This window comes from Solirubrobacter ginsenosidimutans, from assembly GCF_027587205.1.
Genome location: NZ_JAPDOD010000001.1, coordinates 457,423 through 513,162 on the forward strand (window position 1 = coordinate 457,423; position 55,740 = coordinate 513,162).

The window sequence follows — 55,740 nt, forward strand, 5'->3', positions numbered from 1 at the left end:
CGCGGATGACAACAACGCGCGGTTCCGGGCCCTGGTGTTCTCGAAGACCACCGGCTTCCGCCACGACGCGATCCCGACCGGGAACGCGCTGATCGCCACGCTCGGCCAGCAGAAGAACTTCCAGGTCGACCAGACCGAGGACGCTTCGCTGTTCACCGACGCGGTGCTGTCCCACTACGACGTCGTCATCTTCAACTCGACGACGGGCGATCCGCTCAACGACGACCAGCAGGCCGCGTTCGAGCGCTACATCCGTGCCGGCCACGGCTACGTGGGCATCCACGCCGCGGCCGACAGCGAGTACGACTGGCATTGGTACGGCCAGCTCGTGGGCGGCTACTTCCGCAACCACCCGGACGGCACGCCCACCGCGACGGTGGTCACCGAAGACGCCGACGACCCCGCGGACGCCGGCCTGCCGGCCCGCTGGACGCGTACGGACGAGTGGTACAACTACAAGAAGTTCGACAACTCGAGCGGCGATGACTACAGCCCGCGCAACACCCCCGGTGTGCACGTGCTGCTCAAGCTCGACGAGTCGACCTACGCCGAGAACGACGGTTCCGACGGAACCGACGACGATCACCCGATCTCGTGGTGCCAGCGCTACGACGGCGGCCGCTCCTGGTACACCGGCATGGGTCACACCCAGGCCACGTACGCCGAGCCCGGCTTCCAGACGCACCTCGAGAGTGGCATCGAGATCGCGGCGGGTGTCCTGCCGGACGCCAACTGCGGTGTCACCTCCACGACGCCTCCGGGCACCGACGTCCCGGTGAGCGTGGGCGGCACGGTCCCGAGCGTGCTCGCGCTCAACATCGGCAACCCGATCGACCTCGGCACCTTCGTGCCGGGCGTGACCAAGGACTACACGTCCTCGGTCGCCGCGACGGTCACCTCCAGCGCATCGGCCGCGGCGCTCAGCGTCCTCGACCCGAGCGCGATCGCCACGGGCAAGCTCGTCAACGGCACGACGGCGTTGCCGCAGACGCTGCAGGTCAACGCCACGGACGCGGCACAGCCGACCGGCGTGTTCGCGCCACTCTCCACTACGGGCGCGGCACTGTCGCTGCTCGCCTTCCCCACCCCGGTGGGTGCGCACCCGGTGACGATCAACTTCAAGCAACCGATCGCCGCCACTGACAGCCTCCTGCGAGGCAACTACACGAAGACGCTGACGTTCACGCTGTCGGCGACGACGCCCTAGGGCAGGGGTCCATTCGCGCGCGCGGGGAGCTTTCGGGCTCCCCGCGCGTGGCGGGTCCCGCCGGTCCGGCTAGGCTCGAACGCATGGCGGACAACATTCGCGTCGTGCGAGGGTGGATCATCGTCGACGGCAGGCGGGGGGACGACGGGCGCGTCGTGCTCGGGACCGGCGACGAGCTCCGACTGAGCCCGTTCGACGCGCTTCAGGACCGCGCCGACGCGCAGGTCCCGGCGAGCGCGATCCTCAAGGCGTCGGTGCAGCGGCTGGCGTTCTGGCGTCGGTAGCGGGCAGCTCGACCGTCAGGCGCGCACCGGTCGCGTCGTTGACCGCCTCGACCTCCCCGCCGTGGGCGCGCACGAGACGGCGCGCGATCGCGAGCCCGAGGCCGGCGCCGGCGGTCGTTCGCGAGCGGTCGCCGCGGAAGAGCGGCTCGAACACGTGGGGGAGATCGGCGGGCGCGAAGCCGGGACCGTCGTCGACGACCTCGACCCGACGGCCTGACACCGTGAGCTGTACCCGCGTACGCGCGTGGCGCAGCGCGTTGTCGAGCAGGTTCGTGAACACCCGTTGCAAGGCCACAGGGTCGCCGTGGATCGGGACCGGGCCGTTGGTGACGACGTCGAGCTCGATCGCTCCGGCGTCGACGGTGTCGGCTGCGCGGCGCGCGATCTCGGCGAGGTCGCCGGGCTCGTGGGTGTGGTCGTCACGCGCGTACTCGGCCCGCGAGTAGGAGAACAGATCCCCGACGAGGCGGTCGAGGTGGGCGGCTTTGGCCTGGGCGCGCGCGAGTGCGTCGCCGTCCCCGATCCCGCGCTCGATCGCCTCGAGCGACCCGCGCAGCGTGAACAGCGGCGTGCGCAGGTCGTGGGCGATCGCCGTGACCAGGAAGCGGCGGTCGCGCTCGGCCGCGGTGGACGCGCCGAGCGCGGTGCCGAGCGCGGCGGCCATGCCGCCCATCGCGTCGGCGACCTGCGCGACCTCGCGAGCGCGGGTGGCGACCGGCTCGACGGCCAGCTCGCCGCCCGCGATCCGGTCCGCGTCGGCGGCCAGGCGGGCGAGCGGGCGCAGCACCCACCGGCGCAGGAGGCCGACGGCGAGCACCAGCGCGGCGATCAGCCCCACCACCGCGGCGCCGAGCGCGATCGCCCAGCGCGCGGTGGCGCTCTCGCGCGGGACGAACAACATGCCCTGCGCGTAGCCGAGCGAGACGTCGACGGTGCGGAACTCGTTGCCGAGCCGCTGCTTGCCGTCCGGGGACTTGACGGTCGCCTGCAGGCCCGGCGTGGTCAGCGCGAAGGCCTTCGACGACTCGTAGACCTGCTTGATCTTCTCGCCCGCCAGCGGCTGGTCGGCGCGCTTGTCGATGGGGACGACGTCGGCCTCCACGCCCAGGTCGGTGAGCTGCGCGAGAACGGCCGAGCGCCCCGCTTCGGTGTCGAACGAGCCGCTCTCGAGCACGCGCACCGCGGCGGCCGTGTGTGTCTTCTCTCGCCCGGCCTGCCACGCACCCGCGGCGAACCACGCGCCGAGCCCGGCGGCGAGTGGAGCGGCGAGCGCCAGCAGGAGCCCGAGGGCGAGCCAGGTGCGCAGCGAGAGCGAGCGGGTCATGCCGCCGGCGGGTCGAAGCGGTAGCCGACGCCCCACACGGTCGCGATCAGCTCGGGCTCGAGCTTCTCGCGCAACCGCCGCACGTACACCGCGACCGCGCTGCGATCGCCCCACGAGCCCCACACCCGTTCGTAGATCTGCTCGCGCGTGAGCACCTGGCGCGGGTGGTCGATGAACAGCGCGAGCAGTTCGAACTCGCGTGCGGTGAGCGCGACCAGGCGCCCGTCGGCGGTCACCTCGTGGGCGCCCGAGTCCACGGTGAAGCGTCCGAAGACCCGCCGCGCCGTGTCGCGCGGCTCGCTGCGGCGCAGCACCGCCTTCACCCGCGCGACGACCTCGGCGGGCGTGGCGGACTTGACGATGTAGTCGTCGGCGCCGAGCGCGAGCCCGCGCAGCTTGTCCTCGTCCTCGCCGCGTGCGCTCAGGAACAGCAGCGGCACGTCGGAGTGCTCGCGGATGCGGCGGCAGACGTCGAAGCCGGAGCCGCCGGGGAGCATGACGTCGAGCAACACGCACGCGATCGCGTGGGTGCCGAGCGCGTCCAGCGCACCCGCCGGGTCGCGCGCCGCGACGACCCCGAAGCCCTCGACGGCGAGGAAGTCCGTGAGCAGCCCCACGATCTCCGGTTCGTCCTCGACCAGCAGCACGATGGACACGCCGCCCAGTCTCGCGCGTCCTCACGCACCCGCGACGCGTTTTCCACGGATATTCATGATTGTCCGCGCGACGGCTCGCTCCCGCGGGAACCTGACCCGCCTCGGCACCAGGCCCTCGGGTCGCAGCAGCATGATCAGCACCAGGAGAAGGCCGTAGATCCCGGAGCTGATCATCGAGAGATCGAAGTCGAGCCCGAGGTCGCGGGGAAGGCCGGCGAGGACCGAGGGGAGGAGGTAGTTGTTGATCACCGACAGCACGATCGCGCCGACGACGACGCCCCAGATCGAGCCCAACCCGCCGAGCACGACCATCGCGAGGATGAAGATCGAGAACGAGAACGTGAACTGATGCGGGTCGACGGTGGTCAGGTATGACGCGAGGAACGCGCCCGCGATGCCGCCCAGCGCGGCCCCGGTCGCGTAGGCCTGGAGCTTGGTGCGCACGATCGGGACGCCCGCGCTGGCCGCCGCCGCCTCGTCGTCGCGCAAGGCCATCCACGCCCGCCCGATGCGCGAGTCGCGCAGCCGGACGTTGACGACCAGCGTCAGCGCGACGAGCGCGAGGGCGAACCAGTACCAGGGGCGCAGGTGCAGCGCGTCGAAGCGCCCGGCGAACGGGAGGTCGATGGGGTCGATGACGGAGATGCCACTCGGCCCGCCGGTGAGCGATCCGCCGAACAGCGAGATCTGCCGGCCGTTGGACACGATCTGCCCGATGATCTCGCCGAACGCGAGCGTGACGATGCCGACGTAGTCGCCCCGCAGCCGCAGCGTCGGGAGCCCGATCAGCAGGCCGGCCACGGCCGTGGCGATCGCCGCCAGCACGAGGACGATCAGGAAGTTGAGGTGGATGCCCGGGACGTGGGCCTCCGGCCCGCCGACGAGGAACGCGACGTGCGTGTTCGCCCAGAACCCGGAGCCGAAGTAGGCCGTCACGTGCGCCCCGATCGCGAAGAACGCGACGTAGCCGAGGTCGAGCAGGTTCGCGAACCCGACAACGATGTTCAGCCCCAGCGCCATCACGACGTAGGCCGCCGCCAGGACCATGTTGTGCAGCGCGATCCCGCCCGGGTTCAGGAAGAGCGGCAGGACGGCGGCGGCACCGAGAGCGGCGAGCGCCTGCGCGCGAGGGGTCATGTCGTGCCCCGCTTGCGCCGGTAGTACGCGCGGTTCTTGATGCGGTTGCCGCAGATCGCCATCGCGCACCACGTCGCCGAACGGTTCTTGGAGCGATCGAAGAACGCGTACTCGCACTGCCGACAGGCCTTCATGCGCGACCAGTCCCCGCCCAGTTGCGCCTCGTGCAGGATGCCGAGCAACATCGCCACGGCCCCGTCGACGCCTTCGCCGGTGGGCTGGAGCGCGGTTCGCCCGTTGGCATCGACGACGACGCTGAGCGCCGCCAGGGCCGAGACGTCGCGGATCGCCTCGCTCGCCGCCGCTGCCGAGTGGCCGGCCTGGTTGGCGATCGCGAGCGCGCGGATCCCTTCCCGCAGCGCGCGCAGCCGGGTCACGTCGGCGTCCGTGATCGCGTCGCCGGGCCCGATCAGCGCCTTCGCGAGCAGCCACGCCTGCGCCTTCTCCGGCGTGCCGATGCGGTCCCACTCGTCGGGGAACTCGTGGTTGTGGGTGTTGACGAAGCGCTGCAGCAGCTCGAGCCGCCCGGGCGCCTTCGGGCGCCCACCGGGCTCGATCTGCTCACCCACCCGCCGCTTGTCGCGCTCGTCCATCGCCACGAGCACTCTGCCATCTAACCAGCAAAACGTCAATGCTGGTCAGATGGTGTTCTAGCTACGCTCCCGGCGTGGAGAGCAGTCGCTGGGCGTGGATCGTCGGGGCCGTCGTGGTGGTGCTCACCGGTGCGGGGCTCTACTTCGCCTACTCCGCGCATCGCAACCGCGAGAGCGCCGAGGCGTGGCAGCGGCGGGCGGGAACGCTCGAGCGCACCCTGACCGGGCGGACGCGCCAGCTCAACACGCGCACTGCGGCGCTCAACAAGACCGCGGCTTCGCTGAAGCGCTCGGAGGCGGACGTGCGCACGCTCGAAAGCCGCCAGCGCGCGCTCGCCGACGAGAAGGCGCAGGTCGAGGACGTGCGCGGCGCGCTGGAGATCCAAGCCACCTCGCTCGCCCGGCTGGCGGGTGAGCAGCGCGGGTGCACGAGCGGGTTGTCGGAGCTGCTGAACCGGTATGCGGCGGAGGACTTCGACTGGGTCGACGCCAACGCGGACAGCGTGAATGAGACCTGCAGCCAGGCGAGCGCCGACTTCGCGGCGCTCGAGAGCGCGGGCGGCGGCTGAGGCGTGGCGCGCCGGCTCGCGTGGTTCTCGTTCGTCGCCGTCGGGGTCGTCGCGGTGGCGGCGGCCGTGCTCGGCGTCGGCATCACGCCGCGCCCACAGCCCGCGCCGCTGCCCAAGGTCGCCGCCGTCACGTCCGTCGCGCAGAAGACGCTGGCCCACGCGCCGCAGCGCCTCGCCCGCGACACGCTCCGGCGCGCGGCCGAGCGCCTGACCCTGCGCGTGCGCAACATCTCCTGTCAGGGCATCGCCACGGGGTCCGGCTTCGCGATCGACGCCCACACGATCATCACCAACCGTCACGTGCTCGCGGGCGCCTCGATCCTCGAACTGAACACGTGGGACGGCACGTCGCTGGACGCGGACGTCGACGAGTCCTCGACCGGCCGCCTGGTCGACATCGGCGCGACCAAGGTCGCCGGGAAGGTCCCGGCGATCGCGGAGCTGGGGCCGGACCCGAAGCCCGGCCAGGCGGTGACCGCCGTCGGCTATCCGCTCGGCGGGCCGCTCACGCTCTCACCGGGACGCGTCGTCCAGTACCTCGACGGCAGCCAACTGCCCGCCTCGATCGCGTTCGGCGCCAAGGTGATGCAGGTCTCGAGCCGGATCAAGCACGGCAACTCCGGCGGCCCGCTGCTCGACCGCCGCGGGCGCGTCGTGGGTGTGATCTTCGCGGGTGAGCCGGGCGCGACCGATCAGGACTACATGAAGGTCGCCTACGCGATCCCGCTGTCCGCGGTCCGGCAACTGATCCAGGCCGGCGGCCAGCAGGCCGTCGTGCCCTGCGCCTGACTCAGCCGTCGCGCAGGGCGGCGAGCGCGGCGCGGAGCATCGGCACGACGGCGTCGTAGCCGGCGCCGTCTGTCTTGGTCTCCTCCGCGAAGCGCCGCTGCATCGTGAGCAGGGTCGTGAGCACGGCGGAGGCCAGCGCGCGGGCACCGATCGCGTCCGCCGGCAGGCCGGCCTCCTCGGCGATCGCCAGCCTGATCCCGATCCTGACCATCGGCATCCTCTTCGGCCTGGCGATGGATTACCAGGTATTTCTCGTGTCAGGCATGCGCGAAGCCCACGCGCACGGCGCCAGTGCCCAGGACGCCGTACGCAAGGGCTTCCACGGCTCAGCCCGTGTGGTCACCGCCGCGGAGCTGATCATGGTCAGCGTGTTCGAAGGCGCGCGGCTCGCGCCCGCGCCGGTGCCACAACCCGCGTGACTATCCGCCGGTGCCGCTCTGCGCCGGCTGCGTCCCGAGCGTCACGTGCAGCTGCGTCGTGCTCGAGCCCCGGACGACGGTCACATCGACCTGCGCGCCGGGCTTGAGCGCCGCGATCGCGGCCACGAGGCCGTTCTGGTCGGAGACCGTGGCATCGCCGAGCTTGGTGATGACATCGCCCGCCTGCAGCCCTGCCGCCTGCGCGGGCCCGCCGGAGGTGATCCCGGCGACGGTGACGCCTGAGGTGCTCGAGGACGCGTCGGAGGTCGAGACGCCGAGGTAGGCGTGCTCGACGGCCTTGCCCGCTTCGAGCGTGGTGAGCTCGGACTTCACGAGGTCGATCGGGACCGCGAAGCCGACGCCGGAGCTCTGCTCCGAGCTGCCGTCGGTCGCGATCTGGTCGGCGATGCCGATCACGTTGCCCGAGGAGTCCAGGATCGGGCCGCCGGAGTTGCCCGGGTTGATCGCGGCGTCGATCTGCAGGGCGTGCGCGACCGTGAAGCCGTTCGGCGCCTGGATGGTGCGGTCGACGCCGGAGATGATCCCCGTGCTGATGCTGCGTTCGTACCCGAACGGGTCACCGACCGCGGCCACGGCCGCGCCGACGTCGATCGACGACGAGCTGCCGAGCTTGAGCGGGCTGAGCTTGAGCCCTGACGGGTCGATCTTGAGCACGGCGATGTCCGTCGCGTCGTCCTTGCCGAGCACGGTCGCGGTGCGGGTGGTGCCGTCGGCGAGCTTGACGGTGACCGAGGACGCGCCGTCCACCACGTGCGCGGCGGTGACGATGTGGCCCTGCGTGTCGACCTCGAACCCGGTCCCGGTGGCGGTCCCGGTCGATTGCTGCGGCGTGCCGCCGTTGCTCGTCACGCCCTTGGACGTGATGTCGACGACGCCCGCGGAGGTCGAGGCGTACAGCGCCTCGGCGTCGAGTGCCGTCGACGCGGCGCTCTCCTGTGACGTCGTCGACGCGGCGCCGGTCACGACGGTCGTCTTCGTCGTGTCATGGCCGAGGTTGCCCGTCGCCGCGAGCGCGGCCACGCTCGTGCCACCGCCCAGCAACGAACACACGACCAGCAGGACGGGGAGCGGCGGGCGGCGCCGGCGCCGGTCCGGCGGTTGCGGGTCATCAGGCGGCGGCGGACCCCCGCCGTTGCGGTCAGGTGGGAGCGCCGCCGGCGGGCCGTCATCGGACCAGAGCGGACGCCGCGGTGGAGGAGAGAGCACGGAAGGAGACATGGCCCCGAGCCTCACGCCCCGGCCTTAGCGTCGCCTCCACGAAAGCTGAGAGAACCCTGGGGGCAACAGCACCCTATGAGGGGGTCAGACCCCTTAACAAAGTTTTTGGCTCTGCAGAGCCGTTTGAATTATTAAGGGGTCTGACCCCTTGGTGGGAGGAGGTCGGTGAGCGTGTGGCCGCTGACGACGGATTCGGGGCGCTCGGCGACGATGTCCGAGCCGGGGCGGGCGGCGTCGTCGCGGCGCTTGATCAGCAGCCACTGGGGCTTGGCTCCCGGGCGGGTGCGCTGGAGGGCGAAGCCGCCGCGGAGCTTCTCGCCGTGCAGGACGAAGACGGCGTGGCCGCGCTCGAGCGCTTCGGGCCAGGCGACGCGGCCGCCCTGTTCGTAGGTCCCGCGGTCCCAGATGATCACGGCGCCGTTGCCGGTCGCGCCCTCGAAGTCGTTGTGGCTGAGGCTGTGGTCCTCGACCTCGACCGCCAGGCGCTTGGCGGCCGGATCGAGCGAGGGTCCCTTGGGCACGGCCCAGGAGCGCATCACGCCGTCGACCTCCAGGCGCACGTCGTAGTGGTGCGCGGTGGCCTGGTGCTCCTGGACGACGAAGACGCCGGCGCTGACGCCGCGGATCGCGAACTGCTCGTGGCCTTCGACGCGTCCGCGTTCACTGGCGGCCGTCTCGCCAAATGCGGCGAGGAGCGCCTCGACCGCGTCGGGCGGGCCCTCGGCGTGCAACTCCCCGGTCGGCCGGACCCATCCCATCACACCGAGTTCGCGGGCTTTGGCGACGATCGGCCCGGGGTCGATCGGGCCGCCCGCAGCGGCGCGGACTGCCCGTTTGCGTGCGGGTGGCGACGCCATCACCCGAGCCTATTAGGCTCATCGGTGTCGTGAGTGACGCCGTCGAGCCAGAGGACATCGTGCTGGTCTGTGTGCGTGGGCGGACGTTCTACGCGCGCGTGCTCGGCGCCGAGCGGCTCGGCCGGCTCGCGATCGCGCCGCTCGATCCCGCTGTCCGCGCGCGCTCGGCGCAGGTCTCGGACCTGCGCGGGCACTGGAGGCACCAGGGCGATCCGCGCCCGCCCACCGCCGACGACAAGCAGGCCAGCTTCGACCACCTGCTCGACCACTGACTACCGCGACGCTCGCTCGAGGGCGTCGAGGTGGCCCGCGACCGGGCCGGCGGTGAGCAGCCCGCTGCCGGCGCCGGCGAGCTCCCGCGCCGCGGGTGCGAGGTGGGTTGCGGCACGCTGCATCGCGGGGCGGTCGCCGACGGCGACGGCGGCGCGCGCCGTGAGACACCAGAGGGCTTCGAGCAACAGGTCGCGCGGAGGGTCCGGAACGGCGCGCAGGGCGGCTGCCGCGCGATCGCGGCGGCCACGGGCGAGCAGCACGTGCGGCCGGGCCCACGGTTCGTACGGCCCCCAGTCGGCATCCGTCTGCGCGCCGAGCCCGCGTCGCACCCGCTCACACAGCAGCGCAAGCGGGAGCAGGCCGTGCTCGAGGCCCGGCATGCCGGCGCCGTCCAGGCCCTTGGCGGCCGCGCGGTAAGCCGCTTCGATGACCGTGAACGGCGCGTCTTCGGTCGCCGCCAGCCGCAGCGCCCGGTACCAGCGCGTGAAGACGGCGACGAGCGGTCGCTCGTGCCGCTCGTCCAGCCGGTCCGCGGCGGCGGCGTGGCGATCGGCCGCGGCGAAGTCACCGAGCGCGCTGCGCGCCTGGAGCCGGATCAGGTGGCCGAGGACCTCGGAGCTCATGAAGTCGTGGCGGGTGGCGAGGGCGATCAGCTCCGCGCCGATCGCGTCGCGCTCCGGTGCGAGACCGGCGCGCGCGAAGGTCTGCATGAACGTGCCGTTGAGGGCGAACGCCAGCAGCGCGGGGTCGTCGAGACGGCGGGCGATCGCCTCGGCCTGCCGGGCGGCTGCGGGGCCGCGCGCCCTGCTCGTCCCGCGCGATTCGAGCGCGATCGTGGCCAGCAGCCGCGCCCGCGCGACCTCGTGCGCGGTGTCGTCGAGCGCCGCCAGCGTGCGCTCGGCGGCCGCCACGATCCAGGCGGCCTGCGCGGGGTCGTCGGCGCGGGTCCAGATCGCGGGCACGTCGTAGGCGCCGATCACGCGGGCCGTCAGGAGTGGATCGCCGAGCTCCTCGGCCGCCGCGATCGCCGCCACCCGCTGCCCGCGGGCGGCTTCGAGGCCGCCGCCCCCGGTCACGGCCAGGTCGCGCAGGAGCCCGACCGTCGCCTCCAGGCGAGCGCGGGCGCCCGAGGCCACGACGCGATCGTACGCCGCGGCCGTCTGCGCCCACACCTGTCCCACGCCCGCGTCGGCCGTGTCGGCGTGATGCAGGATGTCGCCCTCCAGCGCGCGCAGGGCCGGCCCGGGATCGACGCCGAGCTGATCGCTCAGCAGCGTGCGCGCGCGCCGGAGCACGGCGAGGGCGTCGCCCTGGCGGCCGCTGCGGTAGAGCGCGAGCGCCAGCAGCCGCCAGCCCTCCTCGCGCCAGGGGTGCTCGGCCACGTGGGCGTCCAGCGGCGGGACCGCCTCGGCGGCGCGGCCGAGGGCGAGGCGCGCCTCGGCGACCCGCTCGACGGCGTGCAGGCGGAGCTCGGTGAGCCGGGAGCGCTCGACGCGCGCCCAGTCCTCGTCCGCGAACTCCGCGTAGGCGGGGCCGCGCCACCACTCCAGCGCGGCGATCAGCCCGGTGAGCGCGTCCTTCGCCGGCAGCGCCGCCGCGGCCGCCACCGCGTCCTCGAACCGCCAGGCGTCGACGGCCTCGGCGCGCAGCGCGTAGCCGGGACCGTCGGTGACCAGCAGGCGAGCGGGCGTGCGCGGCGCCCGCTCGGGTTCCAGCGCCACGCGCAGGTCGCCCACGAACGTCCGGATCGCGCCGGTCGCACCCGCCGGCGGATCGACCCAGAGATCCTCGACGATCCGCCCGACGGTGACGACCTCGCCGCGCGCGACGATCAGCCGCGCCAGCACCGCACGGTGCCGCGGGCCCTTCAGCGCGATCCGGTCGCCGGCGACATCCCAGGCCACGACCGGCCCCAGCACCCCGAACTCGACCGGCATCGCGGCGCATCTTCGCTGATCGGTTGCTGATCGGCCCGCGCCAGGCTCCGCGCCATGATCACCGGCTTCGACTACCAGCGGATCGCGGTCGCCGACGGCGTCGCGCTCCACACCGCCATCGGCGGCGCGGGCAGCCCGATCGTGCTGCTGCACGGCTTCCCGCAGACCCACGTGATGTGGCGCCACGTCGCGCCCGCGCTCGCCGCCGAGCACACCGTCATCTGTCCCGACCTGCGCGGGTACGGCGCCAGCGACAAGCCGGGGGAGGAGGGCGACGCGTACGCCAAGCGCGCCATGGCGGCCGACGTCGTCGCGCTCGCGCGCGCGCTCGGGCACGAGCGCTTCGCGCTGGTCGGCCACGACCGCGGCGCACTCGTCGCGTTCCGGGCCGGGCTCGACCATCCGGACGCGATCACCCACCTCGCCTGCCTCGATGTGCTCCCGACGCTCGACATGTGGGACGTGCTGCACGGCGCCCGCGCCGCTGTCGCGTTCCACCTCTACCTGATGGCCCAGCCGCCCGGCCTGCCCGAGCAGCTGATCGCCGGCAGCGCCGACGCCTTCTTCGGCCATTTCCTCGACGCCTGGGGACCGGTCGAGCCGGACATGCGCGGGGTCTACCTCGACGCCTGCCGTGCCGCGGTGCCGTCGATCGTCGCCGACTACCGCGCGTCCGCGGGCGTCGACGTCGAGCACGATCAGGCGGACCGCGACGCCGGCCGCCGGCTGCGGATGCCGGTCACCGTGCTCCAGCAGGACTGGGGCGCCGCGCTCGGTTATGACGCCGCCGCGGTGTGGCAGCGGTGGGCAACGGACCTCGAGCACCGCACCGTCGGCTACGGCCATTTCATGGCCGAGGCGGCGCCGGCCGAGGTCACGCACGCCCTCCGCGAGCTCCTCACGCGTTGACCCTATTGCGACCGGCATGCGAACGTGAGAGTGTCGGCGGGTGCTCCCACTGCGTGTCGTGGTCGCCTGCGCCGCCGCCTTGTGCGTGACGGCCGCGAGCGCCGCGGCGGCCGGCGGCGTCGGTGGTCTCACCCAGCTGCCGGGGAAGAGCGGGTGCGTCGGTGAAGGCGCCGGAGCAGAATGCGCTCACGCGCGAGAACTCGCCCACGCCACCGGTCTCGCGATCTCGCCCGACGGCCGCAACGTGTACACGACGTCGTTCTCGACCGGTGCCGTCGCCGCGTTCGTGCGCGGGTCCGACGGGGCGCTGCGGCAGCTCGCGGGTGACTCGGGCTGCGTGTCCGAGCAGCGCGGCTCGGGCTGCACGCGGGTGCCGGGGCTGCTGCGGGGTACGACCAACGTGACCGTCAGCGATGACGGGCGCAACGTCTACGTCGCGTCGCTCACGTCCGACCAGCTGACGGTGCTGCGCCGCGGCGGCGACGACGGCCGCCTGCGCCGCGTCGGCTGCCTGAGCTATCGCCACCGTCCCGGGTGCCGGCGGGACGGTCGTCTCTATGGCATCACGAAGGTCGTCACCAGCGCGGACGGGCGCAGCGCCTACGCGATCACCGATGCCGCGCTCGTCGGCTTCGCCCGCGACGGCGCGACCGGAATGCTGCGCCCGCTGCACGGGCGCTCCGGCTGCGTCGGGGGCGGACCGAGCTGCGTCCGCACGGAGGACTTCGGCGTGCCCGACGACGTCGCCATCGCGCCCGACGGGCGCTCCCTGTACGTCGTCGATTCCGAGCTCGCAACGATCGTCGGCGTCGTGCGCGATCCCGCCTCCGGCGCGCTGAGCGTGCACGCGGCGGCGCGGGGCTGCGCGGACGACACGCCGGCCGTCGCGTGCCCGAGCGCGGCGCTTCCCGGCGCGACGGCGGTCGAGATCTCCCCCGACGGCCGTTTCGCCTACACCGGATCGACGCGCGCCGCGGGGCCGGTGAGCTTCGCGCTGGGGAATGAGCCGGGTCTGCTCCAGCGCGTCGTGTCCCCGCCGGTGGCGGAGTCGCGGATGACCGATCCCTACGACATCGACGTCTCGCGCGACGGCACCCGGGTGTATCTCGCCGGAGCGGGGCCGATCCGGATGTCGGCGTTCGCCGCCGACCCGGCGACCGGCGTGCTCACCCAGCTCGACGGGCCCGGGGGCTGCGTCGCCGCTCGCGCCGGCAAGGGCTGCGAGACAGGCCACGACGTCACGCTCCCGCGCTATCTCGTGGTCAGCCCGGACGGTCGAAACGTCTACGTGACCTCCGCGCGCGCCGGCACCGCGACCTCCAGCGGGACCGTGACGGCGTTCGCCTCAAGCACCGCGCAGGGTGCGCAGGCCGAGGCGGGTCAGGGCGCCGCGCAGCTCCTCGTCGGGGAGCTGGGCGAGGCGCCGTAGGACCGGGGCGAGGTCGTTGAGGATCCCAGTAGGCGGCGGCCTGGTCGGGGGTTGGATCACGATGCCACCAGCGCCAAGGCGCAACGTGAGCTCGGCTGGACCCCACGCTCCTGGGAGGACGCGGTCACCGCCACCGCGGAGAGCCTGCTGGCGCTCGCCCCGGCGCGGCGCGCCGGGGCGACCGCCGGTGCCTAGGGTGTGGTGGTCGACAGGGTGAACGTCAGCGTCTTGCTGTACGCCCCGGTGCGCAGCGCGTCGGTGGCACCGATGTGCTGCTTGAAGCCGATCGTCACCGCGTCGTGTGACACCGGCGCGGTCCAAGCGGACTTCGAGAACGAGACCTCCAGCGGCGACGGGAGCGAGAACGTCCCGTTCGTCAGGTGGCCCGGGTCGGATACCGTCAGCGCCGCGTCACCCGCCGTCGACACGATGTCCGCCGTCGTCGACGCGGTGTAGTCCTTCGCCACACCCGCCGTGAACGGGCCGAAGCTCGCCGGTGTGCCCAGCGTCAGCGCCAGTGTGGCCGGCACCGTTGCGTTCACCGCGCCGTCGGCCATCGTCGCGACCGGGACCGGGTCGCCGACGCTGGCGATCCGGAAGTGGTCGAACGCCACGTCGAGGTCTGTCGACGTGCCGCCGCGGTTGAACGCGACGACACCCGCCTGCGTGGCCTCGACGTTGAGCGTGGTGGAGCCCATGAACCGGTAGACACTTCCGTCCGTCGAGTAGTACGCCTTGTACGTGCCGCCGGACTTGGCGAGCCGCAGCCAGATGGCGCCGTTCGCACCGACGATGCGCTGCGCGTCGGCGCCCGTGACCTGCAGCGTCGTGGCCGTGCCGTTCTGCTCGCGGATGACGACCACGCGGAGCCGGTTGATGGGCTGCGTCGAGGCGCTCATCTCCCAGGCCAGCTTCACGTAGTTGTTGTCGTTGGCGTAGGCGATGATGCCGCCCTGCTCGTTGTTGTTGGCCAGCGGGCGCGAGAAGACGAGCTTGGAGTCGGTGACCCAGTCGCCGTTGACGTCCTGCAGCGCGAGGTTCTTCGCCGTGTTGGCGGTGCCCTGGAGGTCGCCGTTCTGCGCGGTGATGACCAGCGACCCGCCGGCCACGCGCCACCTGCTGTCGTCCGGGCGCACGAGATGCCACTGCGAGCCGAGGCCCGCACCGGTGAACTCGTCACTGCCGGTGTTCGCGACGTCGAGGTTGACGGTGTAGACCGTCGAGGCGGCGCCGTTGGTCACGGTGACCTTCGCCTGGCCGTCGATCGCTGTCGCCGGCTCGACGACCACCGTCGCGGCCGGATCGGCGGCCGTGGCCTCGACCTTGGCGATCGTGGTCACGCCCTTGGGCAGGACGGCGTTGTAGCTGAGGACCTGCGGCTTGAGCGAGAGCGACGTGCCGTTGACCCGCAGCCCGGCGAGCGTCGTGTCGGGGACGAGGTTGAAGACGTAGTTCTTCACGATCGGCCCGAAGAAGTCGTCCTTGGTGACCTTCACCACGGCCTGGCCGGGAACGGTCGTCGCCTGGGTGACGATCTCCGCGTGCGTGGCCGGGTCGGCGGTCTTGACGGCGGTGATCGCCGGCGACGCGCCGGCGGCCACCGGGATCGAGTAGGCGGCGGCGGACAGGTTGAAGCCGCCGAGCTCCTTCCCGCCGACGACGATCTTCGCCGACAGCGGCCCGCCGTCGACCGGGACTTCACGCTGGCTGAACTCCTGCCAGTAGCCGATCAGCGTGTCCCGCCAGGTGGCGGCATCGGCCTCGTGGGTGGCGAGTTTGCTCTTGACCTCGCCGAACCGCCGGGTGCCGATGTAGGGCTGCAGCGTGTCCCATGTCTCCCGCATCCAGGTCACGTACTCGACGCCCATCTGGTAGCGGTAGACGAGTTCGTCCCAGAACGTCCGGCCGTCGTTCATCCGGTAGCCCCAGGGCACGTGGTGGAACCATCCGAGCAGGTTCTCGGGCGTCGTGGCGATGTTCCCGTAGCGCTGCTCGAGCGTCGGGAAGTACTGGGCGACGAAGTTGCTGCCGGTGGGGGAGCGGTCGAAGCCCAGGCCGGCGCTGTCGGCCTTGTTGTAGTAGACGGGGCTGAAGTCGTCCTGGGTGACCCACTCCGACGGGTTCGGGCCGTAGTGGTCGCTCGACCTGAACTGATGCGCCACGCCGAGCGGGGTCTGGTAGCTCACCAGCGCCTCGCGCGAGCCCATCATCATCTGCACGATGGTGTCGACGGCGTGGGCGTCGTTGGTCCATGTCATCCGCACCCACTCGCGCGCGATGTCATCGGACTTCAGCGTCCAGTCCCATGCCTGGCGCCCGAACGCGTACAGGTTCGCCTGCGAGAAGTGATTGCCGGTCAGGTTGTCGGCGTTGCCGAGGTTGGCCACGCCGACGATCGCCGTGTCCTTGTGTCCCTGGGCGCTGCCGTCGACGATGTTGCCGACGAGCCGTTTGTCGGCCGGCGCGTTGGTGGCGTACGTGTCGCTCTTGAGAGCCTCCTCCCACATGGGTGCCAGGAACGTGAGCATCTTGTTCTGCCCCGTGTACTCCTGTGTCACCTGCAGCTCCAGCGCCTGGTTGGTGTTCTCCATCCGGCCGAGCATGGGGTGGATCGGCTCGCGCCCCTGGAAGTCCAGCGGGCCGTTCTTGGTCTGCAGGAACACGTTGTCCTCGAAGCGGCCCTTCGTCCCGTCCGGCTGCGGCTCGTCGTCGATGTAGTTGAACTCGAGATACGCGCGCTTGAGCCGGTCGTTGTCGACGTCGGCGTTGTAGACGAACGTGCGCCAGAAGACCTTCATCCCCAGCGCCGAGACCGCGGACGCGATGCCATTGGCGCCGTCCCCGTGGTCGTAGCCGAAGTCCTGCGGCCCGGGCTGGCCCTCGGAGTTGGCCTTGACGGTGAAGCCCATGAAGTCCGGGATCGCGGCCTGCAACTGCTGGGCCTTGCGGGTCCACCAGCCGCGGAAGGCGGCGCTGTGCGGGTCGAGCTGCTGGTTGGTCAGGACGTCGGGGGCGAAGCGGGTGTCCGTCGGCGCCGTGTAGTTGATCGCCAGCGAGATCTTCACGCCGTACGGGCGCAGCGCGTCCGCGAGCGCCGCCTCCTGGGCGATGTACGCCGAGGTCAGATAGACGTTGTTGGCGTTGACGAGGTTGATCTCGAAGCCGTTGATCCCGAGCGAGGCGAGCGCGCGGGCCACCACGATGTAGCGGTCGAGGATCACCGGGAGGTTGCGCGTGGCGCTCGCCCCGGTGGCGGCGAAGTTGAAGATCGTCCCGTTCTCGCCGTTGAGCCCGCCGGTGCCGGCCGCGTTGTTGCCGGCGTAGAGCCGCGTGCCCTCCCAGTTGTCGAGGTGGCGATTCTTGATCTTCGGCGACGTGGAGATGTTCAGGCTCGCGATCGGCTTCTGGGTCTGCAGCAGGCGCAGGAAGCCGAACGTCCCGTACAGCGCGCCGATCTCCGTCTTGCCGGCGATCACGGTCGTCTTGCCGACCGTGCGGATCAGGTACCCCTCGTCGCCCACCGCGTTGACGTCCGCGGCGCTGAAGGCCTGGCTGACGGCGTCCGAGCTCGCGCGCGTGCCGACGATGATCGCGCCGTCGGGCACGCCGCCCGCCGAGCTGCCCGCCTGCACCGGGACGGTCTGGCCGAGCAGCCCGCCGAGGCCGCGCACCAGCTCGTCGCGCGCGGCTTGCAGGCTGGTCTCTTCGAGCTTCTCGGCGGAGCCCGTCTCCATCCGCAGGTTGGCCGTCGCGCGGAACACCTTGTTCTGATCCGCGTTGTCGACCACGATCGTGGTGGCCGACGCCTTGTACTGCGCGAGCAGCGCCGGATCGCTCACCGGCACGTAATGCAGCCACATCTCCGAGCCGCTGTACGTGTCGTCCGGCGCAGCGCTGGCAACGGCCGGTGCGAACAGCGACAGCGCGGCGACGGCCGCGCACACCAGCGTCTGGGTCCCTCTCCTACCCATGACCATTTCCCCCTCGGTAAAGACGACCGGCGAACCGCTGGTGCGGGGCGATTCGTTGGTCGCCTGGACTAATACATGAGGCGGAGCGTAGCGCTCAGATGAGGATCAGGCGGCGCGCTTGGACGCCTTCGCCTGCTCGACCGCGGAGACGAGGTTGTCGGTGTTGACCGCGCGTGCGGCCTCGACCTGGAAGGACTCGCCGCGGATGGTCACGGTGATCGGCTTCGTGACCATGCCCTTGCCCACGACGACGGAGTCGACGTCGTCGATCGGCACCGCGCTCAGCAGTTCCTTGGCGCTCAGCGTCATGGCTCCGCCGGCCTTGAACAGCAGCAGCCGCTGCGTCGTCACGCCGATCCCCATCTTGCTCGAGAGCTGGATCGTGCCCTCGGGCTCGTCGGCGGCCTTGCGGTCGCGTCGCGCGGCAGCGGCCGTCGCACCGACGACGCCGCCGGCGATGAACATCTTCGCCAGGCCCTTGCCCTGGACGATGGTGGCGTTGAGGAGCTCTTCTCCGGGCTGCAGGTAGGCCTGGATGCTCTTCGTCATCGCCTTGTCGAACATGTCGCGATCCTTGCTGTCGGGGGGAAGCCAGGCAGGTTCCCTCCCGCGCGGGCGCGTGACAATCGGGGTCGAACCCTGAGGTTTTCTCAACCCCGGCGGCGTCCCGGACGATAAGCCGGACACAATGATCCCGCCAAAGGGACACGAAGCCGGTCATCCTGGGATCCAGATGATGCGACGGCTGACGATGATCGTGGGGCTCGTGCTGCTCCTCGCGGCGCCGGCCCAGGCCAGTGCGGAGCCGCGCTACGACGTCCCGCGCGGCTTCACCCGCTGCCCGGACGCCCACGCCTGGAACGGCTTCTTCAAGTGGGCCTCGCAGCGGCATTCGAGTTGCGCCAGGACCGCCGGCTTCATGCGCGCCTACGCCAAGCGCGCCGGCGGGCCGCAGATGCCTCGCCACGTCGACGGCTTCACCTGCCGCATCCACTTCTACGAGAACGAAGACGGCGACACCTACGCGAGCCGGCACACCTGCACGCGCCGCGACGTCACGATCCGCTTCTACGGCATGGTCTAGAGGTCCAGCGTCACCTCAGAGCCGGGCCGGGTGCAGCAGACCAGGACCCGGCCCGCGGGTGGCGGTTCGAGCGGCTCGATGTCGTAGGTGACGTCACCGGTGAGGAGGCCGCTCTCGCAGTTGTGGCAGACCCCGTTGCGGCAGCCGAAGCCCACGGGGACGTCGCACGCCTCCGCGAAGTCGAGGAGGTTGGGGTAGCGGTCGTCCCATGGGATGGCGAGGCTGCTGCGGACGAACGTGACGGTCGGGCCGGTGCCCGCCCCACCGTCGGGCGCGTGCGGTTGGCGGTCGCCGTCCTTGACGATCCCGGAGGCGCGGATCGCGACGGCGCCGAAGGCCTCGGTCGAGATCCGCTCGGGCGCGACGCCGTAGGCGCCGAGCGCGACCTCGATGGCGCTCATGAACTCCGCGGGCCCGCACAGGTAGTAGTCGGCGTCAACGGGCACACCGGCGTGTTCCAGCACGCCGAGGTCGAGCCGGCCGGCGACGTCGTAGTCGGCGCCGAGCGCGTCCTCGGGGCCGGGACGGCTGTACGCCACGACGCGGTGGGCGTCTTCGAGCGCTCCGAGGAGCGCGTCCGCCTCGTCATGGAAGGCGTGCTCAGCACGATTGCGCGCGCCGTGCAGCCACCACACCGACCGCGTGCTGTGCTCGCGGGCGAGCGCGTGGAGCATCGCCAGGACCGGGGTCGCGCCGACCCCGGCGCTGACCAGGACGACCGGCCGCGTGCCCGCCCGGAGCACGAACGCGCCGCGTGGAGCGGCGACGTCGAGCACGTCCCCGACCTTGACCTGTTCGTGCAAATAGCGGCTCGCGGCGCCGTCGCGCTTCACGCTGACCCGGAACCCCTGCTGCCCCGGCACGTCGGACAGCGAGTAGCTGCGGACCAGGGCGTTGGCACCACTGCGCAGGCGCAGCGTGAGGTACTGGCCCGGCGCCGCCGCCGGCCTCGCCTCGCTCCCGTCCTCCGGCACGAGCCGGAACGACGTCACGGACGCGCTCTCGGGGCGCACCTCGGCGACCCGCAGCTCCATGAAGCCGGCCCACGCGGGCGTCGGATCCGTGTGGTCCTCCGCCTTGGCGAGAAGGTCACGGAAGCTGCCCTTCCACCCCTCGCTGAGCGCCGGAATGCGCAGCGCCCGCTCCAGACGGGCCGGCGACTTGCCGGGCAGGTAGAGCAGCGCGTCGGTGTCCGCCACCGTCAGGCGCTCCGGGCCGTCGGCGACCTTCTCGATCGCGTCGCCGGCCTGCACGGAGCCCTCCTCGAGCACCCGGAGGTAGAAGCCGGGCCGATGGTGCGCCACCAGCAGCGACGGCATCGCCGCGAGCTCGAAGCGGATGCCGACGCGGTAGCACGTGACCCGCGGCTGGGTCACCTCGAACAGCGCCTCGCCGATGCGGTAGCGGTCGCCGATGCAAACCTCGTCGTCGGCCAGGCCCTCGACGGTGAAGTTCTCGCCGAACTGCCCGTGGGTGAAGTCATCCCGCCCGAGCTCACGTTCCCAGTAGCGGTAGGAGCCGAGCTGGTAGACGAAGACCGCGCGGTGCTCGCCGCCGTGCGCGAGCCGGTCGGCCTGGTCGTCGCCGTCGATGTTGATCCGCCGCACCATCCGCGGACCCTCGACCTCCGTCTTCCAGATCGCCGTGCGGACGGTCTTGCCCTCCCAGGCGACGTCGCGCGGGCCGCCGACGTTGAGCGACACCAGCCGCCCGCTCATCGCGCCGGCACCGGGGAGAGGCAGCCGGCGAGCCTCGGCCGGCGTGCGTTCAGCGCGAGCAGCGACAGCGCGGGCGCGAGCAGCGCGGTGAGGAAGATGCCGACCTTGGCCTCGTCGAGCAACTCGCCTCCGAACGCCCGCGACGCGATCAGGAGCGAGACCGTGAACCCGACGCCCGCCGCCAGTGCGGTGCCGCCCAGCTCACCCCAGCCGAGGCTCAGCGCGGCGTGGCGCGGCGCGCTCGACTTCGCGGCCCAGGCGGCGACGACGATGCCCAGCGGCTTCCCGATCACGTAGGCCAGAACGATGCCCCACGTTACCGGCGAGGTCGCCGCCCGCGCGAGCAACTGGCGGTCGATGTGCAGGCCCGCGTTGGCCAGCGCGAACAGCGGGACGACGAGCTTGCTCGTCCACGGGTGCAGCCGGGTGAGGAGCCGTTGGTTCGGCGAGATCACCGCTTCGACGCGGCCTTCGGGCTCGTAGGCGTTGGTCAGCAGGCCGATCAGCAGGCCGCTGATCACCGGGTCGATGCCTGATTCGAACAGCGCGAGCCACAGTCCCAGGCCGGCGACGATCGAGAGCACCCACAGCGTGGATGCCGAGTTGCCACGCGCGCGGAACTGGCGGCCCGCGATCGCCCGCATCGTCAGCAGCGCGGCGAGCAGGGCGGCGGCGACGATCGTCGCGGCGACGTCGATCCGCGACGGGTACGCGACGCTGATCACCAGCAGCGCCACGAAGTCGTCGACGACCAGCAGCGTGAGCATGAAGATCTGCAGCCGCTTGCCGTAACGCCCCGCGGTGAACGTCAGCGCGCCGAGCGCCAGCGCCGTGTCGGTGGACAGCGCCACGCCCCAGCCGCCGGAGCCCGTCCCACCCGCGCCGGCGGTCACCGCGACGTAGATCCCCACGGACGCGGCCATCCCGCCGAGCGCGGCGAGCACCGGGACGGTCAGCCGCCTTCCCTCACGCAACTCGCCGAGGTCGCGCTCGCGCTTGGCCTCGAGGCCGACCACGAGAAAGAACAGCGTCATCAACCCTTCGTCGATCCACGTCCGGAGGTCGGCTGCAAGCGTCCACGGCCCCACGGTCAGCGCGACCGGGGCGTGCCAGAACGCGTCGTAGCTCCCGCCGCCCGGCGCGTTGGACCACAGCAGCGCGAGGGCGATCGCCGCAACGAGCAGCAGCGCGCCGCCGCTCTCGGCGCGCAGGGCGCCGCGAAGCGCGGTGAACCGCGGGGTGCGTTCGACCCGCTCCTCCTGCGCCTGCGCCTCCATCAGCAGGCTCGGGTCCTGCAGCGCCGCCGCGGCGGCGAAGCGGCTTGGGTCGGGGCGCAGCGCCTGGGCGATGCGGGTGAGTGTGGTGTGTCGGCGGGCCATGGTCGCGCTCCTCTCGGGTATCCGCTGAGATGAGTGCGCTGCGCTCGCCAGGTCTTACCGGGCTAGTCCGGATCGATGTCGCCGAACCGGCGCGCCGCCTCCAGGACGCCGTCGTGATCGGCGCGGCAGCCGGGGCAGACGCGCAGGTGGATCGCGGTGCCCGGGAAGCGTTCGCTCGGGTCGCCGGCGTTGAGCTCGATCTCGACGTACTGGTCCATGATCGGGACGCCGGCGTCGCAGCCCGCGTCGCCTTCCTGGGCGCGCAGGAGCGCGTCGAGCGCTTCGAGGTCGGTCATGCGCGCGCCTCCCCTTCCGTGAGTGGGTGACCGGCCGCCGCGAGGCTCGCGCGCAAGCGGCGGCGGGCGTCGAACAGGTTCTTGTAGACCGCGTTGCGGTTGGAGCCCAGTTGCAGGGCGAGGACGTCGATCGGCACATCGTTGAGCGCGATCGCCACGAACACCTCGCGCTGTCGCGGCGTCAGGTCCTCGTCGACGGCCGTCTTGAGCGCGGCGAACTGCTCGCGGCGCTCCGCCTGCTCGCCGGGCTTGACCGCGAGCTCGTCGGGGAGCTGCTCCCAGACGACCTCCTCGGTGCTCGGCGGATGCTCGCGCCACGCGTGCCGCGACCTTGCCGGAGACCTCGAAGATCACGAACTTGTACGCCCACGTGGTGAAGCGGCTGAGGCCGCGGAAGTCCTCGAGCTTGGCCAGGATGTTCACCAGCGCGTCGTCGGCGCACTGCTGGGCGACGTCGTCGAACTCCGGACCGCGCAGCGATTGCAGCTGGCCGCGCCGGCGATGCAGCTCGTGCAGCGCGGCGCGCTGCAGCACCCCGTGGAGCTTGGCGACCGCCTGTCCGTGGCGCGGATGGTCGGCGCGCAGGTGCTCGACCCAGCGCCGCGAGACCACGTCGCCCACCTGCCGCGATGGCTGTTCGACGCTCACCGGCTGATCGTAGAACGAGTCGGTAAGACGGCGGTGCGACCCGTCACCAACGCTCACGACAGCCTTTGACGATCGGAGCACACGATGGGTCTTTCATGGCAGCAGGGTCCGCTGGGCCGCAACCCCAACGGGCAGTTCCTCATTCCGGACATGCCGCAGCGCGTCCTCTACGCGGAGCCGCTGCGACGCCGCATGCGCGCCGAGCTCGGCGGGACGACCGTGGTCGAGAGCGACAACGCGGTCGTGCTCTTCGAGCCGGGCCGGTATCCGGTCGCGTACTTCCCCCGCGAGGACTTCGCCGCGGGCGCGCTGCGGCCGATCGAGCACCGCAGCCAGCACCCGGAGCTGGGCGAGACGGCCTGGTTCGAGGTCGTGGGGGAGACGCGGCAGGCGCCGCGCGGGGCCTGGGAATACGTGGCGCTGCCCGAGCACGCCTCGATCCTTGCGGGCAAGATCGCGCTGGCCTGGCGGGCGATGGATGCGTTCTACGAAGAAGACGACCGGATCCTCGGCCACGCCGCCGACCCGTATCACCGCATCGACGTCCGCCACACGTCGCGGCACCTCGTCGTGCGGGCGGGTGACCGGGTGATCGCCGACACGCACCGCCCGCTCGTGCTCTACGAATCCGGCTTCGCCCCGCGTTGGTACGTCCCCCGCGCCGACATCGCCGGCGAGGCGCTCGCCGGCAACGACCTCCAGACCTTCTGCCCGTACAAGGGCATCGCGTCCTACCACGACATCGACGGCGTCGCCCGCGCCGCATGGTCCTACCGCGCGCCGATCGATGACATGTCGGCGATCGCCGACCTCGTGTCGTTCGAGCCGGACCTCGTCGAGGTGACGCTCGACGGCGAGCGCCTGGCGCTCGAGCCGGGGCAGAACGTCGTCTCCCACGGCATCGACCGCGACCTCAGCATCGGTGAGGCCGGCGCTTTGAGGTCGACCCTTGCCGCGGCGTCCTGACCCGATCGAACGCATGCTCGAGCTCGACCGCCGCGACGCGGGCTGCGGCCACACGTGCGCGGTGCTCGACCGCTACGTCGACGCGGAGCTCGCGGGACACAACGCCCGCGCGCGATTTGGAGGCGTCGCCGTGCACCTCGAGCGCTGCCCGGCCTGCCGCGCCGACCACGACGGACTGATCGCAACCACAAGGAGAACGAGATGCTGAAGGACAAGACCGTGCTGGTGATCGGCCGCGGCAGCGGCATAGCCAGGGGGATCGCGCAGGCGGCGCTCGAGGCCGGGGCGAACGTGATCGTCGCCGGCCGCCGGCCCGAGACCCTGACCGAGGCCTACAGCGGCGAACCCGGCGTGCGCGTCGAGACCGTCGACCTCAACGACGACGCGTCGATCGCCGCGCTGGCCGAGCGCGTCGGCGAGCTCGACCATCTCGTCTCGACCGCGTCGGCGCGCGCCCGCGGTCGCCTGGAGACGCTCGAGCGCGACGCCATCCGGCGCTCCCTCGACACGAAGGTCATCGGCCCGCTGATGCTGGCGCGCGCCTTCCATCCGCGGGTCCGCGAGGGTGGTTCGATCCTGCTCTTCTCCGGCGTCGCCGCGTTCAAGATCGAGGTCGGGACGCTCGCCGTGGCGATCACCAACGGCGCCGCCGACACGCTCACGCGCTCGCTGGCGGTCGAGCTCGCGCCGATCCGCGTCAATGCCATCTCGCCCGGCGTCGTCGACACCGGCGCCTGGGACGCGCTCGGCGCGGAGGGCAAGGGCAAGCTCTTCGCCGACCTCACCGAACAGAACCCGGCCCGCCGCATCGGCACCACGCACGACGTCGCGAGCGCCGCGATGCTCGCCCTGACCAACCCGTTCATGACAGGGCTCACCCTGCACGTGGACGGCGGCGAGCGGCTGACATGACGACCGCCGCCATCGAAGTGCTCATCCTGCCCGTCACCGACGTCGACCGGGCGCTCGCGTTCTACACCGCGCAGGCCGGCTTCGCCCTCGACGTCGACTACGCGCCGACGCCGAGCTTCCGAGTCGTCCAGCTGACGCCACCCGGGTCGGGCACGTCGATCCAGATCGGCGTCGGGCTGACCGACGCCGTGCCCGGCTCGACCGGCGGGATCTACCTGGTCGTGTCCGACCTCGAAGCCGCTCGCGACGAGCTCGTCGCGCACGGGGTCGAGGTGGGCGAGATCTACCACAAGACCCCGCTCGCGGAGTGGCGAGGAGCGTTCGCGCCCGGACTCGAGCCGGGACGCGCCGACTACGCGAGCTTCGCCGGCTTCGCCGACCCCGACGGCAACCGTGGGTGCTGCAGGAACGCGGATTCAGTTAGCGCCAGTTCTGCGACTCCGCCGCGTTGGGGCGAACATGTACACGCGTTTGCTGCCCATGACCGCCGGCCTGCTCGTCGTCGCGCTCGCGTTGTTGACGATCGTCGGTTAGACGACGGCGAGCATGCCTCCGTCGACATAGAGGGTGTGCCCGTTCACGAAGTCCGAGGCGGGCGAGCTCAGGAAGAGGAGCGCGCCGATCAGGTCTTCAGCGGTGCCCCAGCGGGCTGCGGGAGTTCGGGCGCGCAGCCAGCGGCTGAACTCGGCGTCCTCGACGAGTGCTTGCGTGAGCTCGGTGTCGATGTAGCCCGGCGCGAGCGCGTTGATCTGCAGGCCAGCGGGCGCCCAGTCCGCGCACATGCCCTGTGTGAGCATCTTCAGGGCGCCCTTGGTCGCGGCGTACGGCGCGATCCCGGGTCGCGCCAAGGCCGATTGCACCGACGCGATGTTGACGATCTTGCCGCGGCCGCGGGCGACCATGCCACGCGCGACCGCGCGAGCCACGAGGAACGCGCTCGTCAAGTTCGTATCGAGCAGTTCTTGCCACGCCGCGTCTGGGAAGTCGAGCAGGGGCGCACGATGCTGGATCCCGACGTTGTTGACCAGCACGTCGAGCGGTCCGACGAGCGTCTCGGCTTCCTCCACCCCGATGGCCACCGCTTCGGCGTCGGTCACGTCGAAGGCAACGTGATGTACGCGGTCGTCTTCGAGCGCGTCCGCCGCCGCGCGCACCCGGTCCGGATCGCGTCCGTGCATGACCACGGTGCACCCCGCCTCGAGCAGGCCCTGAGCGAACGCGCGCCCGATGCCCCGGCTCGAGCCGGTCACGAGCGCGGTGCGTCCGTCGATGTCGAACAGAGGATGCGCCGTCACCCGCCGCAAGCCTAGGCGACGACCACGGTGTCGGCGGACGTCCACCTCGCCGGAGCGATGCGCGCCACCGAATTCTCATGTGTTTCTCCTGCTAATCCGGGATTGCGGCGCCGGAGTCGGCGCGTCAAACTCCTGCGCCGTGTCGACGGGGTTGATCGAGCGAGACGCCCAGCTCGCGATCGCCACCGAGCTGCTCGAACGGGCGGTCGCGGGTGGCGGCGGGCTGCTGGTCGTCGAAGGCCTGGCGGGTACCGGCAAGACGCGCCTGCTCGCCGAGCTGACCGCGGTCGCGCGCGAGCGGGACGCGGCGATCCTCACCGCCCGCGGGGGAGAGCTCGAACTGGACGTGACCTACGGGATCGCCCGCCAGCTGTTCGAGCGGCGCCTGCACGAGGCCTCCGCCGAGGAGCGCGACCGGCTGCTGGCCGGCGCCGCGAGGCTCGCGCAGGCGGCGGTCGGTTCGGACGCGGACGTCGTCTTCTCGCCCGAGACCGGCGTCGATCACGGGCTCTACTGGCTGGTCGCGAACCTGGAGGCGGAGGGGCCGCTCGTGCTCGTCATCGACGACGCCCAGTGGGCGGACGTCGCGTCGGCCCGGTTCCTGCTCTACCTCGCCCGCCGGGTTGACTCGCTGCGCGTATTGCTGATGCTCGGCATCAGGAGCGGCGAGGAGCCCGCCGATCCAGGCCTGATCCACCACCTGCGCGCGCAGGCCGACCGGCGCGTCGTGGTCGAGTCGCTGACCGCCGCCGGCAGCGAGGCGCTGCTGCGCGGGACCTTCGACGGCACGCTCCCCGCGGCCGCCATCGAGGCCTGCCACCGGGTGTCGGGCGGGAACCCGTTCCTGCTCGGCCAGGTCGCGGGGGAGCTGGTGACATCGGCGCCCGCCGACGAGCGCGCGCTGCTGGAGCGCATCAACACGCTGATCCCGAGCGAGGTCCGCCTGTCGATCCTGCTCCGGCTCGGCCGCCTCGACGACCGCGCGCGGCACTTCGCCGAGGCGCTCGCGGTCGCCGGCGAGGGCGCGTCGACGACGCTCGTGGCGGCGATCGCGGACCTCGACCCGCTCGCGGTCACAGGCCCGCTGGACGAGCTGACCCGCGCCGGGCTCACGCAGGCGGGGGACGTCGCCCGCTTCGTGCACCCGGTGGTCCGGACCGCGGTGTACGCGGACATCTCGCTCGGGCGCCGCGAGGAGCTGCACGCGGCGGCCGCCCGAGCGCTCGCCGACCAGCGGGCGCCGGTCGAGGAGATCGCCCACCACCTCGTACTGACCAGCCCGCGTGGCGACGAGCGCGTCAGCGGCACCCTGCGCGAGGCGGCCGAGCGGGCGCTCGCGCGCGGCGCGATCCAGACCGCGACAGCGCTGCTGCGGCGGGCGCTGGCCGAGCCCCCGGCACCGTCCGATCTCCCGGCGGTGCTCGTCGGGCTGGGTGAGGCGGCGCTGCGCGACGGCTCGATCCCTGAGTCGATCCAGCATCTGGGACGCGCCCTGGAGCTGGAGCCGCCGCCCGAGCTCGCGGTGCGCACCGCGGTCGCGCTCGGCACGGCGTACTCGGCGCAGGGCCGGATCGACGACGCGTTCGCCGCGCTCGAACGCGAGGGCGTGCGACTCGGCGGCGCCGCACAGCTCCGGCTCGACGCCGAGCGCGCGCTGCTGGCCAACTGGATCCGCGACACCACGACGCCGCCCTGGCGCGACCAGTTGCTGCGAGATTTCGCAGCGCTCGAGGGGCGGACTCCCGAGGAGCGGTTCGCGCTCGTGCAGGCGGGGCTGTTCGTCTCGTTCGACCGCGATGGTCGCAGCGACGCGGCCGTCGTGATCGCCCACAAGGCCCTCGGCGCGGGCGCGCTGACCGCCGAGTTCCCCGTCGACAGCGTCGCCGGAGCGCAAGCCCCGTACGTGCTCGTGATGGCCGAGGACCTCGACGCGGCGGAGCGCGAGCGCGTCGCGCTGTTCGCCCGGGCGCGCGATCACGGCTCGATCTCCGAGTTGCTGATGGCGTCGTTCATCTCGGGGCAGTCCGCGCTCGCGCGTGGGCGGCTCGCGTCCGCGGCGGCCGACTTCGAGGTCGCCCTCGATCTCGCGCTGACCCTCGGCGAGAGCCCGGTGGGTCTGCGCTCGGTCGCCTTCGCGTGCACGTGGATGGTCGAGGCACTGCTGGGGCGCGGGCAGGTCGAGGCGGCGCGCACCGTGCTCGCCGGCGCCGAGGCCCTCGACGCGTTCGAGCGGCCGGAGCTCGTGTGGGCGCGGGCCGGTCGCGCGTTCTTCCGGCTCGGCGTCGAGCATGACGCAGACGGCGCCGCCGCCGACTTCCTCGCCTTCGGGGAGGCGGCGCTCGCGGGCGGCTACGAGGAGCGCGGCGCGCTGTGGCGGGTGTGGGCCGCGCCGGCCTTGGCCGCCGCCGGCGCCCACGAGCGCGCGGTGGCGCTGGCCGACGAGCAGCTCGCGATCTCCACCACGTGGGGCGCGCCGGGCGGCCTCGGGACGGCGCAGCGGATCCGCGCCGTCGTCGGCGATCCTGCTGAGGCCGAGGCGCGGCTGACGGAAGCGGTCGACTCGCTGCGCCGCTCGGCGTACAAGCTCGAGCTCGCCCGCGCGCTGCTCGACCTCGGCCGGGCGCTGCGGCGCGACGGCCAGCGCAGCCGCGCCCGCTCGACGCTCGAGGAGTCGATGGAGCTCGCGGCGCGCTGCGAGGCCGCACCGCTGGTCGCCGACGCCCGCGCCGAGCTGACGGTCTTGGGCGCGCGCCCGCGCCGCGCGATGTTCTCGGGGGTCGACGCGCTGACCGCGGCCGAGCGCCGCGTGGCCGAGATGGCCGCCGGGGGTATGGGCAACCGCGAGATCGCGCAAGCCCTGTTCGTGACCGAGAAGACCGTCGAGACCCACCTGCACCGGACGTTCCGCAAGCTCAGCATCAGCTCGCGGCGGCAGTTGCCGCAAGAGCTGAGGGCCGTGTAGGGACGCAAAGTCAACTGCGCCGGGTGGGGGAGGGGGAGTGGCGCGCCCTCCGGGTCTGCCTGCCGCCGTCCGGCGCGCGGCTCGGCTCTGCTGCCTCGAAGTGCCGCACCGGGATACCGACAGTTACGGGCTACGGAGAAGGAAAGGCGAGCCCTCGAGCGCCCATCTGTCGGCCGCCGTGGTCGACCGTGCGCGTTTGCGGGGCGGATCGCGGGTTTCGCTCAGGTTCGCGCTGTTCGATGTGGCGCGTTGGTGGGGGTGCGGCACGAGAAGTTCCTGACAGGAAGCTCTCGTTACACACCCCCGGTCGCAACTCGGTCCGGCGGGGTGATCGGCGTGCGTGAGAACGCCCTCTCTGTCTCCGTGGCCCGTGCCTCGACGGTCAGTCTCGGGGCCGAGTGAGGTGGGAAGGCCGGCCACCACGTGGACTCACGGCAGCCCGGGACGGGTGGCGCCACGAAACCGCCTCCCCCCTCACCGGCGCAGTTGACTTTCGTCTCCCAAATGTTGTCAGTGGCACGGACAACCCTGAGACGACGCGGCGACCCGGACGCCGCGAAAGTCAGGGGGAGCGTCCCGATTGCCACAGCGGGCCGGCGCCGCTCTGATGCCAGTCATGCGCAGCGTCGAGCCAGAGCGGCACGAGCGAGTTCAGCCGGAGGCCGCGCCGACCGGGCGGCCCGAGACCACTCCGCGCGCGCCACTGCGGCTCGACCCGTCGACGGTGCTCGCGCTCCAGCGCACGGCCGGGAACGCGAGCGTCTCCTCGCTGCTGCGCGGTCACCGCGCCGTGCACCGCGCGCCCGCGGCGTCGCACGAAGATGAGGTGCGCGTCGTGGAGCGGCTCCCGACGCTCCCGGAGCCCGGTGTCAAGTACGTCGTCGCGAAACGGGAGCGGGGCTATCAGTTCGAGGTCACGATCGAAGGCAAGCCGGTCCAGTTCCAGAATCTCACGCCCGCGCAGGCCGTCGCGCAGCTGCGCCAGGTCTGGCACATCGTGCACTCCGACCTCGACGAGGGCCGCGCGGAGAACCTGCGGTTGAAGGAGCGACGCAAGGAGCACCGCACCGCCGGGTACTGGTCGGAGCTCATCGGCGACACCAAGGTGCCGGACCCGGGGATGTGGGACGAGGTCGGCAGCGGGACGCTCTCGCAGGTCAGGGCGGTCCTGGACAGCACCGAGGCCGAACTCAAGGACCACCGCGACCGTGTCATGGCCGGGGCCGATCGCCACCTTCCCGCTGAGCTCGAGAACAGCCCGCTCATGCGCGAGGCGCTGGCGTTCGACGCCACCGAGGAGCGGATCCAGCGCGCCACGCGGTTGCTCGAGCGTGCCACCTTCGAGTTGAACGAGCGCTGGAAGCTCCTCGACGACCACGTGAAGGACTCAAACCGCGGTGCGCGCCATGCGGTGACGGGCATCAAGGCCTCGATCGTGGTCCTCTCCGCCGCGGCCGGCGGGGCGGGCGCGGGGTTTGCCGGCGCGGACGCCGGCCTGCTCGCTCAGGCCGCGTACGGCGCCGGCACGATGGGCATCGTGGGCGCCGCGGACGAGACGTTCACCCAAGTCGGCGAGATCCGGATCGGCGAGCGTGAGCACCTCGACGTCGCCCGGATCGGCAAGCGCGCCGCGCGCGACGTCGTCACCGGGTTCGTCGGCGGCGTCGTCGGCGGGAAGTTCTCGCAGGTTCTCAAGGGCCGCCTCGGCGCGTGGGTGAGCGGCCTGACCGCGGAGGAGATCGCGGCCAGCGGTCTGACGCGGGAACAGCTCCTCGGAAACGCCGAGCGGCTGTTCGTCGAATGGGTGGCGGGCAGCGTCGGGTCTTCGCCCTTCACGACCGCGGCCGGCCACGTGATGGATCTCGCGCTCGACGGCCAGCTCAAGGTGCACACGTTCGGCGAGTTCGCCCACTCCGTGATCGACGACATGGAACGCAGCGCCAAGCTGGGCTTCTTCCTCACGTATGCGGGCCACGCGGTGAACGGCGGCGCCGGCACAGGCGCCAACGCCGGGCGCGTCAAGCCGCCGGCGCCCGCCGCCAAGCCGCGCCCCCGCGGTTCGACGGGACATCCCAAGCCGCCGAAGCCGCCGCAGATCGTGTCCTCGCCCAAGGGCGGGTTCGAGCCGACGACCAGGGAGCCGGTTCCCGACGACTACGGCCCCGAGCCCGAGCAGGTCGAGCTCATTCCGACAGAGGCGACTCCCGTGCGCGAGACGCGGAACATGCAGGACCCACCGGGCAGCGGTCCTCCGAAGCGCTTCTTCCATACCAGCGTCGTCGACGTCGAGATCGCCGTCCGCAAGGCCCTCAAGCTCGTGCAGGAGAAGGCCAAGACCACGCAGCAGGGCCCGCGCGAGATCGACTCCCTGGTCGCCGAGATCGCCAAGACCGACCCCGAGTTCGCGGGGGAGATCAAGCGCTTCTACGCGGCGAAGGAGGACGTCGAGTGGGTCGAGCAGCAGATGGTCCACCTCTGGGAGCAGGCGGCCGAGCACCACTGCACCGCCGCAGAGGAACTCGAGCGGACCCTGGGCAGCGGCACCGTGGGGATCAACGAGTTCAGGAACACCGCGGGCCCCGATCCGACGGCGAGCTTCGCTGAGTTCAAGACGACCCTCGAGGACGCGCGGCCGCTCGTCGACGTGACCAGCGCGGGCGACCACCACGGCTCGCACACCCACGCGTTCGACCAATACCTCGGCGACCGGCTGTTCGGCCGGGGCGGAGGTCTCAGGTTCCGTCAGAAGCTCGCCACCTTCGAGGGGCCCACGAAGACGCAGCGGGCGGGCCAGAAGGACGAGTACGAGGAGCCGATGTGGGCTCAGGTCTGGGACGAACTGTTCGATTCGTCGGACAACCTGCGTAGCCCGGAGGAGATCGGAGAGATCCTCCAGAATCACCTCGACTTCCCGCGCTGGGATCCCGGGAAGCAGCCGTAGACCTACTCCCGGGCGAGCGTGGCGGCCAGCGCGCGCAGGGCGGGTGCGGCGGCTCGGAGCTGGGCTGCGTCCGCCGGCGGAAGGTCTTCGAGCGCGCGCGAGAGCGCCTCGCCCCAAGAGGCCTCCTGTTGCTCGCGGTGCTCGAGCGCCAGCGCGGTGGGGTGCAGGCGGACGACACGGCCGTCCCGCTCGTCGCGGCGGCGCTCGACGAGGCCACGCGCTTCGAGTGAACGGACCGTGGTGGAGACGTTCGCCGGCTGGAGGCGCAGCCCGGCGGCGACGTCGTTCACGCTCGCGCCGGGGCGGCGCACGAGCAGGCGCATGACCTCCAGCTCCGAGGCGGGGAGGACCCAGCGCGGATCGCGCTCGGCACCGATCGTGCGGGGCAGCAGCCACGCGAGGTCGAACAGGGGCACCGCAAGGTCCTCGGCCATGATACCTTTGAATCTATAGCTATTTCGGAACTCACCGGCCGGGCGGTCAGGCCCGGCGATGACGACTATGACGCGCTGCGCGCGGTCTGGAATGTCATGCACGACCGCTCGCCCGCGTTGATCGCGCGCTGCGGGTCGTCGCAGGACGTCGCGGCCGCGATCGCGCATGGGATCGAGCACGACCTGCGGATCGCCGTGCGCGGCGGCGGGCACTCGCTGCCCGGCCATTCCGCGGTCGACGGTGGGCTCGTCGTCGATCTGCGCCCGCTAAACCACGTCGTCGTGGACCCGGTCGCGAAGCGGGTCAGGGTCGGCGGTGGCGCGCTGCTGGGGGACGTCGACCGCGGCGCGCAGGCGCACGGGCTCGTCGTCCCGGCCGGCGTGGTCTCGCACACGGGCGTCGGCGGGCTCACGCTCGGGGGTGGCGTCGGGCGGCTGATGCGGCGCTTCGGCCTCACCATCGACTCCTTGCTCTCCGCGGAGGTCGTCCTCGCCGACGGGCGGATCGTTCGCGCCGGCGCGGGCGAGCACCCCGACCTGTTCTGGGGGCTGCGCGGTGGCGGCGGGAACTTCGGCGTGGTCACCGAGTTCGAGTTCCGCGCCCACGAGCTCACCGTGCTGCCGATCCTCGCCACCTTCCACCCGCTCGAGCGCGCCCACGATGTTCTGCGGCTCGGCGAAGCCACGATGACCGACGCGCCCGACGAGCTGCTGTGGACGAGCTTCCTGCGCAAGGGCCCGGCCGAGGCGCCGTGGCTGCCGCGCGAGCTGGTCGGCGTGCCCGGTGTGATGTCGCTGATCGAGTGGTCAGGTGACATCGCCGAGGGCCGCGAGCGCCTCGCGCGGCTAGAGCGCGAGCTCGAGCCGGCCGCGGGCTCGCTCGACGACGTGCCGTACCTGGCGATCCAGCAGATCACCGACGAGCTGCTCGCGCCCGGCACGCTGCGCGCCTTCGTCAAGGCGGGCTTCACCGGCACGCTCACCGAGGGCCTGATGGACGTCCTTGTCGAGCAGGGTGCGAAGGTCGGCTCGCGCCTGTCGGTGATCGAGGTGCTGGCGATGGGCGGCGCGATCCGGCGCGTGCCCGACGCGGCTACGGCCTTCCCGCACCGCGGCGCGCGCTGGCTGATCAACGTGCCGGGCCAATGGGAGGACGCCGCGCGGTCTGATGACGAGATCGCGTGGGTGCGCGAGACGTTCGCCGCACTGGAGCCGCACCTCACGGGCGGCGCGTACTCGAACTTCATGGAGGACGATGAGCCCGAGGTCGCCTACGGCACGACACTGCAGCGCCTGCGCCAGGTGAAGGCGCTCTACGACCCCGAGAACGTGTTCCGCCTCAACCAGAACATCCTCCCGGCATGAGCGCGCTCGACGAGCAACGTGAGCTGTGGAGCGCCGCCCCGCGCGATTGGGCGGAGATCGCCGAGCCGCAGAACGAGGCGCTGTTCGCGCGACTGCTCGACGTCACCGGCGTCCAGCGCGGCACGCGGCTGCTCGACGTCGCCTGCGGGTCGGGCTTCGCTGCGGCCCTGGCGGCGCGGCGCGGGGCGGAGGTGGCGGGCGTCGATGTCACCCCGGAGCTGCTCGCGATCGCCCGCGAGCGCACGCCCGCGGGCGACTTCCGCGAGGCCGGGATGGACGACCTGCCGTTCGGCGACGCGAGCTTCGACGTCGTGACCGGCGTCAACGGCTTCCAGTTCGCGCTCGACCCGGACACGGCGCTGCGCGAGGCCGCGCGGGTGCTCGTGCCCGGCGGGCGGCTTGGGGCGGCGACCTTCGCCGAGCCGGAGCGCAACGAGGGCACGGCCCTGCATTTGGCCATGAAGGCGCTGGTGGTCGAACCGGAGGACGATGGCTACACGCCGTACTCGCTCTCCGAGGCGGGTGGGCTCGAGCGGGCGCTCATCGCCGCCGGGCTCGAGGTTGTCGACGCGGGCGAAGTCCCGCTCACGTGGGCCTACGTCGATACCGAGACGACCCTGCGCGCGCTGCTCGCCTCCGCCGGCGGCGCGCGGGCGGCCCGCGCCGTCGGGGAGACGCGCGTCCGCGAAGCGCTCACCGAGGCGATGCGGCCGTTCCAGGACGCGACCGGCGCCGTCGCGCTCAGGAACGTGTTTCGCTACGTGGTGGCGCGGCGAAGCTGAAGGTGTCGTAGGCGGCGGCACCGGCGTCGATCTCCTCGCGCAGCGCGCGATGGCGCGCCGCGGTCTCCTGGATCTCGAAGAAGTGCTCGCGCTTCTCGTGCAGCGAGATCACCGACGAGCGGCAGCCCTCCTCGGTGAACCCGACGCGCACGGTGCCGCCGTCGACGCAGAGCGTCCCGCGCGCGCCGCAGGTCGCGCACTCGACCTCGGTGCCGCGCAGCACGACGACGTCGAGATGACACATCGGGCAGATGCCCGGCTCGCCCCGGTACTCGACGTGCTCGAAGGCGCGGCCGAGCTGCGAGGCGACGTTGCGCCCGAGCAGCGCGGCGCGTTCCAGCGCCGCGTCGTCGAGCACGATCGACTGCGGCGTCCCGGCGCCCTCGAAGACGACCTGGTCGGCGATCGCGGTCTGCATCGAGAACGTCATCGTATGCAGCACCGGGAGCGCGAGCGTCTTCCACTGCGATGTCAGTGACCCGCCGACGGCGATGAAGCCGCCGACCCGGGGCTTGAGCACGCGCTCGTCGACCCGGAACGGCACGACCGGCTCCCGCCCCGCCTCGCGCGCCGCGACCAGCTCGCGGATGATCGCGACGTCGGCGTTGGGGCCGAGCAGCCGGTCGCCGAGCAGCTTCAGCCGCCCGGTGATCGTGCGCGAGATGATCGGCGTCGAGATGATCAGGCCGTCGCACTCGACGAGCCGCTCCCAGAACCACCACGCGTCGTCGGGCTCAGGCGCGTCGGGCCCGCTCGGGAGGTGCAGGTCATCCAGGCGCAGCAGCTCGACCTCCGCACCGCCGTCGGCGGCAGCGCTGAGCGCGCACTTGAGCAGGATCTCCGCGCTGCCACGCGGCTGTCCGCAAGAAAGGCCGAGAAGCATGTCGCCAACTATATGCATGTAGGGTTTGTGTATGCAAGTTATCCCGCCGGTCCATCATCTTGGCTATGTGGTCGACGAGCTCCGCGCCGGCGTCGAGGCCTTCGCCCGCGACTTCGGCGCCGGGCCCTTCTACGCCATCGAGCACGTCGCCTTCGACGAAGTCACGTTCGACGGCGCTCCCGCGGTCTATGACCACTCGTCCGCCTTCGGTGCGTGGGGTCCGATCCTCGTGGAGCTCACACAGGTCCACGAGGCGCAGCCGCACGGCCTGGAGCGCGCCCTCACGCCGGCCGGCGCCGGCCTCGGGCACGTCGCGTGGCTCGCCGACGATCTCGACGACGAGGTCCGGCGCCTGCAGGCCGCGGGGCTGCGCCCCTTCCACACCGGCCGGAGCGGGCCGGTGTCCGCGGTGTGGTTGGAGGGTGCACCGTTCGGTCACCCCGTGGAAGTGCTGCAGCGCGTCCCGGAACTCCTCGGTTTCTACGCGATGCTGCGCGAAGCGGCCGACGGTTGGGATGGCAACGACCCGTTCCGCCTCGCGCCGGCCCCGTCCCCCGCGGTCTAGCCGAGCGCGCTACGCGCCCGCCGGCTGGCGGTCGCGTTGCAGGGCGCCGCCGCCGAAGTGCTTGTCGTGCTCGGCCGTCATCCGCATGAACGGGTAGACGATGTTGCGCATCTCGTCCTCGTAGGCGCCGATCGCTCCAAGCAGGTCCTGCTCGCCGCGGCCGAAGGCTTCAAGGCGCCGGCAGAGTGCGCCTGCGTCGCGCAATGACAGGTTGGCACCCATGCCCAGCGTGGGCAGCATGGCGTGCGCGGCATCGCCGATCAGCGTCACGCGCGACGGTGTCCACGGGTCGGGCGGGTCGAGGCGCCCGAACGGGATCGAGAACATCGATTCGAGGTCGATGCGCTCCACGATGCCCCGCAAGGCGGGATGCCAGTCGCCGACGACCTGTTGCATCGAAGTGCGCAGCATCGGCGCCGTTTCCGCGGTCCACTCGCGTGCGGGTGGGACGACGGTGCCGGGCATGAGGCTGCAGCTGACCATGATGTACGGCTCGACGGCGTCCAGTTCGACGTCCGGCGCGAGGTCGGCAGGCGCGTCGGCGATCGTGCGACGCGGCTGGAACGGGCCGAGCAGCAGGCGGTTGCCCCGCATGTCGGTGACGATGATCACGCCCTGGAGCAGGAGCTCAGGCAGGTCGGCGATGACATCGGGCGGCAAGGGGGAGCGTCCGTACACGCCGATGCCGTCGACCGTTGCCTCGATGACCTGCGCCGCGGGGAGGCGCTGTGCGCGGATCGCGGAGCGGATGCCGTCGGCGCCGACGAGCACGTCGCCCTCGGCGGTGCTCCCGTCGGCGAGCACGAGCCGGACGCTGTCCTCCAGCTCTTCATAGCTCGCCGCGGGGCTGCCGAGCTGGACGGCGTCCTCGATGCGCGCGAGGAGGATCTGGCGCAGCGTGCGGCGGTGCACGCCGGTGTGCGGGCGGGGCCCGTCGTTGGGCGGGCCGAGGTGCGGCTGCGCGCTCAGCTCATTGAGCCGGCTGTCGAGGACGATCGACTCGCGGCGGGTCGGCGTGGCACGCGACGTCTCGAGGTACAGCTCGTACAGGTCGTCGGGTAGGCACGTGCGCAGGCCTTCTCCGCCGAAGGCGTTCATGTGCAGCATGTAGCCCGTGCGGCGGCGGTGGTCGGGGTCGCGCTCGAAGACCTCGACGGTGTGCCCGCTCTTTCGAAGCCCCTGGGCGAGGCAGAGCCCGCTCAGTCCTCCGCCGGCGATCAGGACGTGCAGCGGTTTCTCCATGCGCAAACTGTACGCAGTTATGCGCTTCGTATGCAAGTCGGAGGCCGTCGACGTCGTGCATCCCACACTAAAAACTGGACACACTTGTGCAAGTGTGTGTACAGTTGGCGTGCCGGCCGCGGTCGCCGGTAACCGAGGAGAGAGCCACTTGACTGCCCTACTGAGCGTCGACGCGCTGCGCGTCACGTACGGCGGTGTCACCGCCGTCAACGATGTCGACTTGACCGTCCCCGAGGGGAAGGTCGTCGGCCTGATCGGCCCCAATGGCGCCGGCAAGACGTCGACGATCGACGCGCTCACCGGCTACCACGCGCCCTCGCACGGCACCGTCGTGTTCGCCGGCGACGACATCACGTCGCTGCGTCCGCACCTGCGGGCGCGCCGCGGCCTCGTCCGCACCTGGCAGTCGGTCGAGCTCTTCGACGATCTGACCGTCGAGGAGAACCTGCTGGTCGCCAGCCAGCGCATGGGTGTGCTCCAGGCACTGCGCGACCTGCTGCTCCCGATCGCGACGCACGGACGCGAGGACGTCGACTGGGCGCTCGAGCTCTGCGGGCTGACCGACGTCGCCGATCGGCTGCCGACGGAGCTGTCGCATGGCCGCCGCAAGCTCGTCGGCGTCGCCCGCGCGCTGGCGCAGCGCCCGCGGCTCGTGCTGATGGACGAGCCGGCCGCCGGCCTTGACACCGATGAGTCGATCGAGCTCGGAAAGCATCTGCGCGGCCTGCCCGAACAGGGCGTCACCGTCCTGCTCGTCGACCACGACATGGGGCTGGTGCTGAGCGTCTGCGACGAGGTCGTCGTGCTCGACTTCGGCCAGGTCATCGCGCGCGGCACACCCGAGCAGATCCGCAACGACGACGCGGTGGTCGCCGCCTACCTCGGCGGCCACAAGGAGGAGTCGCATGCCTGAGGCGCTGCTGCGCGTCGAGTCGCTCGACGCGGGATACCAGGGCTCGCCGGTCGTCCGCGATCTCTCGCTGCACGTCGATCGCGGTGAGGTTGTCGCGCTGCTCGGCCCCAACGGCGCCGGCAAGACGACGACACTCGGCACGATCGCCGGGCTGCTGCCGTGCATCGGCGGCGCGGTGAAGCTCGACGGCGAGGACATCGGCGGCGTGCGCGCGTACAAGCTCGCGCGCCGCGGCATCTCGCTCGTGCCCGAAGGCCGCTCGCTGTTCTTCGGCCTGACCGTCCGCGAGCACCTGAAGCTGGCCGAGACCAAAGGGAGCCTCCAGCGCGATCAGCTGCTCGAGCTGCTGCCCGAGCTGAGCAAGTGCCTGGACCGCAAAGCGGGTGTCCTGTCCGGCGGCGAGCAGCAGATGCTCGCGGTCGGTCGCGCCCTGGTCAGCGCCCCGCGGCTGCTGCTGGTCGATGAGATGAGCCTTGGCCTGGCGCCCGTGATCGTCGAGCGGCTCCTGCCGATCCTGCGCCGTGTGGCCGCGGACATCGGCGCCGGCGTGTTGTTCGTCGAGCAGCACGTCTCGCTGGCGCTCGAGGTCGCCGATCGCGCGTACGTGCTGAGCCACGGGCGGCTCGTGCTCGAGGGCGCCGCCGCGGACCTGCGCGGCCGGCGTGAGCTGTTGCGCTCCAGCTACCTGGGCGATGCCGCGGTCGCGGCCGCCTGAACCAACGGATCGAATGAGGAGAGACATGAAGACGACCGGGAATTGGATGGCCTGCTTCGCGGCCGTCGCGGCCGCGGGCGCAGTGCTCGCCGGGTGCGGAGGCGACGACTCCTCGTCGTCGGCGAGCAAGGGCGACTCGAGCGCGCCGGCAGCGACCGCGACGCCTGCGGCGGCGGCGCTCGGCAGCGAGAACAAGGCCAGCGGCACACCGATCACCGTCGGGCTGCTCAACCTCGAGTCCGGGCCGGTGGCCTTCCCCGAGTACAGCGCGGCGGCGAAGGCCGCTGTCTCGTACATCAATGACTACAAGGGCGGGATCGGCGGCCATCCGGTGCAGCTCGAGCTGTGCGCGACCGACGGCCAGCCCGCGACCTCGGCGCGCTGTGCGGGCCAGGTGGTCGACAAGAAGCCGGCGTTCATCCTCGGCGGCGCTGACATCGGCGGCCCCGGCTCCTTCCCGATCTATGAGAAGGCCAAGCTCGCCTACCTCGGCGGCGTCCCGTTCACCCCGGTGGAGAGCAACGCGCCCAACTCGGTCGAGTTCATCTCGATCTCGATCGGCGACAACCTCGCGGCCGCCAAGTACGCCGTCGATCAGTTCCATCCCAAGAAGGCCGTCGTGTTGTACACCGACAACACGCAGGGCAAGGCCATCGGCGTCGGCGTGATCACCCCCTCCCTGAAGTCGCAGGGCGTGGACACCAAGCCGATCCCCGTGCCGGAGAGCACCGGCGACCTCTCGTCCGTTGCGGCCTCGGCGATCCAGGCTCAGCCCGATCTGATCTACGTCAACACGCCCAACGCCTGCCCGCAGATCCTCAAGGCCCTCAAGGCGGTCGGCAACACGGCGAAGCTCGCCGGCATCGAGCTCTGCACGGCGCCGCCTGCACTCAAGGCGGCCGGTGACGCGGCGGAGGGCATCTTCGTCGCCGACCCGTTCGATTCGCTCGACGCCGGCACGGACGACACGAACCTGTTCCTCGCGGCGATGCAGAAGTACGGCGGCAAGGCCGTCGTGCTCGACTCGCTCGCCCAGGCCGCGTTCAGCTCGGTGATGAATGTCCAGGAGCGCCTCAACGACGTCAAGGACCTCAATACCGACGCGATCCTCGGCGCCTTCAAGGACGGGCAGAGCCACCCGAACTTCATGGCGCACGAGTACACGTGCGACGGCAAGCAACTGCCGGCCAACGCCGCCATCTGCAACGCCTATCAGCGGATCAAGACCGTCAAGGACGGCAAGGTCATCCCGGCGACCGACGAATGGGTGAGCGGCGCCTCCAACTACCAGCCGGCGACGCACTAGTCCTCGAGACGGCCCCCGACCATGTCCTCCTATCTGCTCTTCCTGATGCTGGGGCTCGGCTCGGGCGCCGTCTACGGGATCCTCGCCCTCGGCCTGGTGCTCAAGTACCGGGCCGCGGGCGTCGTCGACTTCGGCCACGGCGCAGTGGCGATGTACGTCGCCTATGTGTTCCTGAGCCTGCGCAGCGACGGTCTCCTCGAGCTGCCCTGGATCGTCCTCCCGCACGAGATCGACCTCGGTGCGCCGGTTGCGACCGGCCCGGCGATGGTGATCGCGCTCGTCTATGCCGCGCTCCTGGGCGCGGCGATGTACTGGGTGATCTACCGGCCGCTGCGCAGCGCCACTGCGCTGACGCGGGTCTGTGCCTCGGTCGGCTCGATGCTCGCGCTGCAGGGGATCGCGGTCCTCAACTTCGGGACCACGGCGAAGTCGACGCCGTCGATCCTGCCGTCCTCGCCGATCCAGCTCGCGGGCGTGACCGTGCCCTCGGACCGCCTGTGGTTCGCGGCGATCGTGATCGTGGTCGCGGCGGTCCTGTCGGTCGTCTATCGGCGCACGCGCTTCGGGCTCGCCACGCGGGCGAGCGCCGAGAACGAGCAGGGCGCCGCGCTCGTCGGCCTGTCGGCGAACCGCATCGGGCTGGGCAACTGGGTGCTGGCGACGGTCCTCGCCGGGCTCGCCGGGATCCTGATCGCGCCGGTCTCGACCGTGGACCCCTCGTCGTACACGCTGTTCATCGTCCCCGCGCTCGGCGTCGCACTCGTCGCACGCTTCACGTCCTTCGGCGTCGCCGCTGCGGCCGGACTGGCGCTCGGCATGCTGCAGTCGGAGATCACGAAGTTGCTCGCGGTCTGGGAGTGGTTGCCGCAGCAGGGCCTGCCGCAGGCGCTGCCGTTCCTGCTGATCATGGTCGCGATGACGCTGCTGTCTCGCGGCGTGGGAGCCAGGGGCGCGGTGGGCGAGGCACGCCAGCCCCTGCTCGGGCGGCCGACCCGTCCCTACGCGACCACGCTCGCGTGCTTCGTCGTCGGACTGATCGTCCTCGTCTCACTGCACGGATCGCTCCAGGCGGCCTTCATGGCCTCGCTGGTGACGATCTGCCTCGCGCTTTCGCTCGTGGTCCTGACGGGCTACGTCGGGCAGGTGTCGCTCGCGCAGATGTCGTTCGCGGGGGTGAGCGCGTTCGAGCTGACCCACCTCGCCGGCGGCGCCGGCATCCCGTTCCCGTTCGCCCTCGTGCTCGCGGCGCTCGTGGCCGTTCCGCTCGGTCTGCTGATCGCGCTCCCGGCCCTGCGCATCCGCGGCGTCAACCTCGCGGTGGTGACGCTGGCGGCGGCGTTTGCGATCGATGCGCTGATCTTCAACGACGAAAGCTTCAGCGGTGGACTGCGCGGGAGCGACGTGCCGGTGCCGGCGGTGCTCGGCGACAGCGCGGTGCGGCTCGGAATCTTCCTGCTGGTCGTCGTCTGCCTGGTCGGCCTGCTCGTCGCCCGGCTGCGCAACGCGCCCGCCGGCCGCATGTTCATCGCCGTGCGCTCCAACGAGCGTGCCGCGGCCGCGGTCGGTATCGACGTCGCGCGGACCAAGATGCTCGCGTTCGGGCTGTCGGCGTTCATCGCCGGTCTCGGCGGCGGACTGTTCGCCTACCAGCAGCAGACGGTGTCGTCGCCGTCGTTCGGCGTGTTCACGTCGCTGGCGCTGCTGGCCATCGTCTACGTCGCGGGCGTCGGACGCATCTCGGGCGCCGTCGTCGCCGGGATCATGCTGTCGAGCACCGGCCTGCTGGTCACCGCGCTCGATCAGTGGCTGAACATCGGCAAGTACCAGGCGGTCGTGGCCGGGGTGCTGCTGACGCTGACCGCGATCAAGCAGCCGGACGGAATCGCCGCCAGCCCGCCACCGCCGCTCGTCAAGCTCGGCGAGTTCGTGACGCGACGCCTCTCGCGCCGGCCGGCGTCGCCCCGTCCCGCCGTCGAGCGATGACCCAGAACACCGGAGGAAGTCCGATGAGCACGACCATGACCATTCCGGAGTCGGCCCTGGACCCGTTCTCGGACGCGGCGCTGGCGGACCCCTGGGCGATCTATCGCGAACTCCGTGACGTGGGGCCGGTCGTGCGCCTGCCTGAGTACGACCTCCACGCCGTGATGCGCTTCGAGGACGTCCGCCGCATCCTCGGCGACTGGCAGACGTTCTCGTCGCTGTCGGTCGGGCTCAACTCGGTCTTCAACGAGATGGCCGGGCAGAGCGTGGACACGAACCTGTTGATGGCGTCGCCTCCACAGCACCACCGCCTGCGCGAGGTGTTCGGCGCCGACCTCGCACCGCGGCGGCTGCGGGAGAAGGTCGAGGGCTTCGTGGTCGAGCGCGCCGACGCCCTGGTCGACGAGCTCGTCGAGCGGGGTTCGTTCGACGCCGTCAACGACCTCGCGCGCCCGTACGTGATGGGCATCATCTACGAGCTCAACGGGCTGCCGGAGAGCGGGCGCGACCGCTTCTTCGAGTGGGCGGGCGCGATGTTCAATGCGCTGGGCCCGATGAACGCGCGGGCGCAGCAGGGCCTGCAGAGCGTCGGCGAGATGTTCGGCTGGCTGCACTCGCAGGCCGGCCGCGACCAGGTGACACCGGACAGTTGGACCGCCCACATCTATGACGCCGTCGAACGGGGGGCGATTCCCGGCGCGACCGCCCACGAGTTGCTGTCGACCTACATCGCGCCCGCGCTCGATACGACGACGCACTCGCTGGGCTGGGCGATCAAGCTGTTCGCCGAGAACCCTGACCAGTGGCATGCGCTCAGGGACGACCCCGAGCTGATCCCCGGCGCCTACCGCGAGATCCTGCGCATCCAGGCGCCGGTGCACCACTTCGGCCGGCGCGTCGAGGAGGACGTCGAGATCGACGGCGTGCGAGTGCCCGCGGGCGCGCATCTGATGGTCTCCTACGCGTCGGGAAACCGCGACGAGCGGTACTGGGAGCGGCCCGACGAGTTCGACATCACGCGTGACAACACCCGTCAGCTGGCGTTCGGCTACGGCGTGCACGCATGCATCGGTCAGGGCCTGGCGCGCGCCGAGGGCCACGCGATCCTCGCGGCGCTCGCGCGGCGCGTCGAGCGCTTCGAGGCGGGCGACGGCACGCCGTTCCTGAACAACCTGGTGCACGGACTCGACTCGCTCGACGTGCGCGTCACGAGGGGCTGACATGAGCATCGCCGGCGTCGACATCGACCTCTTCTCCACCGCGGTCCTCGAGGAGCCGTGGGCGGCCTACGCGGCACTGCGCGAGCGGGGGCCGGCGGTCTACCTCGACCGTTACGGCGTCTGGGCGATCCCTCGCTACGACGAGGTGTTCGCCATGCTGCGCGACCACCAGACGTTCTCGTCGGCGCCGGTCCCGGCCCTGGAACCCGAGCGACCGGACATGGAGGCCGCCCGCCACTCGATCCTCGGCAGCGATCCGCCGCGCCACACGACCTTGCGTGCCGTGCTCTCCGAGCAGCTCTCGCCGCGCGCGTTGCGGACGCTGCGAGCTGACATCGAGACGCAGGCGGACGCCGTCGTGGCCGGGCTGGTCGAGCGGGGGACGTACGACGCCGTGCAGGACCTCGCCCGGCGGTTCCCGGTCGAGGTCGTCGCTCGGCTCGTCGGCCTTCCCGAGGACGCGCGCGAGCCCCTGCTGGCGCTCGCGGACGCGGCGTTCAACACCTTCGGGCCCGCGAACGAGCTCACGCAGGCATCGTGGTCGCGGCTGCCGGAGATCGGCGGCTATATCGCACAGGTGATGACGCGCGAGACGATCGCGCCGGGGAGTTGGGGTGCGGCCGTCTATGCGGCGGCGGACCGCGGGGACATCTCCGAGCCGGACGCGATCCAGATGATGAACGCGTTCATCGTCGCCGGGATGGACACGACCGTGAACTCGATCGGCAGCGCGATCTGGCTCCTCGCCGAGCGTCCGGACACGTGGGCCGCGCTGCGCGAGGACCCGTCGCTGGTGCGCTCGGCGTACGAGGAAGCGCTGCGCTACGAGTCGCCGGTCAGCTTCTTCTGCCGCGGCGTGACGCGCCCGACCGAGGTCGGCGGCGTGCAGCTCGACGCCGGCGATCGCGTGATGCTGCTGTTCGGGGCGGCCAACCGCGACGAGCGCCACTACGCGGACGCCGATCGCTTCGACGTGCGCCGCAACCCGCTCGACCACGTCGCCTTCGGCGGCGGCATCCATGGCTGCGCCGGCCAGGGCCTTGCCCGGATCGAAGGCCCGGCGGTGCTGGGCGCGCTCGTCCGGCACGTCGAATTCCTCGAGCTCGCGGGTGAGCCGTCGCGGCATCTCAACAACGCCGTCCGCGGACTCGAGCGCCTACCGATCGCGACGAGGACGAGCTGATGCGCGTCGAGGTCGATCGCGCGCGCTGCGAGGGACACGGGATGTGCGAGGACGCCTGCCCGGAGGTCTTCCGACTCGACGACGACGGCGAGCTGGAGATCCTGATGGACCGCATCCCGGACGAGCTGCGGCGCAAGGCCGAAAGCGCGGTCCGCCTGTGCCCGGTGGCCGCGCTGACCGTGCGTACCGACTGATGGACCGTGTCGTCGTCGTGGGCGCGTCGCTGGCCGGTCTTACCGCCGCGGATGCCCTGCGCGTGCAGGGCTACGAGGGCGCGATCACGATCGTCGGCGGCGAGTCACACGCGCCGTACACCCGCCCGCCGCTGTCCAAGGGCGTGCTGACGGGGGCGGAGCCGCCAGAGACGGTGCGGCTCGTCCCGCCGGAGGATGACATCGAGCTGCGCATCGGCACGACGGCGGTGGCGCTCGACCGCGAGCGGCAGGTCGTCGAGCTCGAGAATGGCGAACGCGTGCCCTACGACGGGCTCGTGATCGCGACCGGTGGTCGCGCTCGCTCGCTCGTTGCGCCTGACCAGACGGGTGAGTACCGGCTGCGGACGCTGGACGACTGCCTCGCGTTGCAAGCGGCCTTCAGGGCGCGGCCGAACGTGCTGATCGTCGGCGCCGGCTTCCTCGGGATGGAGATCGCTTCGACCTGCCGCGTGCTCGGGCTTGACGTGACCGTCGTCGATCGCGAGCCACCGCTGCAACGCGTTCTCGGCGAGTACCTCGGCCGCCTGATCACCGAGGCGGCGCTCGATGCGGGCGTGCGCATCAAGGTCGCCGCCGGCGACGCGCGGCTGCTCGGCAGCCCTGTGCACGGCGTGCAACTCGGGGATGGCAGCGTCGAGGAGGGTGACATCGTGATCTCGGCGGTCGGCGACGTCCCCAACAGCGGGTGGCTGGGCCTCCGCGGGCCAGTGGTCGTTGATGATCGCTGCCGGGTTGCGCCTGGCATCGTGGCCGCCGGCGATATCGCGGCGGTCGGCGGCCTGCGCACGCCCCACTGGGCGAGCGCCGTCGATCAGGCGCGGGTGGCGGCGGCCGCGCTGCTGCACGGCGACGCGGCACCGGCGCTCAACGCGGTGCCCTACTACTGGACCGAGGGCCACGGGCTCGAGATCAAGGTCTGCGGCCCGCTGCCGGTCCACGGCGAGCCGGTCGTCCTCGAGGGCTCGGTGGCCGAGCGAGACGCCGTCCTGCGCTGGCCGGAGGCCGCCGCGACGATCAACCACCGCATGCCGCTGGGCAAGCTCAAGCGCCTTGCGGCGCCGCGGGAGGTCGCGCTTCCATGACGACGCTCCACGCGCCGTCGACGTCGCGCGACCTCTACGACGACGCGACCCTCACCGACCCCTACTCGGCGTACGCCGAGCTGCGCGGGGCGGGCAGCGCCGTCTATCTCGAGCGTCACGGCGTCTACGCGCTGCCACGCTACGCCGAGGTGCGCAGAGCGCTGGGGGACTGGGAGACCTTCTCGTCCGCCGCGGGCGTCTCGATCGCGCCCCAGTTCGACCGCCTGTACGCGGGCTCGGTGATCGCCTCCGACCCGCCAGAGCACGACGTCCTGCGCTCCGTGCTCGCCGAGCGGCTGGCGCCGCGCGCGCTGCGGCCGCTGCGCGCGGACATCGAGGCCCGCGCCGACGCGCTCGTCGCCGAGGTCGTCGCGCGCGGGTCGTTCGACGCCGTCGCCGACCTCGCGCAGGTCTTCCCCGTCAGCGTCGTGGCCGACCTGGTCGGCGTCCCGCAGGAGGGGCGCGAGCGGTTCCTGGACCGCGCGAACCGGAACTTCAACCTCTTCGGCCCGGCCAACGAGCGCGCGCTCGACTCACTCGGCGTCCACGACGAGAGCCTCGCCTACGTGCGCGAGCACGCGACGCGGGACCGGCTCGCGCCGGGCAGCTTCGGCGCGACCGTGTACGAGGCGATCGACGCCGGGATCGTGTCCGAGCGCCAAGGCCTGCGGCTGCTGATGACCTACCTGTTCGCCGGGATGGATACGACGATCAACGCGATCGGTCACGCGATCTGGCTCTTCGCTCGCCAGCCGGAACAGTGGCGTGCGCTGCGCGCCGATCCGTCGCTGGTGGGTCCCGCGTTCGAGGAGGTGCTGCGCCTGGAGTCCCCGGTTCAAGGCTTCGCGCGAACGGTCCGGCGCGACGTCGCGTTCGATGACGCGCGGGTGCCCGAGGGCGCTCGCGTGCTGCTCCTCTACGGCTCGGCCAACCGTGACGAGCGCCGGTGGGCTGACGCGGACCGTTTTGACATCCGAAGAGACGCTTCGGGGCACGTAGCGTTCGGCTACGGGGTCCATGGATGCGCCGGCCAGGGCCTCGCCCGCATCGAGGCCCACGCGATATTGAGCGCGCTCGCACGCCGCGTCGAGTCCTTCGAGTGCGGCACCCCGCAGCGGCGGCTCAACAACGCCGTCCGCGGACTGGCGGCGCTGCCCACGACGGTGGTCCCCGCGGCATGACCGTCGCGCTCGACCATGCCGGCCTGTCGGTCGGGGACCTCGATGCCGCGGCAGCGTTCTACGGCCGCGTGTTCGGGTTCGAGGCGGAGTTCCCGTTCGTCCTCGGCGAGATCCGTGGCGTGATGCTGCGGTTGGAGACCGGCGGGCGGCTCGAGCTGTTCGAGCGCCCGGATTCATCTGGCGGGCTGCGTGCGGAGAGCCCGATCGACGCGCTCGCCACCCGCGGCTACGGGCACTTCGCGGTCAATGCGCCTGACATCGACGCGCTGTTCGCGCGGGCGCTGGAAGCGGGTGCGGTCGAGAAGGTCTCGCCGCGGCCGTCGCCCGAGCCGGGCGTGCGCTTCGCGTTCCTGGCCGACCCGGAGGGCAACCTCGTCGAGCTGGTGGAGCGGGCGTGAACCGCCTCGCCGGCAAGGTCTGCTTCATCACCGGCACCGCGGGCGGGCAAGGCGCCGCGGCGGCCGCGTTGTTCGAGGCCCAAGGCGCCGTCGTCGTCGGGTGTGACATCAAGACCGACGGGATCGACCTCGCCGACCCGGAGCAGGCGGCGGCGTGGATCGAAAGCGGCGTCGCCGAGGTGGGGAGGATCGACGTGCTCTACAACAACGCGTCCGCGACCCGCGTGGGTCCGTTCGACGAGCTGACGTGGGACGCGTGGCAGTTCACGCTGCGCAACGAGCTCGACCTGATCTTCACGGTGACCAAGGCCGCCTGGCCGCACCTGCAAGCGAGCCGGGGGCTGATCATCAACACCGCGTCGGTGTCCGCGTGGCGCGGCGCGGTCTTCCAGGAGCAGGCCGCGCACGGCGCCGCGAAGGGCGGCGTGCTGGCGCTGACGCGGCATCTGGCCGCCTCGGGTGCGCGCCACGGCATCCGCGCGAACTCGATCTCGCCGGGATTGATCGTGACGCCGCAGATCGCCGAGTTCTTCGAGGACCCGTCGCATCCGATGCACGGGATGCGCGAGTCGCACCCGCTCGGCCGGCTCGGGCAGCCGGAGGACGTCGCCAAGGTCGCGCTCTTCCTCGCCTCCGACGACGCGGCGTACCTGAACGCGATCGACATCGTCGTCGACGGCGGGCAGTCGGTGATCGTGTGATCGCGCCCGGCGATCCGGGGTTCCGCGAGGCGGCCGTGGGGCGGGTGTTCAACGCGCGCAAGCCGTCACGCACACCCGCCGGCGTCGTCTTCCCCGAGACCGAGGCCGAAGTGGTGGACGCGGTGCGGCTCGCCCGTACGCGCGGCCGGCAGGTGTCGATCCGCTCCGGCGGGCACAGCTGGGCGGCGTGGAGCGTGCGCGACGGCGCGCTGCTGATCGACCTCGGCGGCATGCGCGAGCTGACCTTCGACGCGGACACCGGCATCGCCACGGCGAGCCCCGCGGTCAAGGGCGGCGTGGAGCTGACGCCGTTCCTCGCCGAGCACGGGCGGATGTTCCCCGGCGGCCACTGCGAGACGGTCGGCCTGGGCGGCTTCCTGCTGCAGGGCGGGCAGGGCTGGAACAGCCGCCGCTGGGGCTGGGGGTGCGAGAACGTCGTGGGCATCGACGTCGTCACCGCGGACGGCGAGCTGGTGCACGCCAACGAAGCGCAGCACGCCGACCTCTTCTGGGCCGCACGCGGCTCCGGCCCCGGCTTCTTCGGCGTCGTCACCCGCTTCCACCTGCGCACGCATCCCGCCGAGCCGATGTTCCACGACACGCGGGTCTTCGCCCTCGACGACCTCGAGCCGCTGCTGCACTGGCTCCATGACGTGCTGCCCCAGCTCGGCGTCGCGGTCGAGCCGGTCGTCGCCGCCACGCGGGTGGGGCGACCGGAGACGGTGCTGTTGCTGCACACCACGTTCACCGGCGACCAGGACCCGCTGCTCGACACCGTGCCGTGCCGTGCGCTCGAGCACTTCCACGGCCCGACGACGATCGCGGAGGAGAACGTCGCGATGACCCTGCAGAACCCCGAGGGCTATCGCTACGCGGCGGACTCGCAGTGGACCGACGCGGACGCGGCGACGCTGTACCCGCTTCTCCGCGACCTCTACGCGGAGTTGCCCACCGAGCACTCGTTCTCGATCTGGTACGGCTGGGCGCCGGCCCGCCGGCTTCCCGACATGGCGTTCTCGCTGGAGCGCAACGTCTACCTTGCGACCTACGCGATCTGGTCCGACGCCGCCGCCGACGAGCGCCATCGCGACTGGGTCCACGGCCACCACGCGCGGCTGGCGGAAGTGGGGGACGGGGTCTATCTCGGCGACTCGGACTTCTCGCGGCGCCCCGACGCCTTCATGGCCGAGCCCAACCGCGCGCGCCTGGAGGAGATCCGGGCACGGCGTGATCCGGACGGACTGTTCGTGAGCTACGAGATGGGCCGATGACGACGGCACGGCCAGCTAGGCTCGGCCGCATGAGCACGCCAGCCGAGGGCGCCGCCCGCCGCGACAACGTCGAGCAGGTCTACCGGCGAGTGCGCGAGGCGATCCTCGAAGGGGAGATCGCTCCAGGCGCGATCATGTCGCAGGTCGCGCTCGCGGACGAGCTGGGCGTCAGCCGCACCCCGCTGCGCGAGGCGCTGCGGATGCTGCAGAGCGAAGGCCTCGTCGACGCGCAGGCCAACCGCCGCGTGACCGTCAAGCCGATCTCCGCCACCGACCTCGAGGAGCTCGTGGTGATGCGCGTGGCGCTGGAGACCGAGGCGATCCGGCTGTCGGTGAACCGGCTGGAGCCGGAGGCGATCGCCGCGCTGGAAGGCCGGCTCGCCGAGATGGCGCACTTCGCCGCGGCCAAGGACTACGAGCGCTGGACGCAGCCGCACACCGCGTTCCACCGCGGGCTGACCGCCGCCGCCGGCGACCGCGTCAACGCCATGCTGTCCCAGCTCTCCGATCATTTCGAGCGCTACCGGCGCATGCACATCGCGCGCTCGCCGAAGGCGTGGCTGACGGCGGGGCACCGCGAGATCCTCGACGCCACCAAGGCCGGCGACCGCGAACTGAGCGGGCGGCTGCTGGCCGAGCACCTCTCGGCGACCGCGTTCGACGTGATGGAGCTGCTCGAGCCGGGCTACGACGGCGCGCGCCTGCGGCAGACGCTCGAGGACGTGGGTGCCCGGCCGAAGCGCAAGCGTTGAGCTCGCCGGCGGTCGCGTCCGCGGCCGTGACGGCGCCTATCTCGGCATCCCGTACGCGACGGCGCAGCGCTTCGGCGCGCCGCGGAGGGCGACGTGGAGCGGGGAGCTCGAGGCCTTCGCTCCCGGCCCGCCCGCGCCGCAGCCCAAGCGGCCGATCTCGGCCTTCGCGCACGGCGTCACCCCGCCGGGCGCCGAAGACTGCCTGACCCTCAACGTCTGGACACCGCCGGAACCTGGTCCCTGGCCGGTGCTGGTGTGGGCGATCGGGGGCGGTTGGACGATCGGCTGGGCGGGGTCGTCGATCTACGACGGCGCCGCGCTGGCCCGCGCGGCGAACGTCGTGGTGGTCAACTTCACCTACCGGCTCGGCTCGCTCGGCTGGGTGGGCGGGAACTGGGGGCTGCTCGACCACGTCGCGGTGCTCGAGTGGGTGCGCGAGAACATCGCCGCGTTCGGAGGTGACGCCTCGCGGGTCACGCTGGGCGGGCAGTCGGCCGGTGCCGCCAACGTCGCCGACCTGCTCGTCTGCCCGGCCGCCGAAGGCCTGTTCGGCCGCGCGATCCTGCACTCGCCGCCGCTGCCCGAGGCCGCCAACGACCCGGAACGTTCCGCGCGGTGGGCGGCGGACCTGTGGGAGCGAGTGGCGCGCGACGCGCCCGCGGACGAGGTCGTGGCCGCGCACGAGGCGCTGCTGCGCGAGGACGCCTGGCGCGGGACCCGCGGCGCCGCCTGGCCGACGCTCGATGCCGCGACGCTCCCGGTGTCGCCGCTCGACGCGCCCGACGCGCGGCCGGAGATCCCCGTCCTCGTCGGCACCACCCGCGACGAGGCGACGTTCCTCTTCCGCGCCGTCGAGCGCGACCCGCCGGTGCCGGACGAGGTCGTCCGCAAGGTCACCGCCGAGCTGTTCACCGAGCCGACGCGGCGCTGGGCGTTCCAGCGGGCGGCCGCGGGCGGCGAGGTCCACCTGTTCCGCCTCGACCATCCCTCGCACGATCCGCGCCTGGGCGCGCTGCACACGATCGACGTCCCGCTGCTCTTCGGGACCTTCCGGACCAGCGACGTCGCCCGCCACTACGTGCACGACGACGCGCGCACCCGCGAGGTCTCCGAGGCCATGCAGACGGCCTGGGGACGGTTCCTCCACGGCGACGATCCAGGACTGGCGACAGTTCCAGGAATTGTCTACACTTCGACACCATGACGACATTCATCGCGGAGCAGACCCCGGTCACGACGTTGCCCGGCGAGCCGGTGCCCTACGTGATCGAGGCCGGCAGCGGGCGCGCCCACGTGCTCCTCGGTGAAGTCGGACGGGCGCTCGTCGGTGCCGAGGAGTCCGCGGGCGCGATGTCGGTCATGAGCCTCGACGGCCCTCGCGCGGACCGGCCGATCCCGTTGCACTACCACGACGAGGAGTACGAGTTCTTCTACTGCCTGCGCGGGGCGATCCAGCTGTGGGCCGACGACGAGAGCCGCGTGCTCGCGCCCGGCGACTTCGGCTTCATCCCGCCCGGGACGCTGCACGCCTACCAGTTGCGCGGGCATCACTCGACGTTCGTCGGCCCGATCGTCCCCGGCGGGTGGGACCGGTTCTTCGACCTCACCGGCGAGCCGTTCGGCACCGCCGCGTTCCCGCAGGGTCCTAAGGGCCCGCCGCCGTTCGCGAAGTTCGGCCAGGCCGAGCAGCAGTTCAAGATGAAGTACCGCCAGGACGCGCAGTACGCCGAGGCGAGCACCGGCGCCGACGACACGCTTCCCGCCGCGCAGCAGGCCTACTTCCTGCGCTCGGGCGAAGGCCCGCGGCACGAGCTGGCCGGCCAGCTGCAGACGCTGCTGCTCGGCTCCGACCAGACGGAGGGCCGCGTGACGATGACGACCGTCGAGCTGGCCAAGGGCCCGGGGCTGCCGAACCACGTCCACGAGCGCACCTACGAGTCGCTGATGGTGATCGAAGGCCGCCTGCGCGTGACGCTCGACGGCGCCGAGCACGTGCTCACCCGCGGCGACACCGCAAGCATCCCGGCCGGCACCGAGCACGCGTACCGCGGCGAAGGCCACTACACGAAGGTGCTCACCATGAGCGCGCCGGGCGGGCTCGAGAAGCTGATCGCGACCGCGGGCGCCGCGACCGAGGAGCACGTCTTCGGCACCGGCGGCGCGCTCGACCTCGACGCGCTGCGCGAGGCCGCCGCGGGCCTGGACGTCACCTTTGCCTGACGAGGCCAACGGCCTCGGGACCGAAGCGGTCTATCAGCGCGTCCGGGAGGCGATCCTCGAAGGCGAGATCGCCCCCGGCTCGACGATGTCGCAGGTCGCGCTGGCCGACGAGCTCGGCATCAGCCGCACGCCACTGCGCGAGGCGCTGCGGATGCTCCAGAGCGAAGGCCTGGTCGACGCCGAGCGCAACCGCCGCGTGCGCGTCGCGCCGGTGTCCGCGCGCGACCTCGAGGAGCTCTACGTGATGCGGGTCACCCTCGAGGCCGAGGCGATCCGTCTCGCCGTGCCGCGCATGACGGCCGAGGACCTGGCGCGCCTGGAGGGCTCGATCGCCGAGATGGCCCACTTCGCGCAGGCGCTCGACTATCGCCGCTGGACGGTCCCGCACCAGGCGTTCCACCGCGGGCTCACGGCGCCCGCGGGCGAGCGCTTCACCGCGGTCCTCACGCAGTTGCTCGATCACGCCGAGCGCTACCGGCGCATGCACATCGGCCACGGGCCGAGCGCCTGGGCGACCAAGGACCATCGCGGGATCCTCGACGCCTGCAAGGCCGGCGATCGCGAGCTGGCGGGCCGCCTGCTCGCGGAGCACTTCGCGCGGACCGCGTTCGAGCTGATCGAGCTGCTCGACCCGGCCCACGATCCGGGGCTGCTGCGCGACACGGTGGGCGACGTCGCGCGCTGACGTCTGGGAGGATTCGGGGCAGTCCACGGGAGGAGCGGTGTGACATGGCCGACCAGCAGACGATCCGGTCACGGGCGGATGCGCTGATCGCCGAGATGACGCCGGCGGAGAAGGCCGGCCAGCTCACCCAGTACTTCTACTTCGGCTTCGAGCGCGAGCTCTCGTTCGGCGACGGGGCGGGGGAGAGCAGCGGCGGCCAGTCCGCGGCGGTCGAGGCCGCGGTGTCGCGCGGCGAGGTGGGCTCGCTGCTGTTCGTCACCGATCCGGCCCAGATCAACCGCCTGCAGCGGCTCGCGACGGAAGGCAACCGGTTCGGCATCCCCGCGCTGTTCGGCTTCGACGTCATCCACGGGCTGCGCACGATCCTGCCGGTGCCGATCGCGCTCGCGGCGTCGTGGGACCCCGCCACGATCGAGCGCGGACAGGCGGTCGCCGCCCGCGAGGCGCGCGCCGTGGGCATCCACTGGGCGTTCGCGCCGATGGTCGACATCGCCCGCGATCCGCGCTGGGGGCGGATCATCGAAGGCGCGGGAGAGGACCCGTTCCTCGGCGCCGCGGTCGCCGCGGCGCAGGTGCGCGGCTTCCAGGGCGCCGGGGTGGACGATCCCGAGCGGGTGATCGCCGGGCCGAAGCACTTCGCCGGCTACGGCGCGGCGCTCGGCGGGCGCGACTACGACGAGGCCGAGATCTCGGACTCCGCTCTGCACAACGTCTACTTCCCGCCCTTCGCGGCGGCGTTGGCGGCGGGCGCGGGCAACGTCATGACCGCCTACATGGACCTCAACGGCATCCCGGCGACCGGCAACCGCTGGCTCTTCACCGACGTCCTCCGCGGGGTCCTCGGGTTCGAGGGCTTCGTGGTGAGCGATGCCAACGCCGTGCGCAACCTCGTCACGCACGGCTTCGCTTCGGATCTGGCCGATGCGGCCGCACGGGCCTTGAACGCGGGCACCGACATGGAGATGGCGATCGCCGATCCGGCCTACGCGCATCTGCCGGAGGCACTGGCGCGGGGCGACGTGGACGAGACGACGCTCGACGCGAGCGTGCGGCGGGTGCTCGAGGCCAAGCTCGCGCTGGGCTTGTTCGACCACCCGTACGTCGATGAGGAGCGCGCGCGGGCGGTGCTCGCCGATCCCGCGCACCGCGAGGTCGCGCGGGTGGCGGCGGAGCGGTCGGCGGTGCTGCTGCGAAACGCCGGCGGGCTGCTGCCGCTGGATCCGGGCACCTCGATCGCGGTGCTCGGCCCGCTCGCGGCGTCAGCCCGTGACACGCTCGGCCCCTGGTGCTTCGACTTCGACCTCGCCGAGACCGTGACGGTGCTCGACGGCATCATCGGGCGTGCGGGGGATGTCTCGTTCGCCCCCGGCCTGCGCCCGACGCAGCGTGTGTTCCCGTCGATGTTCGACATGTTCGGCGACAACACGCCGGAGGATCCGGAGGACTTCGACGACGAGGCCGAGTTCGCGCACGCGGTCGCCGTCGCGGGTGCTGCCAACGTCGCGGTGGTCGTGGTGGGCGAGTGGCAGAACATGATCGGCGAGGCGGCGTCACGCTCCTCGCTCGACCTTCCCGGCCGCCAGCTCGAGTTGCTGCAGGCGGTCGCCGCGACGGGCACGCCCATCGTGCTGCTGGTCATGAACGGCCGCCCGCTCGACCTGCGCTGGGCCGCCGAACACGTTCCCGCGATCCTCGATATCTGGTATCCCGGCACGCGCGGCGGCGAGGCGGTCGCCAACCTCCTGTTCGGCGACGTCTCGCCGGGCGGCAGGCTCCCGTTCACGTGGCCGCGGACCGTGGGTCAGGTGCCGCTGGTCTACTCGCACACGATCTCGCACGAGCCGGAGAAGCAGTGGCGGCGCTACTGGGACGAGGAGAGCACGCCGCTCTTCCCGTTCGGGCATGGCCTGAGCTACTCGCGTTTCGCGTACAGCGACCTCGCGATGGACGGCGAGACCGTCTCGGTGCAGGTCGCCAACGTGGGTTCGCGCACGGCGGACGAGGTCGTCCAGCTCTACGTCCACCAGCGCCATGGCAGCGCATCGCGGCCGGTGCGCGAGCTCAAGGGGTTCGAGCGGGTGACGCTCGAGGCCGGTGAGTCGCGCACGGTCCGCTTCACGCTCGGCCCGGCGGAGCTGCGCTACTGGAACGCGGCGGTGCGGGACTGGGTCCTGGACGCCTCGACGTTCGACGTGTGGGTCGGGGGAGACTCGACCGCCGAGCTGACGACGACGTTCACGACGTAGCCCGTACGTAGCCGGCCTTGGTGGCCGTCGCGGCGAGCGAGTGCCCGGCGGGGACGGTGATCGTGGCGCGGCCGGACGTCCCGGTCGTCGCGTGCTGCCCGCCGACCGTCACGTGGGCACCCGCGACGGGGTCACCCGCATCGGTCACGCGCAGCTTGACCGTGCGGAAGTGGTTGTGGATCGGGCCGGCCGAGACTTCGAGCGTGAGACCCGGGCGCAGCTGGTCGTGCCAGGTCTGCACGCCGTTGGCGCCCGTGGGCTCGAAGCCGGCCAGCACGTCGAGGACCTGCGACTGCGCGTCGGCGGCGAGCTTGTACACCGTGCCGGTGCCGGCGCGCACGGCAACCTGGGTCGTGGCTCCCCACTTCGTCGCCGTCAGGTTCGAGCGGCGGGCGTAGACGTGCTTGCCGGCGGCCCACGTGACCCACAGGCGGCCCTCGGGCGTCACGGTGAGCGCGGGCTCGCGCACCGCCGACGCGGAGCGCGCCAGCGTCGCGGTGCCGCCGCCGACGGTCCACACCAGCACCTTGCTCGCCGCGGGCCCGCCGCCGCTGTAGGCCGCGAAGAGGCCCGGCTGCGCGCCGCGACCCGTGAAGGCGATCCG

Annotated in this window: 53 protein-coding genes and 2 pseudogenes (2 of these 55 cut by a window edge); 37 read left to right on the forward strand and 18 right to left on the reverse strand. The window is 71.9% G+C overall.

The window, feature by feature from the left end; translation table 11 throughout:
* A protein-coding gene (locus OM076_RS02000; RefSeq protein ID WP_270037677.1) for a ThuA domain-containing protein crosses the window boundary here: on the forward strand, window positions 1-1,207 show its final stretch. The gene continues 4,187 nt to the left of window position 1, outside the view; 1,207 of the gene's 5,394 nt are visible here — the last part of the coding sequence; its start codon lies beyond the left edge, outside the window; it ends in the stop codon at window positions 1,205-1,207.
* A gap of 83 nt (window positions 1,208-1,290) precedes the next feature.
* Entirely contained in the window at window positions 1,291-1,491 is a 201-nt protein-coding gene (locus OM076_RS02005) for a hypothetical protein (protein ID WP_270037679.1), read from the forward strand.
* Here the strand turns inward: OM076_RS02005 and OM076_RS02010 are convergent.
* Genes OM076_RS02010 through OM076_RS02025 form a run of 4 tightly spaced genes read right to left on the reverse strand, consistent with a single transcriptional unit; the run spans window position 1,451 to window position 5,201 of the window.
* Complete coding sequence (locus OM076_RS02010; protein ID WP_270037680.1) at window positions 1,451-2,815, reverse strand: HAMP domain-containing sensor histidine kinase; 1,365 nt, start codon at window positions 2,813-2,815, stop codon at window positions 1,451-1,453. The genes OM076_RS02005 and OM076_RS02010 overlap by 41 nt on opposite strands.
* A complete protein-coding gene (locus tag OM076_RS02015) occupies window positions 2,812-3,471 on the reverse strand; it encodes a response regulator transcription factor (RefSeq protein ID WP_270037681.1) in 660 nt (219 codons plus the stop codon). Before OM076_RS02015 ends, OM076_RS02010 begins: the two co-directional genes overlap by 4 nt.
* Window positions 3,472-3,492: 21 nt before the next feature.
* Entirely contained in the window at window positions 3,493-4,608 is a 1,116-nt protein-coding gene (locus OM076_RS02020) for a branched-chain amino acid ABC transporter permease (protein WP_270037682.1), read from the reverse strand.
* Complete coding sequence (locus tag OM076_RS02025) at window positions 4,605-5,201, reverse strand: CGNR zinc finger domain-containing protein (RefSeq protein WP_270037683.1); 597 nt, start codon at window positions 5,199-5,201, stop codon at window positions 4,605-4,607. The genes OM076_RS02020 and OM076_RS02025 overlap by 4 nt, the downstream gene beginning before the upstream one ends.
* 74 nt (window positions 5,202-5,275) lie before the next feature.
* Here OM076_RS02025 and OM076_RS02030 point away from each other — a divergent pair, with 74 nt between their 5' ends.
* From OM076_RS02030 to OM076_RS02040, 3 genes and pseudogenes are all read left to right on the forward strand, one after another.
* Window positions 5,276-5,770, forward strand: a complete 495-nt coding sequence (locus OM076_RS02030) for a hypothetical protein (protein ID WP_270037684.1) — start codon at window positions 5,276-5,278, stop codon at window positions 5,768-5,770.
* A gap of 3 nt (window positions 5,771-5,773) precedes the next feature.
* Window positions 5,774-6,559: a trypsin-like peptidase domain-containing protein gene (locus tag OM076_RS02035; RefSeq protein WP_270037685.1), complete on the forward strand. Its 786-nt coding sequence runs from the start codon at window positions 5,774-5,776 to the stop codon at window positions 6,557-6,559.
* Window positions 6,560-6,741: 182 nt separating this feature from the next.
* Window positions 6,742-6,939: pseudogene (locus OM076_RS02040) on the forward strand (MMPL family transporter); the annotation flags it as partial.
* Between the two features lie 39 nt (window positions 6,940-6,978).
* Here the strand turns inward: OM076_RS02040 and OM076_RS02045 are convergent.
* Window positions 6,979-8,217: a S1C family serine protease gene (locus tag OM076_RS02045; RefSeq protein ID WP_270037688.1), complete on the reverse strand. Its 1,239-nt coding sequence runs from the start codon at window positions 8,215-8,217 to the stop codon at window positions 6,979-6,981.
* 131 nt (window positions 8,218-8,348) lie between these two features.
* Window positions 8,349-9,074, reverse strand: a complete 726-nt coding sequence (locus tag OM076_RS02050; protein WP_270037689.1) for an acylphosphatase — start codon at window positions 9,072-9,074, stop codon at window positions 8,349-8,351.
* Window positions 9,075-9,103: 29 nt separating this feature from the next.
* Between OM076_RS02050 and OM076_RS02055 the strand changes: the two genes are divergently transcribed.
* The gene (locus OM076_RS02055; protein ID WP_270037690.1) at window positions 9,104-9,346 is read left to right on the forward strand and encodes a hypothetical protein; all 243 of its coding nucleotides are present in this window, start codon (window positions 9,104-9,106) and stop codon (window positions 9,344-9,346) included.
* On the opposite strand, the gene OM076_RS02060 is transcribed toward OM076_RS02055, so the two are convergent.
* Window positions 9,347-11,284, reverse strand: coding sequence for an AfsR/SARP family transcriptional regulator (locus tag OM076_RS02060; RefSeq protein WP_270037691.1), 1,938 nt, complete (start codon window positions 11,282-11,284; stop codon window positions 9,347-9,349). It lies immediately after the preceding gene.
* 54 nt (window positions 11,285-11,338) lie between these two features.
* Here OM076_RS02060 and OM076_RS02065 point away from each other — a divergent pair, with 54 nt between their 5' ends.
* From OM076_RS02065 to OM076_RS02075, 3 genes are read left to right on the forward strand one after another with little or no spacing between them, the layout of a single operon-like run.
* Window positions 11,339-12,193 carry an alpha/beta fold hydrolase gene (locus OM076_RS02065; RefSeq protein ID WP_270037692.1) on the forward strand — a complete coding sequence of 285 codons (855 nt, stop codon included), beginning with the start codon at window positions 11,339-11,341 and terminating at the stop codon, window positions 12,191-12,193.
* Between the two features lie 40 nt (window positions 12,194-12,233).
* Window positions 12,234-13,622, forward strand: coding sequence for a lactonase family protein (locus OM076_RS02070; protein ID WP_270037693.1), 1,389 nt, complete (start codon window positions 12,234-12,236; stop codon window positions 13,620-13,622).
* A gap of 51 nt (window positions 13,623-13,673) precedes the next feature.
* Window positions 13,674-13,817 carry a hypothetical protein gene (locus tag OM076_RS02075; protein WP_270037694.1) on the forward strand — a complete coding sequence of 48 codons (144 nt, stop codon included), beginning with the start codon at window positions 13,674-13,676 and terminating at the stop codon, window positions 13,815-13,817.
* On the opposite strand, the gene OM076_RS02080 is transcribed toward OM076_RS02075, so the two are convergent.
* Complete coding sequence (locus OM076_RS02080) at window positions 13,814-17,593, reverse strand: alpha-glucuronidase family glycosyl hydrolase (protein WP_270037695.1); 3,780 nt, start codon at window positions 17,591-17,593, stop codon at window positions 13,814-13,816. The genes OM076_RS02075 and OM076_RS02080 overlap by 4 nt on opposite strands.
* 105 nt (window positions 17,594-17,698) lie before the next feature.
* A complete protein-coding gene (locus tag OM076_RS02085; protein WP_270037696.1) occupies window positions 17,699-18,157 on the reverse strand; it encodes a hypothetical protein in 459 nt (152 codons plus the stop codon).
* A 169-nt stretch (window positions 18,158-18,326) separates the two neighbouring features.
* On the opposite strand from OM076_RS02085, the gene OM076_RS02090 reads away from it, so the two are divergent.
* Window positions 18,327-18,677 (forward strand): hypothetical protein, encoded by a 351-nt coding sequence (locus OM076_RS02090; protein WP_270037697.1) that lies wholly within the window; start codon window positions 18,327-18,329, stop codon window positions 18,675-18,677.
* Here the strand turns inward: OM076_RS02090 and OM076_RS02095 are convergent.
* From OM076_RS02095 to OM076_RS02110, 4 genes are all read right to left on the reverse strand, one after another.
* A complete protein-coding gene (locus OM076_RS02095; RefSeq protein ID WP_270037698.1) occupies window positions 18,674-20,395 on the reverse strand; it encodes an MOSC and FAD-binding oxidoreductase domain-containing protein in 1,722 nt (573 codons plus the stop codon). The genes OM076_RS02090 and OM076_RS02095 overlap by 4 nt on opposite strands.
* Window positions 20,392-21,774, reverse strand: coding sequence for a Na+/H+ antiporter NhaA (locus OM076_RS02100; protein WP_270037699.1), 1,383 nt, complete (start codon window positions 21,772-21,774; stop codon window positions 20,392-20,394). Before OM076_RS02100 ends, OM076_RS02095 begins: the two co-directional genes overlap by 4 nt.
* 62 nt (window positions 21,775-21,836) lie before the next feature.
* Window positions 21,837-22,070, reverse strand: a complete 234-nt coding sequence (locus tag OM076_RS02105; protein WP_270037700.1) for a hypothetical protein — start codon at window positions 22,068-22,070, stop codon at window positions 21,837-21,839.
* Entirely contained in the window at window positions 22,067-22,228 is a 162-nt protein-coding gene (locus OM076_RS02110) for a hypothetical protein (protein ID WP_372517984.1), read from the reverse strand. Before OM076_RS02110 ends, OM076_RS02105 begins: the two co-directional genes overlap by 4 nt.
* Before the next feature lie 136 nt (window positions 22,229-22,364).
* Here OM076_RS02110 and OM076_RS02115 point away from each other — a divergent pair, with 136 nt between their 5' ends.
* The 5 genes and pseudogenes from OM076_RS02115 to OM076_RS46730 all read left to right on the forward strand — a co-directional run bounded on the left by OM076_RS02115 (window position 22,365) and on the right by OM076_RS46730 (window position 25,020).
* A complete protein-coding gene (locus OM076_RS02115; RefSeq protein WP_270037702.1) occupies window positions 22,365-22,787 on the forward strand; it encodes a hypothetical protein in 423 nt (140 codons plus the stop codon).
* A 15-nt stretch (window positions 22,788-22,802) separates the two neighbouring features.
* On the forward strand, window positions 22,803-23,684 hold the full coding sequence (locus OM076_RS02120; protein WP_270037703.1) for a DUF427 domain-containing protein: 882 nt from the start codon (window positions 22,803-22,805) through the stop codon (window positions 23,682-23,684).
* A 13-nt stretch (window positions 23,685-23,697) separates the two neighbouring features.
* Complete coding sequence (locus tag OM076_RS02125) at window positions 23,698-23,892, forward strand: hypothetical protein (protein ID WP_270037704.1); 195 nt, start codon at window positions 23,698-23,700, stop codon at window positions 23,890-23,892.
* Entirely contained in the window at window positions 23,886-24,596 is a 711-nt protein-coding gene (locus OM076_RS02130) for an SDR family oxidoreductase (protein WP_270037705.1), read from the forward strand. Before OM076_RS02125 ends, OM076_RS02130 begins: the two co-directional genes overlap by 7 nt.
* A pseudogene (locus OM076_RS46730) lies at window positions 24,593-25,020 on the forward strand (VOC family protein). Before OM076_RS02130 ends, OM076_RS46730 begins: the two are co-directional and overlap by 4 nt.
* A gap of 106 nt (window positions 25,021-25,126) precedes the next feature.
* Here the strand turns inward: OM076_RS46730 and OM076_RS02135 are convergent.
* Window positions 25,127-25,891: a glucose 1-dehydrogenase gene (locus tag OM076_RS02135; protein WP_270037706.1), complete on the reverse strand. Its 765-nt coding sequence runs from the start codon at window positions 25,889-25,891 to the stop codon at window positions 25,127-25,129.
* Window positions 25,892-26,030: 139 nt separating this feature from the next.
* Here OM076_RS02135 and OM076_RS02140 point away from each other — a divergent pair, with 139 nt between their 5' ends.
* Window positions 26,031-28,853: a helix-turn-helix transcriptional regulator gene (locus OM076_RS02140; protein WP_270037708.1), complete on the forward strand. Its 2,823-nt coding sequence runs from the start codon at window positions 26,031-26,033 to the stop codon at window positions 28,851-28,853.
* 616 nt (window positions 28,854-29,469) lie between these two features.
* A complete protein-coding gene (locus tag OM076_RS02145) occupies window positions 29,470-31,794 on the forward strand; it encodes a hypothetical protein (protein WP_270037709.1) in 2,325 nt (774 codons plus the stop codon).
* Between the two features lie 2 nt (window positions 31,795-31,796).
* On the opposite strand, the gene OM076_RS02150 is transcribed toward OM076_RS02145, so the two are convergent.
* Entirely contained in the window at window positions 31,797-32,228 is a 432-nt protein-coding gene (locus OM076_RS02150) for a MarR family winged helix-turn-helix transcriptional regulator (protein WP_270037710.1), read from the reverse strand.
* A 96-nt stretch (window positions 32,229-32,324) separates the two neighbouring features.
* Here OM076_RS02150 and OM076_RS02155 point away from each other — a divergent pair, with 96 nt between their 5' ends.
* Window positions 32,325-33,593 carry an FAD-binding oxidoreductase gene (locus tag OM076_RS02155; protein WP_270037712.1) on the forward strand — a complete coding sequence of 423 codons (1,269 nt, stop codon included), beginning with the start codon at window positions 32,325-32,327 and terminating at the stop codon, window positions 33,591-33,593.
* The gene (locus OM076_RS02160; RefSeq protein ID WP_270037713.1) at window positions 33,590-34,375 is read left to right on the forward strand and encodes a class I SAM-dependent methyltransferase; all 786 of its coding nucleotides are present in this window, start codon (window positions 33,590-33,592) and stop codon (window positions 34,373-34,375) included. The genes OM076_RS02155 and OM076_RS02160 overlap by 4 nt, the downstream gene beginning before the upstream one ends.
* Here the strand turns inward: OM076_RS02160 and OM076_RS02165 are convergent.
* Window positions 34,335-35,258 carry a flavodoxin family protein gene (locus OM076_RS02165; protein ID WP_270037714.1) on the reverse strand — a complete coding sequence of 308 codons (924 nt, stop codon included), beginning with the start codon at window positions 35,256-35,258 and terminating at the stop codon, window positions 34,335-34,337. The two genes, OM076_RS02160 and OM076_RS02165, sit on opposite strands and share 41 nt — an antisense overlap.
* Before the next feature lie 31 nt (window positions 35,259-35,289).
* Here OM076_RS02165 and OM076_RS02170 point away from each other — a divergent pair, with 31 nt between their 5' ends.
* Window positions 35,290-35,823 carry a VOC family protein gene (locus OM076_RS02170; protein ID WP_270037715.1) on the forward strand — a complete coding sequence of 178 codons (534 nt, stop codon included), beginning with the start codon at window positions 35,290-35,292 and terminating at the stop codon, window positions 35,821-35,823.
* A 9-nt stretch (window positions 35,824-35,832) separates the two neighbouring features.
* Here OM076_RS02170 and OM076_RS02175 read toward each other — a convergent pair whose 3' ends face one another.
* Window positions 35,833-37,065: an FAD-dependent oxidoreductase gene (locus OM076_RS02175; protein WP_270037717.1), complete on the reverse strand. Its 1,233-nt coding sequence runs from the start codon at window positions 37,063-37,065 to the stop codon at window positions 35,833-35,835.
* 148 nt (window positions 37,066-37,213) lie between these two features.
* On the opposite strand from OM076_RS02175, the gene OM076_RS02180 reads away from it, so the two are divergent.
* The 17 genes from OM076_RS02180 to OM076_RS02260 are packed head-to-tail and all read left to right on the forward strand — an operon-like array spanning window position 37,214 to window position 55,136.
* Window positions 37,214-37,978: an ABC transporter ATP-binding protein gene (locus OM076_RS02180; protein WP_270037718.1), complete on the forward strand. Its 765-nt coding sequence runs from the start codon at window positions 37,214-37,216 to the stop codon at window positions 37,976-37,978.
* A complete protein-coding gene (locus OM076_RS02185; protein ID WP_270037719.1) occupies window positions 37,971-38,693 on the forward strand; it encodes an ABC transporter ATP-binding protein in 723 nt (240 codons plus the stop codon). The genes OM076_RS02180 and OM076_RS02185 overlap by 8 nt, the downstream gene beginning before the upstream one ends.
* Before the next feature lie 25 nt (window positions 38,694-38,718).
* On the forward strand, window positions 38,719-39,999 hold the full coding sequence (locus OM076_RS02190) for an ABC transporter substrate-binding protein (RefSeq protein ID WP_270037720.1): 1,281 nt from the start codon (window positions 38,719-38,721) through the stop codon (window positions 39,997-39,999).
* Between the two features lie 21 nt (window positions 40,000-40,020).
* The gene (locus OM076_RS02195; protein ID WP_270037721.1) at window positions 40,021-41,982 is read left to right on the forward strand and encodes an ABC transporter permease; all 1,962 of its coding nucleotides are present in this window, start codon (window positions 40,021-40,023) and stop codon (window positions 41,980-41,982) included.
* A gap of 35 nt (window positions 41,983-42,017) precedes the next feature.
* Window positions 42,018-43,202 carry a cytochrome P450 gene (locus tag OM076_RS02200; protein WP_270037722.1) on the forward strand — a complete coding sequence of 395 codons (1,185 nt, stop codon included), beginning with the start codon at window positions 42,018-42,020 and terminating at the stop codon, window positions 43,200-43,202.
* A gap of 1 nt (window position 43,203) precedes the next feature.
* Window positions 43,204-44,385 carry a cytochrome P450 gene (locus OM076_RS02205; RefSeq protein WP_270037723.1) on the forward strand — a complete coding sequence of 394 codons (1,182 nt, stop codon included), beginning with the start codon at window positions 43,204-43,206 and terminating at the stop codon, window positions 44,383-44,385.
* Window positions 44,385-44,579, forward strand: coding sequence for a ferredoxin (locus OM076_RS02210; protein WP_270037724.1), 195 nt, complete (start codon window positions 44,385-44,387; stop codon window positions 44,577-44,579). The genes OM076_RS02205 and OM076_RS02210 overlap by 1 nt, the downstream gene beginning before the upstream one ends.
* Window positions 44,579-45,682: an NAD(P)/FAD-dependent oxidoreductase gene (locus OM076_RS02215; protein WP_270037725.1), complete on the forward strand. Its 1,104-nt coding sequence runs from the start codon at window positions 44,579-44,581 to the stop codon at window positions 45,680-45,682. The genes OM076_RS02210 and OM076_RS02215 overlap by 1 nt, the downstream gene beginning before the upstream one ends.
* The gene (locus OM076_RS02220; RefSeq protein ID WP_270037726.1) at window positions 45,679-46,863 is read left to right on the forward strand and encodes a cytochrome P450; all 1,185 of its coding nucleotides are present in this window, start codon (window positions 45,679-45,681) and stop codon (window positions 46,861-46,863) included. Before OM076_RS02215 ends, OM076_RS02220 begins: the two co-directional genes overlap by 4 nt.
* Window positions 46,860-47,261, forward strand: a complete 402-nt coding sequence (locus tag OM076_RS02225) for a VOC family protein (RefSeq protein ID WP_270037727.1) — start codon at window positions 46,860-46,862, stop codon at window positions 47,259-47,261. Before OM076_RS02220 ends, OM076_RS02225 begins: the two co-directional genes overlap by 4 nt.
* Window positions 47,258-47,962 (forward strand): SDR family NAD(P)-dependent oxidoreductase, encoded by a 705-nt coding sequence (locus OM076_RS02230; RefSeq protein WP_270037728.1) that lies wholly within the window; start codon window positions 47,258-47,260, stop codon window positions 47,960-47,962. Before OM076_RS02225 ends, OM076_RS02230 begins: the two co-directional genes overlap by 4 nt.
* Window positions 47,959-49,233 carry an FAD-binding oxidoreductase gene (locus OM076_RS02235; protein ID WP_270037729.1) on the forward strand — a complete coding sequence of 425 codons (1,275 nt, stop codon included), beginning with the start codon at window positions 47,959-47,961 and terminating at the stop codon, window positions 49,231-49,233. The genes OM076_RS02230 and OM076_RS02235 overlap by 4 nt, the downstream gene beginning before the upstream one ends.
* A 29-nt stretch (window positions 49,234-49,262) precedes the next feature.
* The gene (locus tag OM076_RS02240; protein ID WP_270037730.1) at window positions 49,263-49,985 is read left to right on the forward strand and encodes a GntR family transcriptional regulator; all 723 of its coding nucleotides are present in this window, start codon (window positions 49,263-49,265) and stop codon (window positions 49,983-49,985) included.
* Window positions 49,960-51,189 carry a carboxylesterase family protein gene (locus OM076_RS02245; protein WP_270037731.1) on the forward strand — a complete coding sequence of 410 codons (1,230 nt, stop codon included), beginning with the start codon at window positions 49,960-49,962 and terminating at the stop codon, window positions 51,187-51,189. Before OM076_RS02240 ends, OM076_RS02245 begins: the two co-directional genes overlap by 26 nt.
* Window positions 51,186-52,205, forward strand: coding sequence for a quercetin 2,3-dioxygenase (locus OM076_RS02250; RefSeq protein WP_270037732.1), 1,020 nt, complete (start codon window positions 51,186-51,188; stop codon window positions 52,203-52,205). The genes OM076_RS02245 and OM076_RS02250 overlap by 4 nt, the downstream gene beginning before the upstream one ends.
* A complete protein-coding gene (locus OM076_RS02255; protein WP_270037733.1) occupies window positions 52,198-52,890 on the forward strand; it encodes a GntR family transcriptional regulator in 693 nt (230 codons plus the stop codon). Before OM076_RS02250 ends, OM076_RS02255 begins: the two co-directional genes overlap by 8 nt.
* A gap of 44 nt (window positions 52,891-52,934) precedes the next feature.
* Window positions 52,935-55,136 (forward strand): glycoside hydrolase family 3 N-terminal domain-containing protein, encoded by a 2,202-nt coding sequence (locus OM076_RS02260; protein ID WP_270037734.1) that lies wholly within the window; start codon window positions 52,935-52,937, stop codon window positions 55,134-55,136.
* On the opposite strand, the gene OM076_RS02265 is transcribed toward OM076_RS02260, so the two are convergent.
* A protein-coding gene (locus OM076_RS02265) for a hypothetical protein (protein WP_270037735.1) crosses the window boundary here: on the reverse strand, window positions 55,126-55,740 show its 3' portion. Its footprint extends 750 nt past the window's final position; the window shows 615 of its 1,365 coding nt (coding positions 751-1,365); the start codon falls outside the window, past its right edge; its stop codon occupies window positions 55,126-55,128. The two genes, OM076_RS02260 and OM076_RS02265, sit on opposite strands and share 11 nt — an antisense overlap.

Excerpts from the sequence above, each read along its gene's own strand:
- OM076_RS02045 (WP_270037688.1), bottom strand. The coding sequence starts at position 8,217 with ATGTCTCCTTCCGTGCTCTCTCCTCCACCGCGGCGTCCGCTCTGGTCC.
- OM076_RS02160 (WP_270037713.1), top strand. The coding sequence starts at position 33,590 with ATGAGCGCGCTCGACGAGCAACGTGAGCTGTGGAGCGCCGCCCCGCGC.
- OM076_RS02260 (WP_270037734.1), top strand. The coding sequence starts at position 52,935 with ATGGCCGACCAGCAGACGATCCGGTCACGGGCGGATGCGCTGATCGCC.
- OM076_RS02095 (WP_270037698.1), bottom strand. The coding sequence starts at position 20,395 with ATGAGCGGGCGGCTGGTGTCGCTCAACGTCGGCGGCCCGCGCGACGTC.
- OM076_RS02250 (WP_270037732.1), top strand. The coding sequence starts at position 51,186 with ATGACGACATTCATCGCGGAGCAGACCCCGGTCACGACGTTGCCCGGC.
- OM076_RS02100 (WP_270037699.1), bottom strand. The coding sequence starts at position 21,774 with ATGGCCCGCCGACACACCACACTCACCCGCATCGCCCAGGCGCTGCGC.
- OM076_RS02050 (WP_270037689.1), bottom strand. The coding sequence starts at position 9,074 with ATGGCGTCGCCACCCGCACGCAAACGGGCAGTCCGCGCCGCTGCGGGC.
- OM076_RS02005 (WP_270037679.1), top strand. The coding sequence starts at position 1,291 with ATGGCGGACAACATTCGCGTCGTGCGAGGGTGGATCATCGTCGACGGC.
- OM076_RS02170 (WP_270037715.1), top strand. The coding sequence starts at position 35,290 with ATGCAAGTTATCCCGCCGGTCCATCATCTTGGCTATGTGGTCGACGAG.
- OM076_RS02010 (WP_270037680.1), bottom strand. The coding sequence starts at position 2,815 with ATGACCCGCTCGCTCTCGCTGCGCACCTGGCTCGCCCTCGGGCTCCTG.
- OM076_RS02060 (WP_270037691.1), bottom strand. The coding sequence starts at position 11,284 with ATGCCGGTCGAGTTCGGGGTGCTGGGGCCGGTCGTGGCCTGGGATGTC.
- OM076_RS02175 (WP_270037717.1), bottom strand. The coding sequence starts at position 37,065 with ATGGAGAAACCGCTGCACGTCCTGATCGCCGGCGGAGGACTGAGCGGG.
- OM076_RS02205 (WP_270037723.1), top strand. The coding sequence starts at position 43,204 with ATGAGCATCGCCGGCGTCGACATCGACCTCTTCTCCACCGCGGTCCTC.
- OM076_RS02065 (WP_270037692.1), top strand. The coding sequence starts at position 11,339 with ATGATCACCGGCTTCGACTACCAGCGGATCGCGGTCGCCGACGGCGTC.
- OM076_RS02130 (WP_270037705.1), top strand. The coding sequence starts at position 23,886 with ATGCTGAAGGACAAGACCGTGCTGGTGATCGGCCGCGGCAGCGGCATA.
- OM076_RS02155 (WP_270037712.1), top strand. The coding sequence starts at position 32,325 with ATGCACGACCGCTCGCCCGCGTTGATCGCGCGCTGCGGGTCGTCGCAG.
- OM076_RS02200 (WP_270037722.1), top strand. The coding sequence starts at position 42,018 with ATGACCATTCCGGAGTCGGCCCTGGACCCGTTCTCGGACGCGGCGCTG.
- OM076_RS02020 (WP_270037682.1), bottom strand. The coding sequence starts at position 4,608 with ATGACCCCTCGCGCGCAGGCGCTCGCCGCTCTCGGTGCCGCCGCCGTC.
- OM076_RS02165 (WP_270037714.1), bottom strand. The coding sequence starts at position 35,258 with ATGCTTCTCGGCCTTTCTTGCGGACAGCCGCGTGGCAGCGCGGAGATC.
- OM076_RS02125 (WP_270037704.1), top strand. The coding sequence starts at position 23,698 with ATGCTCGAGCTCGACCGCCGCGACGCGGGCTGCGGCCACACGTGCGCG.
- OM076_RS02190 (WP_270037720.1), top strand. The coding sequence starts at position 38,719 with ATGAAGACGACCGGGAATTGGATGGCCTGCTTCGCGGCCGTCGCGGCC.
- OM076_RS02120 (WP_270037703.1), top strand. The coding sequence starts at position 22,803 with ATGGGTCTTTCATGGCAGCAGGGTCCGCTGGGCCGCAACCCCAACGGG.
- OM076_RS02150 (WP_270037710.1), bottom strand. The coding sequence starts at position 32,228 with ATGGCCGAGGACCTTGCGGTGCCCCTGTTCGACCTCGCGTGGCTGCTG.
- OM076_RS02240 (WP_270037730.1), top strand. The coding sequence starts at position 49,263 with ATGAGCACGCCAGCCGAGGGCGCCGCCCGCCGCGACAACGTCGAGCAG.
- OM076_RS02195 (WP_270037721.1), top strand. The coding sequence starts at position 40,021 with ATGTCCTCCTATCTGCTCTTCCTGATGCTGGGGCTCGGCTCGGGCGCC.
- OM076_RS02080 (WP_270037695.1), bottom strand. The coding sequence starts at position 17,593 with ATGGGTAGGAGAGGGACCCAGACGCTGGTGTGCGCGGCCGTCGCCGCG.
- OM076_RS02025 (WP_270037683.1), bottom strand. The coding sequence starts at position 5,201 with ATGGACGAGCGCGACAAGCGGCGGGTGGGTGAGCAGATCGAGCCCGGT.
- OM076_RS02185 (WP_270037719.1), top strand. The coding sequence starts at position 37,971 with ATGCCTGAGGCGCTGCTGCGCGTCGAGTCGCTCGACGCGGGATACCAG.
- OM076_RS02145 (WP_270037709.1), top strand. The coding sequence starts at position 29,470 with ATGCGCAGCGTCGAGCCAGAGCGGCACGAGCGAGTTCAGCCGGAGGCC.
- OM076_RS02105 (WP_270037700.1), bottom strand. The coding sequence starts at position 22,070 with ATGACCGACCTCGAAGCGCTCGACGCGCTCCTGCGCGCCCAGGAAGGC.
- OM076_RS02090 (WP_270037697.1), top strand. The coding sequence starts at position 18,327 with ATGATGCGACGGCTGACGATGATCGTGGGGCTCGTGCTGCTCCTCGCG.
- OM076_RS02210 (WP_270037724.1), top strand. The coding sequence starts at position 44,385 with ATGCGCGTCGAGGTCGATCGCGCGCGCTGCGAGGGACACGGGATGTGC.
- OM076_RS02225 (WP_270037727.1), top strand. The coding sequence starts at position 46,860 with ATGACCGTCGCGCTCGACCATGCCGGCCTGTCGGTCGGGGACCTCGAT.
- OM076_RS02220 (WP_270037726.1), top strand. The coding sequence starts at position 45,679 with ATGACGACGCTCCACGCGCCGTCGACGTCGCGCGACCTCTACGACGAC.
- OM076_RS02085 (WP_270037696.1), bottom strand. The coding sequence starts at position 18,157 with ATGTTCGACAAGGCGATGACGAAGAGCATCCAGGCCTACCTGCAGCCC.
- OM076_RS02215 (WP_270037725.1), top strand. The coding sequence starts at position 44,579 with ATGGACCGTGTCGTCGTCGTGGGCGCGTCGCTGGCCGGTCTTACCGCC.